Annotated in this window: 55 protein-coding genes (2 of these 55 running past the window's edge); 14 read left to right on the forward strand and 41 right to left on the reverse strand. The window is 59.6% G+C overall.

What is annotated here, in order from left to right; all coding sequences use genetic code 11:
• Both HMPREF2692_RS03745 and HMPREF2692_RS03750 read left to right on the forward strand, forming a co-directional pair.
• Positions 1-681: the 3' portion of a COX15/CtaA family protein gene (locus HMPREF2692_RS03745; RefSeq protein ID WP_061922350.1), read on the forward strand. It extends 324 nt beyond the left edge of the window; only the last 681 of its 1,005 coding nucleotides appear in the window; the start codon falls outside the window, past its left edge; its stop codon occupies positions 679-681.
• Between the two features lie 135 nt (positions 682-816).
• Positions 817-1,788, forward strand: a complete 972-nt coding sequence (locus tag HMPREF2692_RS03750) for a quinone oxidoreductase family protein (RefSeq protein ID WP_061922346.1) — start codon at positions 817-819, stop codon at positions 1,786-1,788.
• Positions 1,789-1,847: 59 nt separating this feature from the next.
• Here HMPREF2692_RS03750 and HMPREF2692_RS03755 read toward each other — a convergent pair whose 3' ends face one another.
• Positions 1,848-2,807 (reverse strand): heme o synthase, encoded by a 960-nt coding sequence (locus tag HMPREF2692_RS03755; protein ID WP_275437049.1) that lies wholly within the window; start codon positions 2,805-2,807, stop codon positions 1,848-1,850.
• A gap of 276 nt (positions 2,808-3,083) precedes the next feature.
• Between HMPREF2692_RS03755 and tkt the strand changes: the two genes are divergently transcribed.
• From tkt to pgl, 5 genes are all read left to right on the forward strand, one after another.
• Positions 3,084-5,153 (forward strand): transketolase, encoded by a 2,070-nt coding sequence (tkt, locus tag HMPREF2692_RS03760; RefSeq protein ID WP_201040697.1) that lies wholly within the window; start codon positions 3,084-3,086, stop codon positions 5,151-5,153.
• 7 nt (positions 5,154-5,160) lie between these two features.
• On the forward strand, positions 5,161-6,243 hold the full coding sequence (tal, locus tag HMPREF2692_RS03765) for a transaldolase (protein WP_061922337.1): 1,083 nt from the start codon (positions 5,161-5,163) through the stop codon (positions 6,241-6,243).
• Between the two features lie 63 nt (positions 6,244-6,306).
• Positions 6,307-7,878 carry a glucose-6-phosphate dehydrogenase gene (gene zwf / locus HMPREF2692_RS03770; RefSeq protein WP_082778598.1) on the forward strand — a complete coding sequence of 524 codons (1,572 nt, stop codon included), beginning with the start codon at positions 6,307-6,309 and terminating at the stop codon, positions 7,876-7,878.
• Positions 7,879-7,891: 13 nt separating this feature from the next.
• Positions 7,892-8,824: a glucose-6-phosphate dehydrogenase assembly protein OpcA gene (locus HMPREF2692_RS03775; protein ID WP_070822776.1), complete on the forward strand. Its 933-nt coding sequence runs from the start codon at positions 7,892-7,894 to the stop codon at positions 8,822-8,824.
• Between the two features lie 45 nt (positions 8,825-8,869).
• On the forward strand, positions 8,870-9,637 hold the full coding sequence (gene pgl, locus HMPREF2692_RS03780) for a 6-phosphogluconolactonase (protein WP_062035109.1): 768 nt from the start codon (positions 8,870-8,872) through the stop codon (positions 9,635-9,637).
• An 85-nt stretch (positions 9,638-9,722) separates the two neighbouring features.
• Here the strand turns inward: pgl and secG are convergent, their stop codons facing one another.
• The 29 genes from secG to pyrR all read right to left on the reverse strand — a co-directional run bounded on the left by secG (position 9,723) and on the right by pyrR (position 41,566).
• The gene (gene secG / locus HMPREF2692_RS03785) at positions 9,723-9,959 is read right to left on the reverse strand and encodes a preprotein translocase subunit SecG (RefSeq protein ID WP_061922327.1); all 237 of its coding nucleotides are present in this window, start codon (positions 9,957-9,959) and stop codon (positions 9,723-9,725) included.
• A gap of 125 nt (positions 9,960-10,084) precedes the next feature.
• Positions 10,085-10,864 carry a triose-phosphate isomerase gene (gene tpiA / locus HMPREF2692_RS03790; RefSeq protein WP_070822778.1) on the reverse strand — a complete coding sequence of 260 codons (780 nt, stop codon included), beginning with the start codon at positions 10,862-10,864 and terminating at the stop codon, positions 10,085-10,087.
• A gap of 51 nt (positions 10,865-10,915) precedes the next feature.
• Entirely contained in the window at positions 10,916-12,133 is a 1,218-nt protein-coding gene (gene pgk / locus HMPREF2692_RS03795; RefSeq protein WP_070822780.1) for a phosphoglycerate kinase, read from the reverse strand.
• A 138-nt stretch (positions 12,134-12,271) separates the two neighbouring features.
• Positions 12,272-13,279 (reverse strand): type I glyceraldehyde-3-phosphate dehydrogenase, encoded by a 1,008-nt coding sequence (gene gap / locus HMPREF2692_RS03800; RefSeq protein WP_062035115.1) that lies wholly within the window; start codon positions 13,277-13,279, stop codon positions 12,272-12,274.
• Positions 13,280-13,776: 497 nt separating this feature from the next.
• A complete protein-coding gene (whiA, locus tag HMPREF2692_RS03805; RefSeq protein ID WP_070822782.1) occupies positions 13,777-14,766 on the reverse strand; it encodes a DNA-binding protein WhiA in 990 nt (329 codons plus the stop codon).
• Positions 14,767-14,905: 139 nt separating this feature from the next.
• Positions 14,906-15,874, reverse strand: coding sequence for a gluconeogenesis factor YvcK family protein (yvcK, locus tag HMPREF2692_RS03810; protein ID WP_070498424.1), 969 nt, complete (start codon positions 15,872-15,874; stop codon positions 14,906-14,908).
• Between the two features lie 50 nt (positions 15,875-15,924).
• Entirely contained in the window at positions 15,925-16,797 is an 873-nt protein-coding gene (rapZ, locus tag HMPREF2692_RS03815) for an RNase adapter RapZ (protein WP_070822784.1), read from the reverse strand.
• A gap of 45 nt (positions 16,798-16,842) precedes the next feature.
• Complete coding sequence (uvrC, locus tag HMPREF2692_RS03820) at positions 16,843-18,894, reverse strand: excinuclease ABC subunit UvrC (protein ID WP_070822786.1); 2,052 nt, start codon at positions 18,892-18,894, stop codon at positions 16,843-16,845.
• A 3-nt stretch (positions 18,895-18,897) separates the two neighbouring features.
• The gene (locus HMPREF2692_RS03825; protein WP_070432909.1) at positions 18,898-19,452 is read right to left on the reverse strand and encodes a PH domain-containing protein; all 555 of its coding nucleotides are present in this window, start codon (positions 19,450-19,452) and stop codon (positions 18,898-18,900) included.
• A gap of 30 nt (positions 19,453-19,482) precedes the next feature.
• The gene (gene ribH / locus HMPREF2692_RS03830) at positions 19,483-19,962 is read right to left on the reverse strand and encodes a 6,7-dimethyl-8-ribityllumazine synthase (RefSeq protein ID WP_061922304.1); all 480 of its coding nucleotides are present in this window, start codon (positions 19,960-19,962) and stop codon (positions 19,483-19,485) included.
• Positions 19,963-19,981: 19 nt separating this feature from the next.
• Entirely contained in the window at positions 19,982-21,286 is a 1,305-nt protein-coding gene (locus tag HMPREF2692_RS03835) for a bifunctional 3,4-dihydroxy-2-butanone-4-phosphate synthase/GTP cyclohydrolase II (RefSeq protein ID WP_070822788.1), read from the reverse strand.
• Between the two features lie 11 nt (positions 21,287-21,297).
• Positions 21,298-21,912: a riboflavin synthase gene (locus HMPREF2692_RS03840; protein WP_062040923.1), complete on the reverse strand. Its 615-nt coding sequence runs from the start codon at positions 21,910-21,912 to the stop codon at positions 21,298-21,300.
• 39 nt (positions 21,913-21,951) lie between these two features.
• Entirely contained in the window at positions 21,952-22,977 is a 1,026-nt protein-coding gene (ribD, locus tag HMPREF2692_RS03845) for a bifunctional diaminohydroxyphosphoribosylaminopyrimidine deaminase/5-amino-6-(5-phosphoribosylamino)uracil reductase RibD (protein WP_070732190.1), read from the reverse strand.
• 55 nt (positions 22,978-23,032) lie between these two features.
• Positions 23,033-23,698 carry a ribulose-phosphate 3-epimerase gene (rpe, locus tag HMPREF2692_RS03850; RefSeq protein WP_070455615.1) on the reverse strand — a complete coding sequence of 222 codons (666 nt, stop codon included), beginning with the start codon at positions 23,696-23,698 and terminating at the stop codon, positions 23,033-23,035.
• Positions 23,699-23,752: 54 nt separating this feature from the next.
• The gene (locus HMPREF2692_RS03855) at positions 23,753-25,252 is read right to left on the reverse strand and encodes an RsmB/NOP family class I SAM-dependent RNA methyltransferase (protein WP_070455614.1); all 1,500 of its coding nucleotides are present in this window, start codon (positions 25,250-25,252) and stop codon (positions 23,753-23,755) included.
• Positions 25,249-26,211 (reverse strand): methionyl-tRNA formyltransferase, encoded by a 963-nt coding sequence (gene fmt, locus HMPREF2692_RS03860; RefSeq protein ID WP_070822791.1) that lies wholly within the window; start codon positions 26,209-26,211, stop codon positions 25,249-25,251. The genes HMPREF2692_RS03855 and fmt overlap by 4 nt, the downstream gene beginning before the upstream one ends.
• Before the next feature lie 49 nt (positions 26,212-26,260).
• Positions 26,261-26,770, reverse strand: a complete 510-nt coding sequence (def, locus tag HMPREF2692_RS03865) for a peptide deformylase (protein WP_070822793.1) — start codon at positions 26,768-26,770, stop codon at positions 26,261-26,263.
• A 106-nt stretch (positions 26,771-26,876) separates the two neighbouring features.
• Positions 26,877-28,913, reverse strand: coding sequence for a primosomal protein N' (locus tag HMPREF2692_RS03870; RefSeq protein ID WP_070822795.1), 2,037 nt, complete (start codon positions 28,911-28,913; stop codon positions 26,877-26,879).
• Positions 28,914-28,924: 11 nt separating this feature from the next.
• Complete coding sequence (gene metK, locus HMPREF2692_RS03875) at positions 28,925-30,157, reverse strand: methionine adenosyltransferase (protein WP_062035134.1); 1,233 nt, start codon at positions 30,155-30,157, stop codon at positions 28,925-28,927.
• Positions 30,158-30,291: 134 nt separating this feature from the next.
• Entirely contained in the window at positions 30,292-31,509 is a 1,218-nt protein-coding gene (coaBC, locus tag HMPREF2692_RS03880) for a bifunctional phosphopantothenoylcysteine decarboxylase/phosphopantothenate--cysteine ligase CoaBC (RefSeq protein WP_070822948.1), read from the reverse strand.
• A gap of 198 nt (positions 31,510-31,707) precedes the next feature.
• Positions 31,708-32,010 (reverse strand): DNA-directed RNA polymerase subunit omega, encoded by a 303-nt coding sequence (gene rpoZ, locus HMPREF2692_RS03885; RefSeq protein WP_061922276.1) that lies wholly within the window; start codon positions 32,008-32,010, stop codon positions 31,708-31,710.
• Positions 32,011-32,050: 40 nt separating this feature from the next.
• Positions 32,051-32,620, reverse strand: a complete 570-nt coding sequence (gene gmk / locus HMPREF2692_RS03890) for a guanylate kinase (RefSeq protein WP_062040943.1) — start codon at positions 32,618-32,620, stop codon at positions 32,051-32,053.
• A gap of 8 nt (positions 32,621-32,628) precedes the next feature.
• Entirely contained in the window at positions 32,629-32,949 is a 321-nt protein-coding gene (mihF, locus tag HMPREF2692_RS03895; protein WP_005531652.1) for an integration host factor, actinobacterial type, read from the reverse strand.
• A 279-nt stretch (positions 32,950-33,228) separates the two neighbouring features.
• Complete coding sequence (gene pyrF, locus HMPREF2692_RS03900; RefSeq protein WP_070822797.1) at positions 33,229-34,080, reverse strand: orotidine-5'-phosphate decarboxylase; 852 nt, start codon at positions 34,078-34,080, stop codon at positions 33,229-33,231.
• A complete protein-coding gene (gene carB, locus HMPREF2692_RS03905) occupies positions 34,064-37,405 on the reverse strand; it encodes a carbamoyl-phosphate synthase large subunit (protein WP_070822799.1) in 3,342 nt (1,113 codons plus the stop codon). Before carB ends, pyrF begins: the two co-directional genes overlap by 17 nt.
• A 25-nt stretch (positions 37,406-37,430) precedes the next feature.
• Positions 37,431-38,603 (reverse strand): glutamine-hydrolyzing carbamoyl-phosphate synthase small subunit, encoded by a 1,173-nt coding sequence (gene carA / locus HMPREF2692_RS03910; RefSeq protein ID WP_062035139.1) that lies wholly within the window; start codon positions 38,601-38,603, stop codon positions 37,431-37,433.
• Positions 38,604-38,643: 40 nt separating this feature from the next.
• Entirely contained in the window at positions 38,644-39,993 is a 1,350-nt protein-coding gene (locus HMPREF2692_RS03915) for a dihydroorotase (protein ID WP_070822801.1), read from the reverse strand.
• A gap of 39 nt (positions 39,994-40,032) precedes the next feature.
• Positions 40,033-40,986 carry an aspartate carbamoyltransferase catalytic subunit gene (locus HMPREF2692_RS03920; RefSeq protein WP_070455610.1) on the reverse strand — a complete coding sequence of 318 codons (954 nt, stop codon included), beginning with the start codon at positions 40,984-40,986 and terminating at the stop codon, positions 40,033-40,035.
• Between the two features lies 1 nt (position 40,987).
• Positions 40,988-41,566, reverse strand: coding sequence for a bifunctional pyr operon transcriptional regulator/uracil phosphoribosyltransferase PyrR (pyrR, locus tag HMPREF2692_RS03925; RefSeq protein ID WP_061922257.1), 579 nt, complete (start codon positions 41,564-41,566; stop codon positions 40,988-40,990).
• 469 nt (positions 41,567-42,035) lie between these two features.
• Between pyrR and HMPREF2692_RS03930 the strand changes: the two genes are divergently transcribed.
• The 5 genes from HMPREF2692_RS03930 (at position 42,036) to HMPREF2692_RS03950 (ending at position 45,622) form a co-directional block, all read left to right on the forward strand.
• Positions 42,036-43,457, forward strand: a complete 1,422-nt coding sequence (locus HMPREF2692_RS03930; RefSeq protein WP_070432902.1) for a TIGR01777 family oxidoreductase — start codon at positions 42,036-42,038, stop codon at positions 43,455-43,457.
• Positions 43,458-43,537: 80 nt separating this feature from the next.
• Positions 43,538-44,041, forward strand: coding sequence for a YbjN domain-containing protein (locus HMPREF2692_RS03935; RefSeq protein ID WP_070822804.1), 504 nt, complete (start codon positions 43,538-43,540; stop codon positions 44,039-44,041).
• Entirely contained in the window at positions 44,034-44,522 is a 489-nt protein-coding gene (locus HMPREF2692_RS03940) for a YbjN domain-containing protein (RefSeq protein WP_062040960.1), read from the forward strand. Before HMPREF2692_RS03935 ends, HMPREF2692_RS03940 begins: the two co-directional genes overlap by 8 nt.
• Before the next feature lie 42 nt (positions 44,523-44,564).
• A complete protein-coding gene (locus HMPREF2692_RS03945; RefSeq protein ID WP_070455609.1) occupies positions 44,565-45,125 on the forward strand; it encodes a hypothetical protein in 561 nt (186 codons plus the stop codon).
• Between the two features lie 2 nt (positions 45,126-45,127).
• A complete protein-coding gene (locus tag HMPREF2692_RS03950) occupies positions 45,128-45,622 on the forward strand; it encodes a hypothetical protein (RefSeq protein ID WP_062040965.1) in 495 nt (164 codons plus the stop codon).
• 27 nt (positions 45,623-45,649) lie between these two features.
• On the opposite strand, the gene HMPREF2692_RS03955 is transcribed toward HMPREF2692_RS03950, so the two are convergent.
• The 8 genes from HMPREF2692_RS03955 to HMPREF2692_RS03990 are packed head-to-tail and all read right to left on the reverse strand — an operon-like array spanning position 45,650 to position 52,936.
• Positions 45,650-46,393, reverse strand: a complete 744-nt coding sequence (locus HMPREF2692_RS03955; protein ID WP_062035154.1) for a sulfite exporter TauE/SafE family protein — start codon at positions 46,391-46,393, stop codon at positions 45,650-45,652.
• Positions 46,390-46,866, reverse strand: coding sequence for a pantetheine-phosphate adenylyltransferase (gene coaD / locus HMPREF2692_RS03960; protein WP_062040971.1), 477 nt, complete (start codon positions 46,864-46,866; stop codon positions 46,390-46,392). Before coaD ends, HMPREF2692_RS03955 begins: the two co-directional genes overlap by 4 nt.
• Before the next feature lie 10 nt (positions 46,867-46,876).
• Positions 46,877-47,452, reverse strand: a complete 576-nt coding sequence (gene rsmD, locus HMPREF2692_RS03965) for a 16S rRNA (guanine(966)-N(2))-methyltransferase RsmD (RefSeq protein ID WP_070822806.1) — start codon at positions 47,450-47,452, stop codon at positions 46,877-46,879.
• Complete coding sequence (locus tag HMPREF2692_RS03970; protein WP_061922230.1) at positions 47,449-47,664, reverse strand: biotin/lipoyl-containing protein; 216 nt, start codon at positions 47,662-47,664, stop codon at positions 47,449-47,451. Before HMPREF2692_RS03970 ends, rsmD begins: the two co-directional genes overlap by 4 nt.
• Before the next feature lie 10 nt (positions 47,665-47,674).
• On the reverse strand, positions 47,675-49,801 hold the full coding sequence (locus HMPREF2692_RS03975; RefSeq protein WP_070822808.1) for an ATP-dependent DNA helicase RecG: 2,127 nt from the start codon (positions 49,799-49,801) through the stop codon (positions 47,675-47,677).
• 2 nt (positions 49,802-49,803) lie between these two features.
• Positions 49,804-51,150, reverse strand: coding sequence for a DAK2 domain-containing protein (locus tag HMPREF2692_RS03980; protein ID WP_070822810.1), 1,347 nt, complete (start codon positions 51,148-51,150; stop codon positions 49,804-49,806).
• A gap of 10 nt (positions 51,151-51,160) precedes the next feature.
• Complete coding sequence (locus HMPREF2692_RS03985) at positions 51,161-51,835, reverse strand: uracil-DNA glycosylase (protein WP_062038991.1); 675 nt, start codon at positions 51,833-51,835, stop codon at positions 51,161-51,163.
• A gap of 30 nt (positions 51,836-51,865) precedes the next feature.
• Positions 51,866-52,936 carry a thiamine-phosphate kinase gene (locus tag HMPREF2692_RS03990; protein WP_070498488.1) on the reverse strand — a complete coding sequence of 357 codons (1,071 nt, stop codon included), beginning with the start codon at positions 52,934-52,936 and terminating at the stop codon, positions 51,866-51,868.
• Here HMPREF2692_RS03990 and HMPREF2692_RS03995 point away from each other — a divergent pair.
• On the forward strand, positions 52,884-53,786 hold the full coding sequence (locus tag HMPREF2692_RS03995) for a DUF3515 domain-containing protein (RefSeq protein ID WP_070822812.1): 903 nt from the start codon (positions 52,884-52,886) through the stop codon (positions 53,784-53,786). The genes HMPREF2692_RS03990 and HMPREF2692_RS03995 overlap by 53 nt on opposite strands.
• Positions 53,787-53,792: 6 nt before the next feature.
• Here HMPREF2692_RS03995 and HMPREF2692_RS04000 read toward each other — a convergent pair whose 3' ends face one another.
• Positions 53,793-54,860 carry a D-alanine--D-alanine ligase family protein gene (locus HMPREF2692_RS04000; protein WP_070432898.1) on the reverse strand — a complete coding sequence of 356 codons (1,068 nt, stop codon included), beginning with the start codon at positions 54,858-54,860 and terminating at the stop codon, positions 53,793-53,795.
• 22 nt (positions 54,861-54,882) lie between these two features.
• Positions 54,883-55,881: an NAD(P)H-dependent glycerol-3-phosphate dehydrogenase gene (locus tag HMPREF2692_RS04005; RefSeq protein ID WP_062035168.1), complete on the reverse strand. Its 999-nt coding sequence runs from the start codon at positions 55,879-55,881 to the stop codon at positions 54,883-54,885.
• A 216-nt stretch (positions 55,882-56,097) separates the two neighbouring features.
• On the opposite strand from HMPREF2692_RS04005, the gene HMPREF2692_RS04010 reads away from it, so the two are divergent.
• Positions 56,098-57,096, forward strand: coding sequence for a bifunctional NUDIX hydrolase/histidine phosphatase family protein (locus HMPREF2692_RS04010; RefSeq protein ID WP_062035170.1), 999 nt, complete (start codon positions 56,098-56,100; stop codon positions 57,094-57,096).
• Positions 57,097-57,156: 60 nt separating this feature from the next.
• Here the strand turns inward: HMPREF2692_RS04010 and HMPREF2692_RS04015 are convergent, their stop codons facing one another.
• Positions 57,157-57,671, reverse strand: the 3' portion of a protein-coding gene (locus HMPREF2692_RS04015; RefSeq protein ID WP_061922206.1) for a hypothetical protein. It continues 403 nt past the right edge of the window; 515 of the gene's 918 nt are visible here — the last part of the coding sequence; its start codon lies off the right edge, out of view; it ends in the stop codon at positions 57,157-57,159.

Here is a 57,671-nt window from a genome sequence, read left to right on the forward strand (position 1 = left end):
GTTTACGCGTGGTTGAACTTGGCCGGCATCGTGGTTCAGGCAATCATCGGCGCCATCTCCGTTTTATTGAAGCTCAACTGGTGGGCCGTGGCGCTGCACTTCCTGCCATCGATGGTTCTCGTCTGGTTGGCTGCAATGCTTTACTCCCGCATCCTTGAGCCTGACGACGGCGTGCGTACCCAGATCTTCCCGCAGGCCATCCGCGTGTTGGCCGCGATGGCATCCATTGCCCTCGCCGTGGTTCTCACCACCGGCACCATGGTCACCGGCTCTGGTGTCCACTCTGGCGACGATGGCGTCGGCATGGAAGGGCGCCTCAACGTCGATACCGAGATGATGGCCGTGGCTCATGCGATTTGCATGTACGCCTACCTGATCCTCACCGTCATTGTGGTCTTCATGCTTTACCGCGTTCAAGCACCAGCTTTGGTCAAGAAGGCCGCGTGGATGCTCATCGCCTGCATTCTCATCCAATGGGGTATCGGCGTCGCCCAGTTCTACATGCACATCCCGCGCTGGACGGTGCCAATCCACATCGGCATGTCTTCCGTAGTCACCGCATTCACCGCTCTCCTATGGGCGCATGGTGTTCGCCGCGTCAACGGCACAGCGGGCCTAAAAACTGGCTCCCCAGCAGCCGAAGAAAAATTCGCTGCGCGGCAGGCAGCACTAGCTAAGTAAAGCTCAAAAAGGATATAGACTCCCGAGCCCTCACAGTCTTCCGCGGAACCGCTCCACCTCTTCGAACTGGCCTTGGTGCCGTTCGGTGGAGCGGTTTTCCTGCATGTATGCGAGTAGCTGCGATAGCCTTGAAGCATGTACGCAATTCAGGTCAACCACAAAGGTGGCCCAGAGGTCCTCGAGTATGTAGAGACTTCGGCACCCACGCCTACCGAGGATCAGCTGCTTGTCGACGTAATCGTGGCCGGTGTCAACTACATCGACACCTATTACCGCGAAGGCATCTACAGCGCCACGCCTCCTTTCATCCTCGGCCTCGAGGGCACTGGTCGCGTGGTCCACGATCCAAAGGGCGAAATCGCCGAGGGCACCATGGTGGCTTGGGACCACGCTTTCGGCTCCTATGCGGAGCAAGTATGCGTGCCGCGCGACCGCATCGTTGCGGTCCCCGATGACTTCCCGCCTGAGGTAGCCGGTTCCATGCTCCTGCAGGGAATGACCGCTCATTACCTGGCGAATGGCGTGTACCAGCTCGGCGAGGGCGCCTCCTGCCTTATCACCGCAGGCGCAGGAGGCGTGGGGCTTATCCTCACCCAAATGGCTAAGGCAGCCGGTGCCACGGTTTACACGGTAGTCTCGACCGATGAAAAGGAAGCCTTGTCATACGAGGCTGGCGCTGACCAAGTGTTCCGCTACGGCGAAGGTCTTGCTGAGCAGGTTCGCCGCTTCAACGGTGGTTTCGGTGTGGACGTTGTCTACGACGGCGTCGGCAAGGATACCTTCATGGAGTCGCTCGAAGTGGTGCGCCCACGCGGCACCGTGGCACTTTTTGGCGCGGCCTCCGGTCCGGTTCCTCCGATGGATCCACAGCTGCTCAACAAGCACGGCTCGATCTTTTTGACTCGGCCTTCTCTGGGTGCATGGACCTCCCAAGAAGGCGAGTTCCAAATGCGCGCCCAAGCAGTCGTTCAGGCGGTAACCGACGGCGACGTAGTCTTCAACGTCTCAGCGTCCTACCCACTTGCAGAAGCAGCACAGGCCCATCGCGATCTCCAAGAGCGCAAGACCACCGGTTCTATCGTCTTAAGAGTGCGCGAGGATAACTAGGCTAGTTTATTGCCGCTTGTTCTAGTTCACCTTCTGGCCCACCAAGTTGGCTGATTGTGTTAGAACCAGGCCGTCGACCAGCCAAGCATGCTGCCGATGGATTCCCAGCCCAGCACGGCGTCGATAGATAGGCCGATGAACAAGACCGACAGGTAGTTGTTGGAGTAGATGAACAAGCGCATGGGCTTGACCTTTTCGCCCTGCTTGACGCCGCGGTGGAGTGCAATGGCAATCCACAAGAAGACGGCGCCGGAACCAACTGCAGCCACCAAGTAGATCCACGAGGCAGCAGGGATGATCAGGAAGGTCACGATGAGCGTACCGACTGTGTACCAGACAATCTGGCGGGTTACCTCGACCTCAGGGGCGACTACCGGAAGCATCGGAACGCCTGCCTTGCGGTAGTCCTCCTTGTACTTCATTGCCAGTGCCCACGTATGTGGCGGTGTCCAAAAGAAGATAATAAGGAACAGCACGATGGCCTGCCACCACTTATCGGGCTCACCAGCAGGGGCATTGTCACGGATTACTGCCCAACCCACCATCGCCGGCATACAGCCAGCGAGGCCGCCCCAGACGATGTTTTGGGAATTGCGCATCTTCAAAAACTTCGTATAGACGAAGACATAGAAGAAGTTAGTCAGGATGACGAAGAACGCTGCCAGCCAGGAGTGCGCCAGAACGCCCAGCCAGAAGACCGAAAGCGCCAACATCACCCACGCAAAGATGGCAGCATTGCGGCGCGAGATACTCGCACGCACGAGCGGCCTGGCGCGGGTGCGCTGCATTTTCTGGTCAATCTCATAGTCCACCACATTGTTGAAGGTGTGGGCAGCCGCAGCGCCCATCCAGCCGCCGAAGATGGTGGAAAGGATTAGCCAGAAGTTATCCGTGACGGATTCAACACCACGCTGCGCTTGGAGCATCGCCGGAATTGCAGCGACTAGCAAAAGCTCAATGATCCTCGGCTTCGTCAGCGCAAAATAGGCCTTTAACGTCTCCAAGGAATATTCCTCCAGTATCTGGCGCGGGGTAACTTTTTGTGGCCGCCTGGTTATGGCCGCAAATTAGTTGTCGGCTTCGGGGGTTAGAAAGTTCCCCCGCCTTTAACCAAGGCTTCTTAACCATGCCAGCCTACAGTTTCTTGGACCGTTTTAGATAATCCACCACAATCCGTGACAATCCACCACCCGTTAATCAAAACATCTAGACTTGAGGGGTCAATAATCAACCGATCCACAAAGTAAGGGGCGTCCCCAGTGTCGCAAGAAAAGCTGACCCCAGAGTTGCAAGCCATGGTCGAGCGCCGTTATCCGGCTGACTGGACTGATGTGGATACTCGCGCGGTCGACACCGTCCGCGTTCTCGCAGCAGATGCTGTCCAAAAGTGCGGGTCTGGGCACCCAGGCACCGCGATGTCCCTGGCACCGCTGGCTTATACCCTGTACCAGCGCGTCATCAATCATGACCCGAACGATGTGAAGTGGGCCGGCCGCGACCGTTTCGTTCTTTCAGTTGGTCACTCCTCGCTGACGCAGTACATCCAGCTTTACTTGGGCGGCTTCGGCTTGGAGCTGGACGACCTCAAATCTCTACGTACCTGGGGTTCGCTGACGCCAGGCCACCCGGAGGTCAACCACACCGACGGCGTGGAGATTACCACCGGCCCGCTCGGCCAGGGTTTGGCTTCCGCAGTCGGCATGGCCATGGCGGCCCGCAAGGAACGCGGGCTTTTCGACGCCGCAGCCCCGGCCGGCGAGTCCCCGTTCGATCACTTCGTTTACGTCATCTCCTCTGATGGCGACCTGCAAGAAGGCGTTACCGCCGAGGCTTCCTCGCTGGCGGGCACCCAGAAGCTGGGCAACCTCATCGTCTTTTGGGATGACAACCGCATCTCCATCGAGGACGATACGAACATCGCCTTCAACGAGGACGTCGTCGCGCGCTACGAGGCCTACGGCTGGCACGTCCAGACCGTCGAGTCCGGTGAAGACGTCGTAGCACTCGAGGCCGCTGCACAGGCCGCCCGCGAGGAAACCGAGCGCCCATCTTTCATCCGCGTCAAGACCGTCATCGGTTACCCGGCACCAAACAAAATGAACACCGGCGGCGTGCACGGCGCTGCGCTAGGTGATGAAGAGGTTGCCGCCACCAAGGAAGTTCTGGGCTTCGATCCAGAAAAGACTTTCGAGGTCTCCGACGAGGTAATAACCCACACCCGCAAGCTGCGTGAGCGCGGCGCAGAGGCGCACGCTAAGTGGCAGGAAAAGTTCGACGCTTGGGCTGCCGCAAGCCCAGAGGGCAAGGCACTCTTCGACCGTATGCAGGCACGTAAGCTGCCGGAGAACTTCGCAGCAGAATTACCGGAATGGGATGAGGGCGATTCCATCGCTACCCGAAAGGCCTCTGAGGCCACCATCCAGGCACTGGCTGCTGCAGTTCCGGAGATGTGGGGCGGTTCCGCCGACCTGGCTGGCTCCAACAACACCGTCATCAAGGGCGCCCATTCCTTCGGCCCTGAGTCCATCACCACCGGCGCTTGGGATGCTAAGCCTTACGGCCGCAACCTCCACTTCGGTATTCGCGAGCACGCGATGTCCGCAATCATGAACGGCATCGCGCTGCACGGCAACACCCGGGTTTACGGCGGCACCTTCCTGATTTTCTCCGAGTATCAGTACCCAGCCGTCCGTCTCGGTGCCTTGATGTCCACCGATACCTACTACGTCTGGACCCACGACTCCATCGGCTTGGGCGAGGATGGCCCAACCCACCAGCCGGTCGAGACCTTGGCCGCCCTGCGTGCAATCCCGAATCTCTCGGTCATCCGCCCAGCCGACGCCAACGAGACTGCGCAGGCTTGGGCCGCCGCCTTCGAGTACAAGGCAGCTCCAAAGGGCCTTGCGCTTTCCCGCCAGAACCTGCCGGTGCTTGCCGGCACCAAGGAAAAGGCAGCCGAGGGCGTACGTCGTGGCGCCTACGTCTTGGTAGAAGCATCCAAGGAAACCCCAGACGTCATCCTGCTGGCCACCGGCTCCGAGGTGCAGCTGGCTGTCGAGGCCGCAAAGCAGCTCGAAGCAGAAGGCACCGCCACCCGCGTTGTCTCTGCGCCATGCCTGGAATGGTTCGACGAGCAGGACGATGCCTACCGCGAGTCCGTGCTGCCTTCCGCAGTCCGCGCCCGCGTCTCCGTCGAGGCTGCTCTCGCAATGCCTTGGTACAAGTACACCGGCACCTTCGGCCGCAATGTCTCCCTCGAGCACTTCGGCGCTTCTGCCCCAGCCGGCGAGCTCTTCGAGAAGTTTGGCATCACCACCGAAGCCGTAGTCAACGCCGCCCACGAATCCATCACCGCTAGCAAGTAAGGAAAACATGTCGCATATTGATGAACTCGCTCAACTCGGTACCTCTACCTGGTTGGACGATCTTTCCCGCGAGCGCCTAGACTCCGGCAACCTCGAGGAGATCATCTCCTCCAAGTCCATCGTGGGTGTCACCACAAACCCGGCCATCTTCGCCGCTGCGATGTCCAAGGGCACCGCTTACGATGCCGCGATTGCGCAGCTTAAGGAAGAGGGAGCAAAGGCTGACGACGCCGTCTATGCCCTTGCCATCGAGGATGTTGCCCGCGCATGCGATATGTTCGCAGGAATCTACGAGGCATCTTTAGGCCGCGACGGGCGCGTTTCCATCGAGGTCGATCCCCGCATCTCCGCCGATGCCGAGGCCACCATCCAGCAGGCACGCGAGCTGTGGGCGCGCGTTAACCGTCCGAACCTGATGATCAAGGTTCCAGCCACCGAGGGTTCCCTTCCGGCCATCGCTGACGCGCTTGCCGATGGCATCTCCGTCAACGTCACCTTGATCTTCTCCGTCGAGCGCTACGGTGAAGTCATCGACACCTTCAAGAAGGGCCTGCGCCGCGCCGAGGAGGCCGGCCACGACGTTTCCAAGATTCACTCCGTGGCTTCCTTCTTCGTCTCCCGTTTGGACAGCGAAGTCGACAAGCGCCTCGAGGCAATCGGAAGCGATGCTGCCTTGGCAGCGCGCGGCAAGGCGGGCGTCGCCAATGCCCAGCGCGCCTACGCCCTGTTCAAGAAGGAGCTGCTGGAGGCAGGCGATCTTCCCGCAGGAGCGAATGTGCAGCGCCCGCTGTGGGCGTCGACGGGCGTTAAGAACCCCGACTACCCCGCTACCTTGTACGTTTCCGAGTTGGCTGGCCCGCACACGGTCAACACCATGCCGGAAAAAACTATCGACGCAGTGCTAGCAGAAGGCAACTTGCACGGTGATACCCTAAGCGATTCCACCGAGCAGGCAGAAGCCGTCTTCACCGAGCTGGCAGAACTCGGTATCGACTTCGACGATGTCTTCGCAGTCCTGGAAAAAGAGGGCGTCGATAAGTTCGTCGCCGCTTGGGAAGAACTTCTGGAATCGATGGCCGCTCGCCTGTAGCTGCGGCCGCCTCTTTGGCCGCGCGCCCCGCTGACTAACCTCGGCGGGGCGCTTGTCGCTAGAATGTGTCGCTGGAGAATTAAATTGGGAAAGGAACCCCCTGTGACGGAAACGAGCGCCTGGGTAAATCCACTGCGCAACGCGAAGGACAAGCGCCTACCGCGCATCGCCGGTCCCTCGGGCATGGTGATTTTCGGTGTAACCGGTGACCTCGCTTATAAGAAACTGCTACCCGCCATTTACGACCTTGCACACCGCGGCCTCCTGCCCGCTGGTTTCACCTTGGTGGGCTATGGCCGCCGTGACTGGAACAAACAAGAGTTCTGCGACTACGTGATGGGCGCAGTCAAGGCAGGCGCCCGTACCAAGTTCAACGAGCACGTCTGGCAGCACCTGGCGCAGGGCATCGAGTTCGTGCACGGAGCTTTTGATGACGCCGGCTTCGACGCCCTGTCCGCACGCTTGGCGGAGCTAGATTCCTCCCGCGGTACCGGCGGCAACTGGGCTTATTATCTTTCTGTTCCACCGGAGTTCTTCTCCAGCATCTGCCACCAGCTTGAGCGCGTTGGCATGGCCAACAGCGCTGACGATTCTTGGCGCCGCGTCATCATTGAAAAGCCTTTCGGCCACGACCAAGCATCTGCTCGTGAACTCAATGAGATTGTCAACGCGGTCTTTCCGGAGTCTTCCGTCTTCCGCATTGACCACTACCTTGGCAAGGAAACCGTCCAGAACATTATGGCGCTGCGCTTTGCCAACCAGATCTTCGAGCCGATGTGGAATGCGCACTACATCGACCATGTGCAGATCACTATGGCAGAGGACATCGGCTTGGGAGGCCGCGCCGGTTACTATGACGGCATCGGCGCCGCCCGCGACGTCATCCAGAACCACCTGTTGCAGCTGCTCGCCCTCGTAGCTATGGAAGAGCCTTCTTCCTTTGAACCGGAGGCACTGCAGGCGGAAAAGATCAAGGTCTTGCGCGCGACCCAGCCGGTTCACCCGTTGAACAAGACCACTGCCCGCGGCCAGTATTCTGCAGGTTGGCAGGGCTCCGAGTACGTGCGGGGCCTGCGTGAGGAGGACGGATTCGATCCTGCTTCTACCACTGAGACCTATGCAGCTTGCACCCTTGAGGTCAACTCCCGTCGCTGGGCCGGTGTGCCTTTCTACCTGCGCACCGGCAAACGCCTCGGCCGCCGCGTCACCGAGATCGCACTGGTATTCAAGACCGCCCCGCACCAGCCGTTCAACAACGGTCAGGCAGAGTCTCTCGGCCAGAATGCCGTGGTCATTCGCGTCCAACCAGACGAGGGCGTAACAATGCGCTTCGGTTCAAAGGTGCCGGGTTCCACCATGGAAGTCCGCGATGTCAACATGGACTTCGCCTACGCAGAGGCCTTCACCGAGGAATCTCCTGAGGCTTATGAGCGCCTCATCCTCGATGCTTTGCTCGACGAGTCCTCGCTTTTCCCGACCAACGAGGAAGTCGAGCTCTCCTGGTCCATCCTCGACCCAATTCTTGACTATTGGGCCAAGGCCGGGCAGCCAGAAGAATACCCAGCGGGCACTTGGGGCCCTGAATCCGCCAACACGATGCTGCGCCGCCGGGGCCATACCTGGCGTCGCCCTTAAGGAGGCTACAGCGATGATTATCCCATTGCCTGATACCACGACCCGCAAGATCTCCAAGAAGCTCGTTGAGGCGCAGGAGCACTACACGCTGACCACTGGCCGCGTGCTCACACTTATTGTTGCCGCTAACGAGGGCGACGATATCGAGGGAATCCTAGCCTCCGTTCGCGACGCTTCGCACGAGCACCCCTCCCGCGTGCTCGTCGTCATCGCCGGCTCCGGCGACAAGGAAACCCACCTCGATGCCGAGCTGCGCGTCGGCGGTGAGGCTGGTGCCTCGGAGATTGTCGTCATGCACCTGCACGGCGACCTAGCTGAGCAGTCCGAGTCCGTGGTTATCCCGCTGCTGCTTCCGGATACGCCACTGGTTGCTTGGTGGCCCACCAAGTGCCCAGCTAATCCAGCGCAGAGCCCAATCGGCAAGCTGGCGCAGCGCCGGATCACCAACGTGGCCTACGGGGATGGGGCGAGCCATGAGGAGCTCATGCAGCTCTCCCGCGGCTATACCCCGGGGGACTCGGATATGTCTTGGGCAGCCATTACCCTGTGGCGCGGCATCGTAGCATCGGCGCTTGACCGCCACCCACATGAGCCGGTCGAGTCCGTGGAGATCTGCGGAGCGGCAGAAAGCCCGGCCGCTGACTTTGCTGCGGGCTGGCTTGTCGACGCCCTGGGTGTTCCGGTAACCAGGAAAACAACGGCTGCTCCGGAGCCGGGGGCGTTTCCTATCCACTCCCTGCGCTTTAACCGCGTATCCTCACACGTAACAGTCGACGTCGTCGACGTTAGCACCGTCCGTGTACAGGTTCCGGGTTCCCCGGATTCCCTGGTCTCGTTGAGCGTGCGTTCGCAGGCAGAAATCCTCTCTGAGGACCTGCGCCACCTCGACTCTGACAAGACATATGCGCACTCGCTTCGCGCACTGTCACGCGTGGGCTACAGTTAGTCGTACACCTTTATTTTTTATAACCCTTTTAAGGATCAAACACACATGGTCACTCTTCACCGCGTGAGCGATGTAGACGAACTCATATCCTCTGCCGCCCGCAAATTCATCGACGTAGTCACGTCGGTCCAGGCCCCGGGCGGCGGCCTTCACAACGACGGCGTGGCGCGCGTCGTTCTCACCGGCGGTGGTGCCGGCATTGGAACCCTGCGCGAGCTGGCTCGCCTCGATGCCGCTGCGAAGCAGCAGAGTGAGGATTACCCAGCCTTGGCCATCGATTGGACCCGCGTGCACGTTTTCTTTGGCGATGAGCGCAATGTTCCAGTCTCCGATCCTGATTCCAACGAGGGCCAGGCCCGTGCGGCACTCCTGCACGCAGCGGGCGTTCCGGAAGAACACATTCACGGTCTCGACTTGGGCGCAATCGCCATGGAACATGCGGCGAAGGCCTATGCGGGCGAGATTTCGGAGTTCGCACCTAACGGCTTCGACCTACATCTGCTCGGCATGGGCGGCGAGGGCCACATCAACTCCATGTTCCCGCATTCTGCGGCAGTAATGGAACAAGAAGACCTCGTTGTAGCAGTCCCCGACTCTCCCAAGCCACCAGCAGAGCGAGTCACGCTGACGCTGCCTGCGGTTAACCGCTCCGAGCGTGTGTGGTTCTTGGTCTCCGGTGAGGAAAAGGCTGAGGCGGCCTCCCACATCGTGGCTGGCTCCCCCGCCATCGAATGGCCTGCAGCCGGTGCGCATGGCACTAGCGAAACCATTCTTTTCCTAAGCGACGACGCCGCGACGGTAATCGAAGAATAAGCAACGAAGAATAAGCAGAAAAGTAAAAGGCCGCGCTTCCTTAAAAGTAAAGGAAGCGCGGCCTTTCTTTAAGCCTGCTTAGGCTTTAAACGGCGTATGCCTGGATCAGATTGAGTGCTACGATGCAGGCCAACCAGATAATGACCATCACGATGGTGTAGCGGTCCAAGTTCTTCTCCACGACGGTGGAGCCAGAAAGGTTGGACTGGACGCCGCCGCCGAAGAGGCTGGAAAGTCCGCCGCCCTTGCCCTTGTGCAGCAGCACGAAGATGGACATGAGGATCGCGGCAATCACCAAGATGATTTCCAGTGCCAAGATCATAGGATCGTTCCTCTCAGAATTTATTAATTAACTCCGGACTACTCTACACCACGACGCGGGCCGAAGAATACTTCGACCCACATGCGTAGCGCTGGTTATCCGGTACCTATTTCTTGACTCGGTGCTTAGACAACGGTGGATGCGTTCGCAGCGAGCTTGGCAAATTCGTCGCCTACCAAGGAAGCGCCGCCAACTAGCCCGCCATCGACGTCGGGCTTGCCCACGATCTCAGCGACGGAGTCAACCTTGACGGAACCGCCGTAGAGAATACGAATGCCTTCTGCCACCTCTTCGCCCGCAAGTTCGCGCACGAGAGCACGGATTGCAACGCAAACCTCCTGGGCGTCGTCAGCAGAGGCAACCTTGCCGGTGCCGATGGCCCAGACAGGCTCATAGGCAACGACGGTTTTAGACAAGTCCTCAGCGGACAGGCCTGCGAGGGAATTGCGGGTCTGGTTGACCACGTAGTCAACGTGGGTGCCGGACTCGCGAACGTCGAGCGGCTCGCCGACGCAGACGATCGGGCTCAAGCCGTGCTTGAGTGCTGCAGCAGCCTTTTCCGATACGAGCTCGTCAGTCTCGCCGTGGTACTCGCGGCGCTCAGAGTGGCCAACTACGGCCCACTTGCAGCCCAAGGATGCGAGCATCTTGCCTGAGACCTCACCGGTGTAGGCGCCAGAATCGTGCTTGGAGATGTCCTGTGCGCCGTAGGTCAGAAGCAGCTTGTCGCCCTCGGAGAGGGTCTGCATGGTGCGCAGGTCAGTAAACGGCACCATGAAGGCGACGTCGACCTTGTCGTAGTAGTCCTTCGGCAGGGAGAAGTCGAACTTCTGGATGGAGGCGATTGCTTCCTTGTGGTCCAGGTTCATCTTCCAGTTACCGGCAATCAGTGGTTTACGTGCCATGGAAAATTTTCCTTTCGGGGTTTTGTGCGTAGGCCTGTGTAACTGCGGCGCTTATGCCTGCAGAACGGATACGCCCGGCAGTTCCTTACCCTCGAGGAACTCGAGGGATGCGCCGCCGCCGGTGGAGATGTGGGAAAAGCCCTCTTCATTCAGGCCAAGCAGGCGAACCGAAGCGGCGGAGTCGCCACCGCCGACGACGGTGAAGGAGCCGTTGTTTTCGGTGGCAGCGATGATGGACTTAGCAACGCCTTCGGTGCCCTTGGAGAATGCCTCCATCTCGAATACGCCCATCGGACCATTCCAGAATACGGTCTTAGAGGATGCAATAACCTCGTCGAATGCCTTAACGGACTCAGGTCCAATGTCTAGGGACATCCAGCCCTCTGGGATGCCGTCGAGGGCGACAACCTTGTTTTCCGCATCAGCGTTGAACTCGGTAGCGGCGATGAGATCTACCGGCAGAACGAGCTTGTCACCGAAGCGCTCGAGCAGGTCCTTGCAGTTGTCGATCTGGTCTTCCTGCAGCAGAGAGTTCTGAACGTTGTAGCCCTGTGCCGCGAGCAGGGTGTAGCACATGCCTCCACCGATGATGACCTTGTCAGCCTTATCTGCCAGCGCTTCGATGACGCCGAGCTTGTCAGAGACCTTCGCGCCGCCGAGGACAACCACGTATGGGTGCTCTGGCTTTTCAGCGACAGCTGCGAGCGTCTCGACTTCCTTCTGCACGAGTTTGCCTGCAAACGCCGGCAGGCGCTTAGCGACGTCGTATACGGAAGCCTGCGCGCGGTGGACAACGCCAAAACCGTCGGAGACGAAGGCGCCGTTATCCGCAGCCAAGGCAGCGAGCTCATCAGCGAAAGCGCCGCGCTCAGCCTCATCCTTGGAGGTCTCGCGAGCATCAAAACGCACGTTCTCGATCAGCATGACGTCACCGTCGTTAAGACCATTTGCGCGCTCGTGTGCGTCCTCACCGGTTACGTCGCCAGCAAGCGCTACGTATTGACCCAGTGCCTCAGAAAGAGCCTCTGCTACCGGCGCCAGGGAGTACTTCTCGTTTACCTCGCCCTTTGGACGGCCCAAGTGTGCGGAAAGGATGACCTTGGCGCCACCTTCAACGAGTGCCTTGATGGTTGGCAGGGATGCGGTGATACGTCCGGAGTCAGTAATGTTGCCTTCCTCGTCGAGCGGCACATTGAAGTCGGATCGTACGAGGACGTGGCGGGAGCCCACACCCTCTGCGATGAGGTCATCAAGGGTCTTGAAAGCCATTGGATTCTCCTTCATTGAAATCTTTAAAAAACGTTCTATACAAGACTACCGGCCCACGCATGACCCTTGGGCGGGAAATTACGTGAGCCGGTAGAACATCTAAGCCAAGCCTCTAGTTAGGACTTGCAAGCGCCGAGCTTAAAGCTTGGAAGCGACCAAGGAGGTGGTGCGCACGAGCTGGTTGGTGTAGCCCCACTCGTTGTCGTACCAGCCAAGGACCTTGACGAGGTTGCCGTTGGAGACCTTGGTCATGCCGGCGTCGAAGATGCAACCGTGTGGGTCGGTGATGATGTCGGTGGAAACGATTGGGTCTTCGGTGTATGCGAGGGTCTCGCCGAACTCGCCAACAGCGGCTTCCTTGATTGCAGCGTTGATTTCCTCAACGGTGACGTCGCGGGAAGCGGTGAAAGTCAGGTCGGTTGCGGAACCGGTGATGGTCGGAACGCGCATTGCGTAGCCGTCCAGCTTGCCTTCGAGCTCCGGAAGAACCAGTGCAACTGCCTTTGCAGCGCCGGTGGAGGTCGGAACCATGTTGACCGCTGCAGCGCGTGCACGGCGTGGGTCCTTGTGTGGTGCATCCTGGATGCGCTGGTCACCGGTGTAGGAGTGAACGGTGGTCATCAGGCCCTTTTCGATGCCGAACTTGTCGTTAAGGACCTTTGCCATCGGTGCCAGGCAGTTGGTTGTGCAGGAAGCTGCGGAAATAACGTTGTGCTTTGCAGCGTCGTATTCGTCGGAGTTGACGCCGTAGACGAAGGTGCCGTCAACGTTCTTGCCCGGTGCAGAAATAATGACCTTCTTAGCGCCAGCCTCGATGTGAGCCTTTGCTGCCTCACCATCGGTAAAGAAGCCGGTGGACTCGATAACGATGTCAACGTTGTGCTCGGACCAGTTCAAGTTCTTTGGATCGCGCTCAGCAGAAACTGCGATGCGGTGGCCGTTGACGGTGATGGACTCGTCATCATGGGTGATCTCGCCGTCGAGGCGGCCGAGAACGGAATCGTACTTGAGAAGGTTTGCCAGGCTGCCGTTGTCGGTGAGGTCGTTGACTGCAACTACCTCGAGGTCGGAGTCGCCCTGGGCAACTGCACGGAAGAAGTTGCGGCCGATGCGGCCAAAGCCATTGATGCCTACGCGGATGGTCACTGTTTTTCTCCTCTATAAATCGAGTAAAAGTTATGTGGGCTCCGAGGCATCTCCTATAGTTCGTCTTTGGTGCGAAGAACCTCGGTGAGTTTTCCCAACACGGCCGATACTACCGAGCAAACACCAAGCATGCAGCGGCAAAAGGGCCGCCCCGAGGCTTTCTAGAACCAGGTAATGACGTAAGGCAAAAACAGGCGTACAATCTTTCGCCCACATGCCTAATCCGCACTGAAAATCCCCTGCACTACTCCCGAGTTTGTCTGTATATGTTGGTTTATGTTGCCTGGGGTGGGATATATCACTCCCCCAGCTCAGCGCGGATTAGCAGCCATATCCAGCAGGTACCAGACACAGCAATGCTCGGTGTTAAGTATTCGCCTACTCCCGAATGTGCCTGTTTTGCCCGAACAAAACCGCCCCGTCCGATCGGACAAGGCGGCTGGCGGCTAAGGCTTTGATCGAAGCCTTAAAATCAGAAACTTTTTGAGCTAGAAAGTCTACGACTCGTCAAAAAGGTCCTCTGTGATCGATTCGTTGGTGTCCGGGATATCGAGCTCCTCGGCGCGCTTATCTGCCATGGAAAGCAAGCGCCGGATACGTCCGGCAACAGCATCCTTAGTCATTGGAGGATCAGCCAGGCGACCCAGTTCCTCCAAGGAGGCCTCGCGGTGCTGGACGCGCAGGCGACCCGCATCTGCGAGGTGCTCGGGCACGTCGTCGCCCAAAATTTCCATCGCGCGCTCGACGCGGGCGGCCGCGGTTACCGCAGCACGCGCAGAACGGCGCAGGTTAGCGTCATCGAAGTTATCAAGGCGCTTCGAGGTATCGTGCGCCTCGCGCTTGACGCGCTTCTTCTCCCATGTCAAGCGGGTTTCCTGAGCGCCCATGCGGGTCAACAACGCGCCAATAGCATCGCCATCGCGCACAACGACGCGATCGGCGCCACGGGTTTCCTTGGTTTTTGCAGAGATTCCTAGGCGGCGTGCACAGCCCACCAAAGCCAGCGCGGCTTCTTGGCAAGGGCACAGCACCTCGAGGGTGGACGATCGGCCCGGCTCGGTCAGCGTTCCTTGGGCAAGGAATGCGCCCCTCCATGCGGCCTCGTTGTCAGCGATAGAGCCCGAGATTACCTGCGGCGGCAGCCCCACCACCGGATGGCCCGAACGAGTGACCAACCCTAGGCGACGCGTTAGCTCCTTTGCACCGGAGGAAACGCGCAGCTGAACGCGAGACTTCTTCTGCGAACCGGCCGGCCCCACAACTTGCGAGGTAGCCTTGACACTGTAGAGGTCATCGAGGGCTTCGATGAGCCGCTCGGCAATGCGCAGATTGTCCACTTCGATTTCGTAGGCCATCTGGTCCCCGCTCACGGTCAGCTCGCCGGCAAAGCGCAACATAGCGGAAATTTCCGCGGCACGAGCGGACTGGCGTGGAACGGAGACTGCTGTGAGTTCATCCTTGACCTGTTCGGTCAATGAAGCAGACAAAGTCCTTGCCCCTTTCTCAATGATTCTTGCTGCACAGACCAAGGATCATCCATCCAGGCCTGCGCAGTCACGGTATGCCTTATACAGACATAGAGAAACACTAGTCTAGCCTGCACGATAATTCCTTGGCCGCACCAGGCTAGCTTTGCTCGAGCAATCCCTTCAGCGCAGCAGAAAGTTTGTGTGGATCATGCTTGTTTAAACGCACTCCGTTTTCATCACGCAGGCTAACGTCAGCGAATACCGCTTGGGCGCCCAGTACGTTGGCGGCGCGCTGCAGATAGCTGCGCTCACTCTCACTCGGGATAGCGTTGGAATCCACCAAGACTCGGTCGATGCGCAGTTCCGGCGCATGCTGCGCCAACACGTGGAGATGCCGCTCCGCAGAAAAGCCCTGAGTCTCGCCCGGCTCTGCGGAAAGGTTCAGCACAACCACGCGCATCGCGGAAGAGTTCTTCACAGTGTTCACGATTTCCGGCACCAGCACGTGCGGTAGCACCGAGCTAAACCAAGATCCGGGGCCGATGGTGATGAGGTCGGCATCGGAAAGCGCGGCCAAAGCATTCGGATTGGCCTGTGGATGCGCCGGCAGGATGCGTACGCGACGTACCTGACCCGGCGTGGAAGCCACCGCCACTTGGCCGCGTACGGCCCGCATGATGCGGGGATCGTCGTCAAGCCCGGCGACCTCCGCCTCGATGTCCAGCGGCTGATTGACCACCGGCAGCACGCGGCCGCGGGAATTGGTCAGCTGGGCCACCTTATCCAGGGCCGCCTGATAGTCGCCGAGAACCTCAGTCAAGCCAGCGATGAGCAAATTACCCACGGCATGCCCTGCCATGGCACCGTTGCCCCGGAAACGATGTTGCAACGTTTCTGCCCACATTTGGCCAGTTTCCGTGTCATCGGAAAGTGCGGCCAGCGCCATGCGCAGATCACCGGGCGGAATGATTTCCAGCTCACGGCGCAGGCGCCCTGAAGAGCCGCCGTCATCGGCGACGGTAACAATGGCAGAGATCCTGTCCACGCCCGTCATCTGGGCAGCAAGAAGGGTTTGATAAAGACCATGGCCACCACCGAGGCAAGCCATGTGGGTTTGTCGAGTCATTAGTGGATCTATAAGCTTTCCGGGTCAATTGTGCAAGGAAACAGGAAAAACTAGCCGCGTTGAATATCGCGGTGCAGAGCATTTACCTCGAGGTCTCCGCGCTGACGCAGGCGCCGGGTCAATTCCTCGGCAACGGCAACGGAACGGTGGTGGCCGCCCGTACAGCCGACGCCAACGGTGATGAAGTTCTTGCCCTCGTGACGATAGCCCTCGAGCATGGTCCCAAACATGTCCAGAAAGTGCTCAATGAACTTCTCGGCGGCAGGATGCGCCAAGACATAATCCGAGACCGGCTCATCGGTGCCGCGGTAGCCGCGCAGCTCCGGAACCCAATAAGGATTGGGCAAGAATCGCACGTCAAGCACAAGGTCTACATCGCGAGGCGAACCATTTTTGAAGCCAAAGGACTCGACGGTGACGTGCTGGACGTCTTTACGCATATCACCGAAGGCGGCCTCCATCGCCCGCCGCAGATCATGGATGGAGAGGTTGGTGGTATCGATGATGATGTCAGCACGCTCGCGGGAATGCGCGATGGCTTTTCGCTCCCTCTGAATGCCCGCCTTCAACGTGTCGCCGCCCTGTAGGGGGTGGGTACGGCGCACGGAATCGAAACGACGAATCAAAACGTCGTCGCGTGCATCGAGAAACAGTACCGTTGGCTTCATGCCGAGTTCGCTAACCTCATCGATGGTCTCCAGCAGCGAACCTGGAAACATGCGGGAACGCACGTCAGTTACCGCTGCGACCTTCTTAACCTTGGTCTCCTCCATCGCGCACAGCTTGAGAAGATCAACGATGGCCTTCGGCGGGATGTTGTGGGCGACGTAGTAGCCTTTGTCCTCCAAGACTTTGGCTGCGGAAGTCAAGCCACCACCCGACATACCGGTGATGAAGATGGGCGGGGATTCTAAGTGCGTCATGGAGCCTATCTTAACCCGCGAAGACTTATAGAACGCTGATTTTCTTTAACCATGCAGGTGTTCATAGACCACACCGGCAAGTTTCGGGCCAAAGCCCTTTACCGCTGCGATCTCCTCCGCCGAAGCTTCCTTGAGCTTTTTCACCGAGCCAAAGTGCTTGACCAAATCGGTGCGGCGCTGCGGCCCCAAGCCCGGCACCGAATCCAGTACCGAAGAACGCATACGCTTGGAACGCTGCTGGCGGTGATAACTAATAGCAAAGCGGTGTGCCTCGTCGCGGATCTGCTGGAGCAAGTACAGGGCCTGCGAATTACGCGGGAGAATAACCGGTTCATCATCACCCGGGACCCAGATTTCCTCCAAGCGCTTTGCAAGGCCGACGAGGGTCACGTCCACGATGCCGAGTTCATCAAATACCTCTTGCGCTGCTGCAACCTGCGGGGCGCCACCGTCCACGATGAATAGCTGCGGCGGGTAGGCAAAACGACGTCCCGCTTCTGCGGATTCTTCCTGCACATTCTCGTCGTCGAAGGTGGACTCCTCGACTTCCTCGTCTGGGTTGGCGAGCTTGTCCTCCTTATGGCGCTTGAAACGGCGGCGGGTTACCTCGGCAATGGAGCCGACGTCATCCGAGCGACCGTCACCAGCCGCCTCCTTGATGCGGTAACGCCTGTAATCAGCCTTGCGTGGCAGACCGTCCTCAAAGACCACGAGGGAAGCAACCACATCGGTGCCTTGAATATGGGAGATATCGGTGCACTCGATGCGCAGCGGCGCCTGGTCCATCCCCAAGGCTTCCTGGATGTCCTGCAGGGCCGCCGAACGCGCGGTGAGATCACCGACGCGCTTGAGTTTGTGCTGGCGCAGCTGCTCCTTAGCGTTGCGCTCGACGGTCTCCATCAGGGAGTGCTTATCGCCGCGCTGCGGTACCCGCATATTCACCTGTGCCCCACGCAGATCCTCGAGCAGGGAGATGACTTCAGCCGACTCGTCCGGCATGGCCTGCACCAAGATCTCCCGCGGAATCACGTTGCCGCGGCGGGTCTCGGTATGCGATTCCTGGTCCACACCGCGCCTGCTAAGGGCAGCGTCTTCCTCCATCTCTTGCTGCTCGCGGTCTGCGGCATCCGAATAGAACTGGATCAGGAAGTTTTGCATCAACGCCGGCAAAGCCGGATCGCTTTCGCCTTCTTCCCACGGCCCCGTCGGAGCTTGGTCGCCTGAGCGTTCTACGACCCAGCCGCGCTGGCCACGGATGCGGCCGTCACGCACATGGAAGATCTGCACAGCGGCCTCCAGCTCATCAGAGCTAAAGGCAATAAGATCCGCATCAGTTCCGTCATTGAACACGACGGCCTGCTGCTCCATGATCTTGTTGATTGCGCCTAAGTCATCGCGCAAGCGCGCAGCAAGCTCAAACTCGAGGTTTTCCGCGGCTTGCTCCATGCGCTGGGTGAGTTCACGGGTCACGGCCGAAGTATTGCCGTTCATAAAGGAAACCAGCGAATTTACGGTCTCCCTGTGATCTGCCTTCGATACCGCACCCGTGCAGGGCGCCGAACATTTGCCGATATATCCCAAAAGACACGGACGACCCAAGCGCTCGTGCCGGTTGTAGACACCCTTAGAACAGGTGCGCATGGGGAACACGCGCGTGAGCAGATCCAAGGTTTCGCGCACCGCCCAAGCATGGGAATACGGACCAAAATAACGCACGCCCTTCCGCCGCGGGCCACGGTAGAAGAAAGCGCGTGGGACGGTCTCTCCTACCGATACCGCGAGCATCGGATAGGTCTTATCGTCGCGGTACATGACATTAAACCGCGGGTCGAAGCGCTTAATCCAGGTATATTCCAGCTGCAGCGCTTCCACCTCGCTGGCAACCACGGTCCATTCCACAGAGGCAGCGGTAAGCACCATCTGGCGCGTGCGCGGATGCAACTGCGTGATGTCCTGAAAATAGTTGGACAAACGTGCGCGCAGGTTCTTGGCCTTGCCTACGTAAATTACCCGGCGGTTTTCATCGCGAAACTTATAAACGCCAGGCTCTGTGGGAATAGTGCCTGGCGCTGGTCGATAGGTAGCGGGATCTGCCACTTGTTAATCCTGCGGCATGTACTTAGCTTCAAGGTCGCGGAAAGCGCGAACCTTCGGAATAACGGCGGCCTTATCGCCAGCCTGCAGTGCCCAGACCGGCACATACTCGAAGTCGGGCAACTCGATGCGCGCCATCCGCTCGCCCTCTGGGAAGGATAGTCCGTAGACGACCTGCCAAGGATAAAAACGGGTACCTACGATGTTACGCACCTCGACGCCGTCTTCATTCGCACGCAAGCGCGGGCGCGTCAGGGCCAGCCAAGACAGAACCGAGATAAGCAGGCCCACGCCGGGGAAAGCGAACTTATCGATAGTGGTGACGGCAGCACCGGTGAAGGAGATATCCAAGGTAAGGCCCATGAAAATATGGATAGCCATGACGAGGATGACCCAACCGATGGCCACCTTGCGCAAAAATTGCGACTTAGCCTCATAAATCCACGGCTTCGTCGAAGTCTGCGCGAACGGATCCGCACTGGTGTAGGCCAGAACCTCGGCGTCGGTAAGCTGCGTGCGTGTCGACGTCTCGCGGGCCCCAGATTCTTGTGCGTCAGTCATTAGTTCCTTCTTCGTGGTTTACAGGCTGGCCTAGCCTGCCAGCCCATCTAGTGTACGCAATTTCAATACCGTGTCTAAAGCCGCCACCATCGACTCCGCGCCCTTGTCTTCATCTGAGGTGGCAAAGCCTGCGCGATCGACTGCCTGTGAATACTCGTTCACGGTGAGCACGCCGTTGCCCACCGGAGTGGACTCGTCTAGAGCGATGCGGGTTAGGCCCTGCGTTACGGAGTCACACACGTAATCGAAGTGCGGGGTGCCGCCCTTTACCACGCAGCCCAGCGCAACCACGGCATCGTGGGTCCGGGCCGCCGCCTGCACCACGACGGGAAGTTCGAGTGCCCCAACCACGCGAGTCTCGGTCACCTGCGCGCCACATGCACGAGCAGTCTCTACAGCGCGCTTGTGCAGCTGGTCGCAGATTTCGGCGTTCCACGTCGCGGTTACGACAGCCACGCGGATCCCCTCAGCGGGGACCAATTCAATTTCAGGCAAGCCTTCTTTAGCCATCGGAAACCTTTCTTAGTGCTTAGTTGCGGTGGTCTTCATCATTCGCGTCGTGGGCACCACCTGCTGGATGCTGCATATCCCAGTGTTCAACCTGCGGCAGGTCATGGCCCATGCGGTCACGCTTGGTGCGCAGGTAGGTGATGTTGTCCTCGTTTGCTTCCACAGCAAGCGTAGTGTGCTGAGAAGCATCGACACCAAAGCCGGCCAAACCCTCACCCTTGTGCGGATTATTAGTCATGAGGACAACGGAAGCAATGCCAAGGTCCCGCAGAATCTGACCCGCCACGGAATACTCGCGCGCGTCTTCGGGCAGGCCCTGCTCGAGATTGGCATCGACGGTGTCAAGGCCTTTGTCTTGCAAACGATAGGCTTTCAGCTTGTTCACCAAGCCAATGCCGCGGCCTTCTTGGCCACGCAGATAAATCACCACGCCACGTCCGGCTTCCTGAACCGCCTTGAGCGAAGCGTTGAGCTGAGGGCCACAATCACAGCGACGGGATCCAAACACGTCACCCGTGAGGCACTCAGAGTGCACGCGCACCAGCACGTCTTCCGCGCCGCGAAGCTCCTCGACGTCGCCTGCAACCAGCGCGATGTGCTCGTTGCCGTCGATGTCATGGGTGTATCCCAGCACATTGAACAGGCCGTGATCGGTGGGCAGGCGCGATGCCACCGAGCGGCGAATCTGGGTTTCCTTGTGGCGGCGCCAATCAATGAGCTGCTCGATGGAGATCATGGTCAGCCCATGGGTATCGGCAAAGCGTCGCAGTTCCGGCGAACGCGCCATATCGGTGGGGTCTTCCTCGGAGACGATCTCGCACAAAACGCCGGCCGGCCGCAGCCCCGCCAAGCGTGCGAGATCAACAGCAGCTTCCGTGTGGCCGTCACGCTCCAGAACGCCACCTGGGCGTGCGCTCAAAGGAACCACGTGACCCGGACGGGTGAAATCAGAGACCGTGGTGGTCGGATCAGCCAAGCGCCGGATAGTCTCCGATCGGGAGCCCGCGGAGATTCCCGTGGTGCCCGTCGCTGCATCCACTGTCACCGTGTAAGCGGTAGAGCGCACGTCCTCGTTAAGCGCCATCATCGGCGGCAGGTTCAGGCGCGCGCAATCTTGTGGCAACAGCGGCGCACAAATATAGCCGGAGGTGTAGCGGACCATGAAGGCCACGAGTTCTGGGGTTGCCAGCTCCGCGGCGAAGATGAGGTCGCCTTCGTTTTCTCGGTCTTCGTTGTCAACCACAACCACCGCTTTGCCGGCCGCAATATCAGCAATGGCCTGTTCAACAGTGTCGAGTTTGACGGAAGATTCTGCTGCGGTCATAAAGATTTACTTTAGCCCCTGTGGTTTGCGTCCTGCGCGTTAGGCCCGTACATCTTCTCAACGTACTTGGCCAACACATCTACTTCTAGGTTTACGGCAGCGCCGACCTCCATCGTGCCAAAGATTGTGTCGCGCAGAGTGGTTGGAATCAGCGACACCTCAAACCAGTCCGCTCCGATTGCGCTTACGGTCAACGAGGTGCCGCTAACTGCGATTGAGCCCTTCTCGACGACGTATCGTGCAAGGTCTTGGGGAAGGCTAAAGCGCAGCACTTCCCAGTTCTGCGAAGGGGTACGCGATAAAAGCTCTGCGGTGCCATCCACGTGGCCTTGCATGATGTGTCCGCCCAAACGCGTGGTGGGCAAAAGCGCCCGTTCCACGTTGACGACGGAGCCCTCGCGCAACTGCCCCAGCGCCGAGCGTCGCAACGACTCGGCCATGACGTCGGCGACGAAAGCATCGCCATCCAGCGCTGCCACCGTAAGACAGACTCCGTTGACCGCAATCGAGTCACCGAGCGCGGCGTCGCTTAGCACGTGAGGCGCCCTTATCCCCAGCCGAATCGCATCGCCCTGCTCCTCAATGGAGCAGACAGTGGCTAGTTCCTCTACGAGTCCTGTAAACAAGCAAATTCCTTCTATTTATGAGTTGTTGACTTTGTGTGTCTAACTCGGCGAATTGAGCACGTACTCAATTAAGACGTCATCGCCCAAGACCTTGGTGGCACTGCGGCGGAAACGCTTAGCGTCGCTCAAGGTCTGGGCCACCGGATGCGCCAATACGCCGCGGCCTTCGCCCAAAAGAACCGGGGCAATATAAGCCTGCACGGCATCGACGTAGCCTGCGTTGAGAAAAGAGCTAGCAAGACCTGCCCCGCCTTCCACCAAAATATCGCGTGCGCCATCCGCATAGAGCTCGCACAAGGCTTGGTCGATGTCCTCAAACTGCAGGTAGCCGAGCTCGCGCAAGTTGCCGGCCGCCGCACCCGCGTCCTCCAAGTTGCGGCGACCAATCACCACGCGGCGCGGCTGCTGCTCAAAAAGGCTGCCGTCTGGGCGGCGGGCGGTAAGCGACGGGTTATCGGCCAAGGCCGTGCCCGTGCCGATCAAGATGGCGTCGCGTTGTGAGCGGTCAACGTGCACCCAGGCGCGGGCATGCTCGCCAGTAATCCACTGGCTGGTGCCGTCTACTGCGGCGGTGAACCCGTCGAGGGTCTGCGCAAATTTGAGGGTGACGTGTGGCCTGCCCATTTCGATGGCACGCAACCACGGCAAGAGCGCGTCGGGAACATCCTTGTCAACGGGTGCCGCAACCTGTGCAACTTCAATCCCAGCTGCTTGCAGGGTGCTCGCTCCCCCGGCTGCTTCCTGGTTTGGATCGCCATGCAGGAAAAAGACCCGCGAAACCCCAGCATCAATAAGAGCCTGCGCGCACGGACCGGTGCGCCCGGTGTGGTTGCACGGTTCAAGGGTGACCACCGCAGTGCCATTGCGCGCAGCCTCCCCGGCTTCATTGAGAGCCACTACTTCCGCGTGCGCACCTCCTGCCGGCTGGGTGGCACCAGTGCCAACCAATTCGCCCTGAGCATCTAAAATGACGGCACCCACAGGCGGATTGGGGCTAGTGGTACCACGGACAGACTGGCCAGCCTCCATTGCACGCAGCAGGGCTGCTTCTAAATCAAGCTTCATGAAAATTCTTTCAGGCTTTTGCGAGCTTCCGATTCAAAGCTCTATTCACGGTCTTCTACAGGGTGGCCAGCTCGCGCAATTCCGCGACTGCGCCAGCTTTATCCTCCTGCTTATAAATTGCAGAACCGGCAACGAAAGCATGGCAGCCAGCCATTGCTGACTCACGGATGGTCTCCGCCGAAATGCCACCGTCGATCTCGATGAGAGTTGCAAGCCCTTCATCATCAATGACTGCACGCAAAGCACGCACCTTATCCAGCATCTCCGGCATAAACTTCTGGCCGCCAAAGCCCGGCTCCACGGACATCACGAGCACCAAATCAAAGCTAGCGAGCTTGTCCAACCACGGCTCAATTGCGGTATCCGGCTTGACCGAGATACCTGCGCGCACGCCCAGCCCGCGAATCTTTTCCGCCAAGGCAAGGCTGGCCGCCACATCCGCAACAGCTTCCGCGTGGAAAATGATGCAGTCGGCGCCGGCTGCAGCGTAGGTCTCCACCCACTTTTCTGGCTCCTCAATCATCAGATGCACATCAAGCACCTGGTCCGTGACTGCGTCAACGGTCTTGGTGATGTCTGGGCCAAAGGAAAGGTTGGGGACGAAGTGACCATCCATGATGTCGACGTGGATCCAATCAGCGTTGGATACGGCGCGCACTTCTTCGCCCAAGCGGGAGAAGTCAGCGGCGAGGATGGATGGGGAAATAATCGGAGCAGACATGCCCCATAGTCTAGACCTACCCTGCGACGCCTCGCCGCGAAACCGGCTCAGCGCCTAGTTCGTGCGCCGCAAAGCTGCGAAGAACATCGCATCCGTGCCATGACGGTGCGGCCACATCTGGACCGACTTATGGCGGCCCACATCCCCCATGTCTGGAATTAGTGTGTGCGCGTCGAGTTCCTCTGCGCCCAGCTTGGCGACGGCGCGGTCCACAATGTCGCGCGTTTCCCTAAGATCTGGAGAACAGGTGGAATAAACCACCACGCCGCCAGGACGGACGAGCCGCAACGCGGATTCGAGCAGCTCAAATTGCAGCTCATTGAGGTCAGCAATGTCGCTTTCGGCCTTCCGCCAACGCGCCTCTGGACGACGGCGCAAAGCACCCAGGCCGGAGCACGGGGCGTCGACCAGCACGCGGTCGAAGCCCGGCTCCAGGCCAGGTTCGCGGCCATCACCCACGTGCACGCGCACCGGGAGATCCGCCACGGTCTTTTTGATGAGCTCCGCACGGTGCGGTGAGACCTCGACTGCATCAACGGTGGCCTGCTCAATACGCGCCAGCGCACCCATCAGCGCCGCCTTACCGCCAGGGCCGGCGCACAGATCCAGCCAGCGTCCGGAATCCTCCCCTTCCAGCGGCGCCTCCGCAACGGCGCGGGCGATAAGCTGCGAACCCTCGTCCTGCACTGCGGCCAGGCCTTGTTTGACCGGCTCCAGATCGCCTGGATCACCGGCAGACATGTACACCGCATAAGGCGAATACTTGCCCTCCTCGTTGCCGGTCATAAGGGCCAGCTCCTCCGCGCTGATCTCACCAGGGCGTGCCACCAAGTGCACGATCGGGCGCTGCGAATCCCCTTCCAAGGCGGCCTCCAGCTCGCCCAAGCCGACGACGCGGGCGAAGGATTCCGCAATCCAGGTCGGGTGCGCATGCTTGAAGGCAAGCGCTGCTACCTCACCACTCGGCGCGAGCTTGTCCAGCCACTTCTCGGAAGGCGTGCGCGTTACCGTACGCATAATGCCATTGGCAAAGCCCTTCGCCTTCTCGAAGCCGGCGGCCTCCACCAAGCGCACGGTGGTATCAACCGCAGCGTGAGCCTCAACGCGGGTGAAAAGCACCTGATAGGTACCCAGACGCAATGCGTCGAGCACCTCTGGTGCGATGGCATCGAGCCCACGGGAAGAGCACTTTTCGATGACGGCATCGAGCACGCCCTCACTGCGTAACGCACCGTAGGTCAGCTCGGTGCAGAAAGCTGCGTCCCGGGCCTCCAACTTGTGTACGCGCAGCGCCTTCGGCAGGGTGAGATTCGCAAAAGCATCATCACTGTGCACGCGGCGCAGCACCTCGTAGGCAACCGCGCGCGCGACATCAATGCCCGCTCGGCGCGCTGCTTTCACGAAGGATGGGTTCTCTTTCCTGCCGCGCGCATTGTTGCGCACCGGCCGCCTATTACCTTTATTAGGTTTGCCAGACTGACCACGCCCCTTATTCTGGGACGTTTCCTTAGGCTTGTCGCCAGACTTGGAACGAGAACGGAATCCGCCGCTCATGAAAACCTCACTTCTTTAGCACCGCCAAGACCGCGTGCCCAGTCTGCAGCGTTCATCATCTTCTTTCCTGGGGGTTGCAGGCGATCAAGCTTGACAATCCCCTCGCCCGTTCCAACGTATACGGCCTTCTTCGTAATGTGCGCCTGACCTGGTTCGAGCACGACGTCGACAAGCGCCGCGCCAGCCTCAGCATCCTTGACAAGGCTTAGCGGGGAAAGCTTCACGCGCTGAGAATCCAGCAGCGTCCAAGCGCCTGGCCCCGGAGTATGCGCGCGGATGTGGCGATCCACCACGGTAGCCGGTGCCGTCCAATCCACTTGCGCGTCCTCCACCGCAATCTTGGAGGCGTACGTGGCCTCGCCTTCCTGCGGGCGCGGTGTGATGCTGCCGGCTGCCAAACCGTCCATTGTCTCAACAAGCAGATCTGCCCCCTTAAAAGCCAGGCGGGTCAGCAAGTCATCGGCAGTGTCGGTCTCCGAGATATCTGACTCCACGACTCCGAGAATCTCACCGGTATCGAGGCCTTCATCGATGCGGAAGGTGGTAGCGCCCGTGCGCTCATCGCCCGCCGCAATCGCTGCCTGGACCGGCGCCGCCCCTCGCCATGCCGGGAGCAAAGAAAAGTGCAGGTTTATCCAACCGTGCTCGGGTACATCCAGCAGGTCCGGTTTAATCAGATTGCCATACGCCACCACCGGAATCGCGGCCGGTTGGAGCTCATGCAGGCGCTCACGCAGCGCCTTTCCATCCTCGGTATCCGGCTTCAGCGTGGTAGGAGTTAGCACCTCTATGCCGTGCTTTTGCGCCAGCTCTTTCACCGGGCTCGGATGCAGGCTGCGCCCACGCCCCTTGCGAGCGTCCGGCCGGGTAAGTACGGCGACGACTTCGTGTTCAGAGGCAATCAGCTTTTCCAGTGCCACGACCGCCGGTTCCGGCGTTCCAGCGAAGATGATTCTCATGCTGTGGCGTCTCCTTTATAAGTATGCTTTGAAAAATACTAGGTAGTTTTTAAGAATTAAACCAGTCAGAATTGCGGATTACCTGCATGGCCTGCTTGCGCCTTTCCTTAGTCAATCTGTCCAGGAACAACACGCCATCGAGATGATCGGTCTCGTGTTGGATACAGCGCGCCATGAGCCCGGAGGCGACCATAGAAATGGCGTTACCGCGGATATCGCGGCCGCTTAAAACCACGGTTTCGTAACGCTCCGTGTTTTCAGAAATCCCAGGGATGGAAAGACAGCCCTCAGGGCCATCCTGCGTCGCCTGTCCGATGGGTTCCCACACGGGATTGATGATTGCGCCACGCAAACCCGTTTGCACGTGCGAGCAATCGTAGACAAAGATGCGCTTGGTCAAGCCAATCTGATTCGCCGCTAGTCCTACTCCGCCTGCCTCGTCCATAGTCTCCAGCATGTCTGCCGCTAGCGCTGCGAGTGAAGCATCGAATTTCTCAATCTCCGCCGCACGGGAGGTGAGAACTGGGTCGCCGTACATGCGGATTGCTCTTAGTGCCATTTAATAGGAGCCTTCCTCGCCTGATCCACGTTGATTCCTCTTTTATTTGCTGCCCTCGACAATAGTGGAACAATTCCCCGGCACCGCCTACCGGGGTATGGAAGGACTAGCCGATGTGGATGGGATCGACCTGGATGCGCAAAGGAAGCTCGTCCTTGCGCGCGCTGCGGGCGGCATTGGCCTTACGCAAGGCGTTGCCTAATTGGGCACGCGGGCCCAACGGGGTCCTTATCAACACGCGTTGTGGCGGCCCAAATCGCTGCTCGTCATATTCACCGGGCAGGCTCAGCCCCGGCGGCAACGGTACGGGTCCCAAAACCTCCACGTTTTCCGGTAGCTCCGCAATAGACATGAAGTGATCCAGACTGACATCGGCACCATCGACCGCAGCCATGTGCACTGCTGGCGGGAAACGCACTTCCCGACGCCCCGCCAGCTCACGGCGTGCGGCACCAACCATGTCCCAATTCAGCAAGGACTGAATGACCGGCAGTTCACCGTCAGCGGCGATGACCACTTCACCGCCCTTTTTGTGCGAACAGACCAAGGTAGCTGCAGACGCCCACTTAGAGAGAGCTTCCTCCGTGGCGCGCAGATCCTGGCGGTTGAGCAACGTGCCTGCATCCAACAGCAAAGCTGCGCCGTAGTGCCCGTCGTGGGCGACGGCCGGTTCGGCGCCCGGTGTTGCGATGACCAGTGCCGCCTCATCTGCGACCTCGTCTACGACCTTGTTGCCGCCCGAGACAACGATGCGGGTACTCGGAAACGCCCGTCCCAACTCTTCCGCCGTGCGCTCAGAGCCCAGTACGATAGCCCGCAGCCGCGGCGAGCCGCATTCGACACAACGGAATTTCGACTCGATGCGGCCACACCACCGACACGTGGGCAAGGAGGCATGGTGCGTATCTCCCCCGCGTCTATCGGCGGCAAGGCCCAAGGGGCCGTTACAGTGGCGGCAGCGCGCGGGGGCTCGGCAATTGCCGCAAGCCAGAATTGGTGCGTAGCCCTTCCGCGGGACCTGCACGAGCACCGGCTGCGCACGGTCCAGCGCACGCTTCGCAGCTTGGAAGGCAGGCCCTGTAACCGAGGTGGTTCCGCCCTGCAGATCACGCGCAACCTGCAGGCCAAACGCCCCTACCGCAGTCATTGCAGGACGCCGTGTTTCCAGCGTGGATTCACTAGCGAGCAGGTCATGCGCCCACCCAGATTCGACCAGCAGCTGGGTCTCTGCGCTGCGGGCATGTCCCGCCAGAATCAGACTGCAGCCTTCCTTAGCCGAGCGCGTGGTCAGCACCTCGCGGGCGTGGACATAGGGTTTTAAGTTATCTACGAGGTTGTCGTTGCCATCATCGAAAATAACCGCCAAGCGTAGGTTCTTCACCGGCGCAAAAGCCGCCGATCGGGTGCCCAGCACAATGCGCGCCTGCCCCACCAAAGCGGAAAGATATCGGCGGTAGCGTGCCTGCGGGCCCGTGGCGTTGCCCAAGACGGTGATCTGCTTGGCTGCGACCACCTTTCGTAGAGCCTTTTCCAGCTTGTCGACGCCGCGTTGGTCCGGCACCACGAGCAAGACGCCGCCGCCGTCGAGTGCCACTTTCGCGGCCAATGCCGCGACGGCACTCGCCCAGTCATCACCCGGCGCAATTTGCCAGGCGGCACGCGCCAGCCCGCCGGCCAATACCGAGTCCACAAAGGACTCACCATGCTGATATGCCGACCACCCCGAAAGATCTGGTTCTTGTGCCTCGCCCATCTCCTCCCACGAGGTGGAGAGATCCGATTCTTCTGCCTTGGCATGCCGCGGCGGAATCGCGGAGCGAATAATGTCTGAGCGCACCGCCCCATATCGGGCCGCGAGGGACTCGATGAGTTCGGCAAGCTCAGCTGGGTAGACCGCATAGGGCGAAATCACGCGGTCGAGGTAGCGCAGCTGGCCGTCGAACTCGCTGTCATTGCGGCGCTCCAAAACGATGGCGTCTGTCAGCCGCCCATTGAAGCGGATGCGCACGCGCACGCCGGGCTTAGCAGCAGCCGACTGCGATTCGTCGACGCGATAATCGAAGCCGCGGTCTAGGTGGGCGACGCCCAATAAAGGCAACACCCGCGCGACCGGTTTATGGGCGGCGGGTGTTCTAGCTGGCATAGGCTCTGATACTACAGGCCGGCAGCCTCACGCAGTGCGACGGCACGGTCGGTGGACTCCCATGGCAGCTCAATGTCGGTGCGGCCGAAGTGGCCGTAGGCTGCGGTCTGGCGGTAGATGGGACGCAGCAAGTCGAGATCGCGGATGATAGCGGCCGGGCGCAAATCGAAGACCTTGTTGACGGCGGCCTGAATCGTGGCGTCGTCAAGCCCGTGTTTCGCAGTGCCAAAGGTCTCGACGTACAGGCCCACCGGCTTCGCACGGCCGATGGCGTAGGCGACCTGGACCTCAGCCTTGTCAGCCAAATCCGCAGCGACGATGTTCTTAGCTACCCAGCGCATGGCGTAGGCCGCAGAGCGGTCCACCTTGCTCGGGTCCTTGCCGGAGAACGCGCCACCGCCGTGGCGAGCCATGCCGCCGTAGGTATCGACGATGATCTTGCGGCCGGTAAGGCCAGCATCGCCCATCGGGCCACCCAAGATGAAGGAGCCGGAAGGGTTGACCAGCAGCGTGGTGTCCTCGCCGTAGAAGTGCTCGAGCTTGGCGTCCTTGATAACCCATTCCACGACGTGCTCGCGCAGTTGCTCCATGAGCCACTCCTGGGAAACCTCGGGATCGTGCTGGGTGGAGATAACCACGGTGTCCAGGTGGGAAGGTCGGTTATCGTCGGTGTAGGCGAAGGTCACCTGGGTCTTGCCGTCTGGGCGCAGGTGATCGACGATGCCCTGCTTGCGAACCTCGGTCAAGCGGCGCGAAAGGCGATGTGCCAGTGCGATAGGCAACGGCATGAACTCATCGGTCTCGTTGGTGGCGTAGCCGAACATCAGGCCTTGGTCACCGGCACCGGCGGTATCATTTTCCTCGTCGTAGTCATCGGAACGGTCACGAGCCTCCGTAGAGGTATCGACGCCAGCGCCAATTTCCTGGGACTGCTCGCCGATGGCGACGTTAACGCCACAGGTGTGGCCGTCGAATCCGACGTCGGAGGAAGTAAAACCGATGTCCGTCAAGGTCTTGCGGACCAACTGCGGGATTTCTACGTAGCCGGTGGTGCGAACCTCACCGACAACGTGAACCTGGCCGGTGGTCACGAGGGTTTCCACTGCCACGCGCGCCTTCGGATCCTTTTCCAACAGCGCATCCAAAATGGTATCGGAGATAGCGTCGCAGATCTTGTCCGGGTGGCCCTCAGTCACGGATTCGCTGGTGAACAAACGGGTAGCCGGTGCAGGGTTTAAAGTCACAGATATTCCTTAGTGCAGACAGAAAAGCTTAACTAGCGAAAGCTCTTTTAGCGTTCGATGCATGGTTCTGGCCCCAAGCTTTAACAACTAGCCAGCATAGACCAAGCGGTCTATTAAATCAATTAGGCTTTTATCTAGTTGCCCATTATCTCTTGTACTGCGTCGAGGATTTGGGACGCGACCACATGCTTTGAACCATGAGCCACCACTTGCGGCGCTGCATCACGACTTAAAATCCAGCCCTCGCTATCAGACTGCCCAAAGACCTTACCCTCGCCCACCTCGTTGGCCATCAAGAGGTCACAGCCCTTCTTCAAAAACTTTTTCTTGGCAAAATCGAGCGCGGAATGGGTGGCATCGCCGGTCTCCGCGGCAAAGCCCACGACGACGGCATTGGGGTTAAGCTCGCCTGCATCACGCTTGGCGACGATCCCTTTGAGCACATCAGGGTTCTCCACTAGCTGAATGCTAGAAAGCTCGGCATCTGCCTGGCCTTTCTTCATCTTTGACTCTGCAATGTGTGCCGGGCGGTAATCGGCCACGGCAGCGGCCATGATGACCACGTCCGCATCGCGCGCTTCCTCCTCCATCGCCGCCTGTAGCTCCGCCGTCGAAACAACGTTGCGAACCTTTGCCCCAGACGGAACAGGCAGCTTCTCCGTGTTACCGGCGACGAGGGTGACGTTCGCGCCGCGTTGTGCGGCAATCTCGGCAAGTGCGAAGCCTTGCCGGCCGGAGGAACGGTTACCCAAGTAACGCACCGGGTCAAGGTTCTCCTGCGTACCGCCTGCAGAAATAACGACATTCTTGCCTGCAAGCCCCTGGCCCATGCGGTAGCCCGCCAACTCGGTGCGCACGAGCTCGGCAATCTGCTCTGGCTCGGGCAAACGCCCCGGGCCCGAATCGCGGCCGGTTAGGCGGCCGTGTGCTGGCTCCATCACGGTGATTCCGCGGCGCCGCAAGGTGGCAACGTTATCCACCGTGGCCGGGTTCTGCCACATCTCGGTGTGCATTGCAGGGACAACGATGACAGGGCAGGTCGCCACCAGCACCGTGGCCGTCAGCAAGTCATCGGCACGGCCAGCGGCGATGCGGGAGATGACATCGGCCGTGGCGGGAGCTACAACAACGGCGTCTGCGTGCTGACCAATATTGACGTGCTGGACTGAATCCACATCATCGAAAACCGAGGTGCTCACGGGGCTGCCTGAAAGCGCCTCAAAGGTAGCCGCGCCCACGAACTGCAGTGCCGCTTGAGTTGGCACAACGCGGACGCTATCTCCGTGCTCTTTAAAGTCGCGGACTAAATGGCAAGCCTTGTATGCGGCGATACCACCGGCTACTCCCACCACGATATTGCGCGGCCGAGCGGATGTTTCTGATGCAGTAGAAGGCGCGGAAGAAGATGCAGAAGAATGAAGGTTCGCTTGATTCACCCGGCCAATTCTACAGGCCGGAAATCATTCGCCTGCAAGAAGCCAAAAGGCCCAGGTTCCCCCGCCAAGATGGCGGCAGGATACCTGGGCCTGACAAAGCCTATTTAAAAGCTTCTACTTTCCTTCCTCGTGATCGAGGAGACCAGCTTCAATCTCACGCAGAGCGATGGAAAGCGGCTTCTCGCCCGCCTCAGGGGTTACCAGAGGACCGACAAACTCGAAGACACCCTCATCCTGCTCTTGGTAGTAGCTGTTGATCTGACGCGCGCGCTTAGCGGCGAAGATCACCAGAGCGTACTTGGACGAGACCTTATCGAGGAGCTCGTCGATCGGCGGAGCAGTAATGCCCACTGGCGGATCGAACACTGGCTCTGGCTTCGGGGCCTCAGCATTAGCAGGGGTGGTCACGTTAGTCACATGCACCTTTACTTCACTTGGAAATGGTCAAAATCTAGTTCTATCCCTGCAGGATAGCACTAATAGCTGCCACGGCGTCGTCAAGATTTTCATTGACAACGACGTGCTCGAACTCGTCTTGTGCGGCAAGTTCAGCGTGTGCGGTCTTAAGCCTACGGTCGATGACGTCCTGCGGCTCGGTACCACGGCCGGTCAGGCGCTCAACGAGCACCTCCCATGACGGCGGCGCCAAGAACACGGTCTTAGCTTCCGGCAGTGCGGCCTTGACGTTGCGAGCGCCTTCCAGGTCCACCTCTACGAGTACGGGGCGACCTGCCTCCATTGCTTCCTTTACAGGCTGTGCAGGAGTGCCGGAGCGCTGGAGCCCGCCATGAATATCCGCCCATTCGAGCATTTCACCGGCGTCAATGCGCTGCTGGAAAGCTTCAGGAGTAACGAAGAAATAGTCAACCCCGTCCTGCTCACCAGGTCGGGGTTGACGCGTCGTCATTGAGACGCTGAAGTACAGCTTGTCGACGTCATCGCGCAGACGCGAAACCACAGTGGACTTGCCCACGGCGGAAGGCCCAGCCAGAACGACCAGGCTACCGCGTGCAGTTGCGTCAGACATCGCGAATCTTATTCGCCGTAGCCGAAGCGCTCGAGCAGGGCACGGCGCTGACGATCGCCGAGGCCGCGCAGACGACGGGTCTGAGCAATCTCGAGATCTTCCATGATTTCCTTAGCCTTGACCTTGCCAACCTTCGGCAAAGCCTCGAGGAGAGCGGAGACCTTGGTCTTACCGATGATCTCGTCGGTCTCAGCCTTGTCCAGAACGTCCTTCAGGTTGGTTTCGCCGCGCTTCAGCGCAGCCTTGAGCTCGGCGCGAGCCTTGCGGGCCTCAGCGGCCTTTGCGAGAGCTTCCTTGCGCTGCTCATCAGTCAACTTTGGAAGGGCCACGGGTTTCCTCCGATTTCATTAGATTGATAATTTACGTCCAGTAAGTCTTACCAGAATTCGGTCGCGAAAACGGGAATCAAAATCCCGCTGTGCCGAGCAAAACGACTAAAACCACTAGTCACAGGCTCGGCGCGAACCGACTTCTGGCAATCCTAGCACTGGTGATTACGCGATGACATCATTTGGGTCCGTATTGTACGGAATTCCTGCACGTCATCGCGGTGCGTTTCTCAAAGTACCAGGTAAATGGCGGGCCTTATAATCGGCCGCGCCATAACCTTAAAAAGCGGTCTCTTCGGTGGCCTCTGCCAGGGAAGATTTCACTGCTTCACGCAGGTCAACAACCTGCGGGCCAGCGGAAAGGACCGAACGGGAAACGTTGGCGAAACCCAACTGCGGGGCCGCCGCAGTGATTACTTTCACGTCCTGCGCAGTAGCACCTTGGGCACCGACGCCCGGCAGCAATACCGGGCCGTTCAGCTCGTCTAGGACAGGCGGCTGCGCAAGCGTGGCGCCGACTACGACGCCGACGTTGCCCGGACGTCCTGCGACTTTGTACGCGGCATTGAGCGCGGCGCATTGGTTGACCACGCCCTGCGCCAGCGTCACGCCTTCTTCGTCCATGATGGACTGAAACGCCACGGCCTCCGGGTTGGAAGTTGCAGCCAGAACGAAGACTCCCCTGCCCTTTTCTTCCGCCAGGTCGAACACCGGCTGGAGCGAACCGACTCCTAGATATGGAGAGACGGTCACTGCATCCGCGGACAACGGCGAATCATCGCTAAGCCATGCAGCAGCATAGCCGGCCATCGTGGAGCCGATGTCGCCACGCTTGGCGTCGGCAAGCGTCAAGCAACCTGCTTCACGCAAGTCCCGCAGGGTCTCTTCCAACACCGCAAAGCCCGCAGACCCAAAGCGCTCGAAGAAGGCCACCTGCGGCTTAACCATTGCGACGGTCTCGGCGAATGCCTCCACGCAGGTACGCGCGAATCTCCGTAGCCCATCGACGTCGTCGTTTAAGCCCCAAGCACGCAGCAGATGCGCATGCGGGTCGATGCCCACGCACAGCCTGCCGCGCTCGGCACCGGCAGCGACGAGCCGCTCGCCGAAGGTGCTAGTGCTTTGCGTCATGCTCAAGCTCCTGCAGTGCACGTACCTCAAGGTTGCCGATGCGCAGCGCCTCGATGCCCTGGACCGCAGCGGTAACACCCTGGACGGTGGTAACAAGCGGAACGCCCACGGAAACAGCCGCCGCGCGGATGTCGTAGCCGTCGTGGCGTGCGTTGTCTGAACCAGCCGGGGTGTTGAGGATGAGGTCGACCTTGCCGGCAAGAATCTGGTCAACGATGGACTCCTGGCCGTCTGCTGCCTCGGAGACCTTGACCGCTACCTCGCACTCCACGCCGTTGCGGCGCAGCATCTGTGCGGTACCTGCGGTAGCCACGATGTTGTAGCCCATGAAGGCCAGACGCTGGATTGGGAAGATGAGGGTGCGCTTGTCGCGGTTAGCCACGGAGACGAAGACCGTGCCCTCAGTCGGCAAGTGGCCGAAGGCAGCGATTTCGCCCTTGGCAAAAGCCGCGCCGAAGTTACTTGCTAGGCCCATGACCTCGCCCGTGGACTTCATCTCTGGGGAGAGCAAAGTATCAAGCAACGTACCATCTGGGCGGCGGAAGCGGTTGAAAGGCAGCACAGCTTCCTTGACCGCAATCGGGTGCTCCAGTGGCAAGGAACCACCATCAACCTCGGTAGGCAGCATGCCTTCTGCACGCAGATTAGCGATGGACTCGCCCATCATGACGCGAGCTGCAGCCTTAGCCAGCGGCACGCCGGTGGCCTTGGAGACAAACGGCACGGTGCGCGATGCGCGCGGGTTCGCCTCGATGACATACAGCGTGTCATCCTTCAGCGCGTACTGCACGTTCATCAGGCCCTGTACACCGATGCCCTTAGCTAGCGCGCGGGTGGAGCGGCGAACATTATCGATGTCTTCAGGCCCCAGAGTCATCGGTGGCAGCGCGCAGGAAGAGTCACCGGAGTGAATGCCGGCCTCCTCAATGTGCTCCATCACGCCAGCCAGGTAGACCTCTTCGCCATCGCAGAGCGCATCGACATCGATCTCGATTGCGTTGTCGAGGAAGCGGTCCACCAATACCGGGTGGTCGGAGGTGATTTCCGTTGCGCGGTCGATGTAGTCACGCAGGGAGTCCTCATCGTAGACAATCTCCATGCCGCGGCCGCCGAGCACGTAGGAAGGACGAACCAGGACCGGGTAGCCGATGTCGCGGGCTACAGAACGTGCCTCCTCGAAGGAGGTTGCGGTGCCGAACTCTGGCGCTGGAAGCTCTGCTTCTGCCAGTACCTTGCCGAACTCGCCGCGGTCCTCAGCCAAGTCGATTGCCGCAGCGGAGGTACCGACGACTGGAACACCAGCCTCGGTCAGGCGCTCTGCAAGGCCCAGCGGAGTCTGGCCGCCGAGCTGAACGATGACGCCGGCAACAGGGCCGGACTGCAACTCCGCGTGGTAGACCTCCATAACGTCCTCGAAGGTCAACGGCTCGAAGTACAGGCGGTCAGCGGTGTCATAGTCAGTTGAGACCGTCTCCGGGTTGCAGTTGACCATGACGGTCTCGTAGCCGCGCTCGGACAGCTCCAACGCTGCGTGGACGCAGGAGTAGTCGAACTCGATGCCCTGGCCAATACGGTTCGGGCCAGAGCCCAAAATGATGACCTTGCCCAACTTTTCGGCAGGCATCGGCTTGACCTCGGACTCTGCGTCTGGGTCCAGCTCGTAGGAGCTGTAATGGTACGGGGTCTGCGCCTCGAACTCGCCAGCACAAGTATCGACCGTCTTGTAGACCGGGCGAATGCCCAGCGACCAGCGCAGGGATCGCACGCCATCTTCGCCAGCGAACTCGGTACGCAGGGCGGCAATCTGGGCGTCGGAAAGCCCGTAGAACTTCGCCTCACGCAATAGCTGCGCGTCCAGGACCGGCGCGTGCAGCAGCTCCTCGCGGAAGTCAACCAAGGCCTTGAGCTCAGCAAGGAACCATGGGTCGATCTGGGAGTGCTCGTAGAGCTGTTCGACGCTAGCGCCGAGGCGGAAAGCCAGTTCTACGTCGTACATGCGGCCCTCGGTCGGACGCTCTAGGTCCTTGAGCACTGCATCCAGGTCCGTCGCGCGATCGCCGGCGAAGTACTCATCCGGGCGGGTCCAGAAGCCGTGCTGCTTGGACTCCAGGGAGCGCATGACCTTGTTGAGACCGGCGATGTAGTTACGGCCGATGCCCATGGCCTCGCCGACGGACTTCATCGTGGTGGTCAGGGTGTCATCAGCGCCCGGGAACTTCTCAAAGGCAAAGCGTGGTGCCTTGACGATGACGTAGTCCAAGGTCGGCTCGAATGCCGCAGGGGTAACGCCGGTGATGTCGTTTTGTACTTCGTCAAGGGTGTAGCCGATTGCCAACTTGGCGGCCAACTTCGCGATTGGGAAGCCGGTGGCCTTGGAAGCCAGCGCGGAGGAACGAGACACGCGCGGGTTCATCTCGATGACGATGATGCGGCCATCAACCGGGTTGACGGCGAACTGGATGTTGCAGCCGCCGGTGTCAACGCCGACCTCGCGAATAATCGCAATGCCGAGGTCACGCATCTTCTGGTACTCGCGGTCGGTCAAGGTCAGAGCCGGAGCAACGGTGACGGAATCACCGGTGTGCACGCCCAAGGCATCGACGTTTTCGATGGAGGCAATGACCACGACGTTATCGTCGCCGTCGCGCATGAGCTCCAGCTCGAATTCCTTCCAACCGAGGATGGATTCCTCGATGAGCACGTTTGCCTCGGGTGAAGCAGCTAGGCCGCCGCCTGCGATGCGGTCGAGATCTTCCTGGTTATAAGCCAGGCCAGAGCCCAAGCCGCCCATGGTGAAAGAAGGACGCACGACTACCGGCAGGCCGAGCTCTGCGACGGTCTCGTGCACCTCGTCCATGTTGTGGCACACGCGGGAACGCGCGGACTCGCCGCCGATGGACTCGACGATGTCCTTGAACTTCTGGCGGTCCTCACCACGCTCAATCGCCTCAATGTCGGCGCCGATGAGCTCGATGCCGTACTTGTCCAAGATGCCTGCGCGGTCCAACTGCACCGCAGCATTCAGTGCGGTTTGTCCGCCCAGGGTTGCAAGCAGCGCATCAATCTTGTGGCCTTCTTGCTGTTCCTTAACAATGATCTTTTCGATGAACTCAGGGTCAATCGGCTCCACGTAGGTGTGGTCTGCGAATTCTGGGTCCGTCATGATGGTTGCCGGGTTGGAGTTGACCAGCGTGACACGCAGGCCTTCTTCCTTCAGCACGCGGCAAGCCTGGGTGCCGGAGTAGTCGAACTCGCAGGCCTGGCCGATAACAATTGGGCCAGAACCGATAACCAGGACGTGGTTTACATCGTTACGCTTTGGCATAAGTTTCTAATCCTCTTCCTGGTGCCTACTTGTTAGGGGTCTTTTCGGTCATCAGCTCAACGAACTGATCAAACAGCGGGTTTGCGTCATGCGGGCCCGCAGCGGACTCTGGGTGATACTGAACGGAGAAAGCCATTCCGTCCTTGAGCGCTACGCCCTCAATCGTGTTGTCGTTGAGACAGGTATGGGTGACGATGCCGCGGCCGAAGTCGGTATCGAATTCCTCGCCAGCCGGGTTCTCCTGGCCAGACGGACTAGCGATGGCAAAGCCATGGTTTTGCGCGGTGATGTCGATCTTGCCGGTCAAGACGTTGCGTACCGGTACGTTGATGCCACGGTGCCCGAACTTCATCTTGAAGGTGTCTAGGCCCAGCGCGCGGCCTAGAATCTGGTTGCCAAAACAGATTCCGAAGAAGGGAATGCGGGCATCCAGGATGTCGCGGACGATGGCCACCATTTTGTCGGCGGTAGCTGGGTCACCAGGGCCATTCGAGACAAAGACGCCATCCGGGTTGTACTGCTTAATCTCAGCATAAGGGGTATTAGCCGGTACCACGATGGTCTCAATGCCGCGCTTGGCAAAGTTGCCCGGCGTAGCGGTCTTAACACCCATGTCGTAGGCCACGACGGTGAACTTCTTTTCGCCTTCTTCCGCCACGGTATATGGCTTTTCGGTAGCGACCTGCTCAGATAGATCCAGGCCCTCCATCGATGGCTGGCCCTTGACCTCCTCAAGCAGCTCCTCTACTGGGCGCTGCGCGTCCTCACCGGAGAACAAACCGGCGGCGATGGAGCCATAGTTGCGCAGGTGACGAACCAAGGTGCGGGTATCGATTCCGCGGATGCCGATGATGCCTTGGGCTTCCATCTCATCCGAAAGGGAACGCTCCGCGCGCCAGTTAGATACGCGCTGTGCGAGGTCACGAATAACCAGGCCGGCAACCCAAATCTGGTTGCCATGAGACTCGTTGTCTTCGTCGTTCCAGCCGGTGTTACCAATGTGCGGCGCTGCAGAAACGACGATCTGGCGGTGGTAGGAAGGGTCAGTCAAAGTTTCCTGGTAACCAGTCATTGCAGTGCTGAACACTGCCTCACCGAGGGTGGTGCCGGTGGCGCCAAAGCCGTATCCGCGGAAAGTGCGGCCATCAGCCAGCACGAGAATTGCCGGGATTCTTGCTGGTTTAGTCTCAGTCACAATGTGGCCTTTCTGTGGCTTGGTGGGTCTATAGGGTGCAAGGTTACTTGCCTTCAGCTTCGTCTGCGGCCAGTTCGTAGGTCACGGTGCCGCGCAGAATAGTGTGGGTGACGCGTGCGCTGAACTCCTCGCCCTCATAAGGGTTATTCTCAGACTTCGAAGCCAGCTTGGTGGAATCGGAGACCCACTTGTGCTCGGGGTTCACGATGGTGAGGTTGGCGGGCTCGCCCACTGCGATCGGACGGCCGTGGTCCGGCAGCTTGGTGATCTCTGCCGGGCGCTCCGACATCACACGGGCGACGAAGCGCCAGTCTGCGAGACCGGAGGCCACGAAAATCTTGGCGATAATCGCCAGCGAGGACTCAAGGCCCAGCATGCCTGGCTTCGCGTTTTCGAACTCAACGCACTTGTCTTCGGAACCATGCGGTGCGTGGTCGGTTGCCACGACGTCGATGACGCCGTCGAGCAGCGCCTGGCGCAGAACCAAGGTGTCGCGCTCCTCGCGCAGCGGCGGACTCACGCGAAAGACGCCGTCATAGCTCACCAGTTTTTCATCAGTAAGCAGCAGGTGATGCGGGGTAACCTCCGCAGTCAGTGGAATATCCTGGCCCTTTGCCCACTTCAGCAGCTCGACGGTGCCCTCGGTGGATGCATGGCAGATGTGCATGCGATTGCCGTAGTCACGCGCCAGCAGTGCATCGCGGGCGACGATGGACTCTTCCGCCACGCGCGGCCAGCCGCGCAGGCCCAGCTTGGCTGCCGTCTCCCCCTCGTGGGCAGATGCGCCCTCGGTCATGCGGTGGTCTTCCGCGTGCTGCGCGAGCAAGACGTCCAAGCCCTTGGCGTATTCGAGCGCGCGGCGCATCAACTGCGGGTCCTGCACGCACTTGCCATCATCGGAGAACATGCGCACTTTCGCGTCCGAGCGCGCCATCATGCCGAACTCGGTGAGGGTCTTACCCTCCAGACCCTTGGTAATAGAACCCACCGGGTGAACGTCGCACAGGCCGAGCGCCTGTGCCTTAGCCCAAACGGACTCCGCGATAATCGGCTGATCGGTCACCGGGTTGGTGTTGGCCATGGTAAATACGGCGGTAAAGCCGCCCTTGGCAGCAGCGCGGGAACCGGTTTCGATGGTCTCAGTGTCCTCGCGGCCTGGCTCGCGCAGGTGCACGTGCATATCGACCAAGCCCGGCAGCAGCACGTTGCCTTCGGCGTCGATTGCCTCATCGAACTGCGCGCTTGACTCAAGGTCAGCGCCCATATCCGCAATGACACCGTCGGCGATGAGCACCTGCACTGGCTCTCCCTCGCCGTAGGGGCGCACGTTCTTAATCAGCAATCGCTTTTCCGCAGCGGCAGAAAGACGGCCGGTTTCTGGATAGTTAGTCATGGTCTCTTACTCTCTTCCCTTTTCTTGATTCCGGCTGAATTAGATTCCGGCGTGTTCTCCGTTGGTCAACAGCGTGAACAGCACCGCCATGCGGGCGTATACGCCGTTGTTTACCTGCTGCAGAACCGCAGCCTTGTCGTAGTCGGCGACGGCATAGTTGATTTCCATACCGCGCAGCATTGGGCCCGGGTGCATTACGATTGCATCCTTCTTCATGGCTGCGGCGCGCGCCTTGGACAGGCCATAAAGGTTCGCGTACTCGCGGTGCGATGGGAAGAAGCCGCCGTTCATGCGTTCTGCCTGAACGCGCAGCATCATGACGATGTCTGCATCGGCCAGCTCGGAATCAAAGTCATAGGAGACCTTAACCGGCCAGGTATCGACGCCGAATGGGAGAAGAGTAGGCGGAGCCACCAGGGTGACTTCCGCACCGAGGGCGTTAAGAAGGTCAACGTTCGAGCGAACCACGCGGGAGTGCAGGCAGTCACCCACAATCTTGACCTTGAGCCCAGAGAAGTTGCCGCCCTTGATGCCAAGGCGCTGGCGCATAGTCACGGCGTCGAGAAGCGCCTGCGTTGGGTGCTGATGTGCACCATCGCCGGCGTTAATAACGGAAGGGCCATCGCCGTTAGGCGCTACCCAACCCGCCAACTGCTGCGGCGCGCCAGACGATGCATGGCGAATGATGATGGCATCCGCACCGACAGCGCTAAGCGTGAGGCCGGTGTCCCTCAAGGACTCGCCCTTTTTCACTGACGACGTCGAGGTCGACAGGTTGATGACGTCTGCGGACATCCACTTACCCGCCGTCTCAAAAGAGGAGCGGGTACGAGTGGAGTTTTCATAGAACAGTGTAAAGACGGTACGTCCGCGAAGGGTCGGAAGCTTCTTCACTTCCCGGCCTTCAAGCGCTTCGTGGAAACGGTCTGCCTCATCGAGCAGACCAACGATTTCGTCTTTGTTGAGATCAGCGATGGAAAGTAGGTGCTTCATTTTAAGCCTCCGCGGTCTTGCGGGTCAGGACTACCGCGTCCCGGCCATCAATTTCGGCGTTGTAGACGATGACATCTTCGTCGCGTGCCGTTGGAATGTTTTTGCCGACGTAGTCTGCGCGAATCGGCAGCTGGCGATGGCCGCGGTCCACGAGGACTGCGAGCTGAATGATTTCCGGACGGCCAACGTCGGCCAGCGCATCAAGTGCAGCGCGAATGGAGCGACCGGAATATAGGACGTCATCGACCAGGATGACGGTCGCGCCGTTGATACCACCGTTCGGAATTTTGGTGGGCTGCAATGCGCGGTGCGGCTTGTTGTGGAGATCGTCGCGATAGAGCGTGATGTCTAGGGATCCCCATAGGATTTCTACGCCGGAAAATTCCGCAATTTTTTGTGCAAGACGCTGAGCCAATGGCACGCCACCAGAGGGAATGCCAAGGAGTACGACCCGAGTTGCGTTCTCAGAGTCGAGCGCCGTCTTTTCAATGATCTGGTGCGCGATGCGTGCGACAGTGCGCGCGACGTCATCAGAGCTCAACAGCTCGTTAGACTCCGCGTTGGTGTCAATTCCACTCATCGTGACCTCCTTCCCCGCCTCACAGTGCGGTCTTTAAAGGATGCCGGTAAATGGGAATGAAGTAACTTTGCGCCCACCGTGGGCGGAAAATTGCCTCAAGCGTCCGAGCAACGTGGTTGCTCACATGGACAACGATGATTTTAGCATCAACCTATAGTTCCTCGAAGTCGTTTCATTCAGCTACTACCCCCACAAGTAGCAACGATCTCAATTTCGCCGACCTTTTCACGTATCGCGGCGGTCAGCGCAGCCTACCCAACCCCGCTCGCAGGTGTGAGCCTGCACACTAGTTCCGGTTGAACTGCGGCGCTTCTCGCCCAATTGTTAATGTTTAGGGAATAAAAAGTATTTGGGCTCCCCATGAGTCCGCCGTACTGGCACCTAAATCCGCTGAATTCTTGTCCCGTACAGTCGGTATCAATATCCTGCGCGATCGGCATAGATATAAGGAGAGGAAGACCAAAACCACGTGAGCTTTTCGGCCAAACACGAAGTTCCAGCCCCACGCGAGCAGGTATGGCAATGGCATACCCGTCGCGGCGCACTAGCGCGCCTTACTCCTCCTTTTACTTTCATGACCCCGTTAAAGCAGACAGAATCCTTGGCTGATGGCACCTCGATCCTGGGCCTGCCGGGCGGCCTCAAGTGGGTTGCCCGCCACGACCTTTCACGCTTCCAAACCAACGTCAGCTTCAGCGACGTTTGCCTCAACGCTCCCATGCGCTCCTGGGCCACATGGCGCCATCACCATCTCTTTGCCGATGCCACTACCGGTTCCGATAACGATGCTGGCGCTACCCAAATCACCGACACCGTCGACACCCGCATTCCGTCATGGGCTGTTAACTCCGTCTTCGCCTATCGCCAACACCAGCTCATCGAGGACTTCCAGTTTTTGAACCGTCTGCGCGACCTTGACACCCACGCCACGGCACCGGCTGTCGACCCTTCGGGCACCGTTCGCCCGTTGGTTTTCGCCATCAGTGGTTCCCGCGGTGGCGTGGGTCGAAAGCTCACCGCGCAGCTGACTACCGCAGGACATCAAGTTATCCAGCTTGTGCGCAACAGCCCCAAACCGGGCCAGCGTCAATGGCGCCCGAACCTGCCGGCGCCGGATCTCTTGGAGGGCGTCGACGTCCTTATCCATCTAGCCGGCGAACCAATCTTCGGCCGCTTCAACGCCGCCCACAAGGCAGACATACGGGAGTCCCGCGTGAACCCGACACAGCTACTGGCTGAGGTTGCCACCGCAACGCCTGAGCTCAAGGCAATGGTCTGTGCATCGGCAATCGGCATCTATGGCGCCGACCGGGGCGATACCGAGCTGACTGAAGAGTCCAGCCGCGGTGACGGCTTCCTGGCTGACGTGGTCAGCGATTGGGAGGCCGCCTGCACACCTGCCCGCGAGGCCGGAAAGCGTGTGGTCAATGTTCGCACCGGAATCGCCCTCTCCGGCAACTCCGGCTTGCTGCCGCTTTTGCGCGCGCTGTTTTCTACAGGACTCGGCGGCGCGTTTGGCAAGGGCGAATTCTGGTACAGCTGGGTCGCCATGGATGACCTGACTGATATCTACTTCCGCGCAGCAATCGATTCGCAACTTGATGGCCCAGTCAACGCCACCTCGCCTACCCCGGTCCTTAACAAGGATTTTGTCCATGCACTAGGTGAGGAGCTCAAGCGCCCAGCGATCGTGCCTATTCCAACCTTCGGCCCGGCGCTGCTCTTGGGCAAGGAGGGCGCAAGCGAGCTCGCCCTGGCTAACCAGAAGGTCATCCCGGCCCGCCTGAACGAGCTCGGACACACTTTCCGTTACTCCACAGTCGCAGCCGCGCTTGCACACGAACTAGGCGGCGAGGAGTTGTGGACTCCCGCCACGCGGGCGGCCAACTAGCAGGCACGCATCCCGGCTCCGGTAGCCTTGATCAAGATTCCGATTTATTCACCATGTAAACAACGTGAGGATTATTTTCAGTGACTGATCAAGCCGATGGTCAACCAACCATCTTGCCCGATCCCCCTATCGAGCCAGTGACGCTCGAGCGCATTGCGGAAATCTTCGACTCTGAGAAGTTGGAGTACCGCATCGAAGAACAGCCAGTTTCTGAAGAAAAGACCGTGAAGATGCTGCGCACTGGTTTCTCGAACGCAGCCATCGCATTCCAGCTGCGCGAGAACGCCATCACCGCCGATTCCGTGTGGCGCGGCACCATTCCAGCATCTGAGGGCCCGAACCTTCTGATGCACATTAACCAGTGGAACCAGAACCACTTTGCGCCGACCTTCCGATTCTTCGAAGGCCCAGAAAACACCCTGGCGGTCTCCGGCGTGCGCGAGCTGGACACCACCCACGGCGCTTCCCGCAACCAGCTGGGCGCTTTCGTTATGTCCACCTTGGACGCCATCCTGCAGTCCTTCGCATGGATTGAGCAGCAGTACCCGCAACTCGTCACCTGGGAGGAACACGAAAATGACTAATCAAGCTTATGCTCAGCCGCAGGTCACGCTCGACCGCATCATTAGCGCAATGCAGACCTTCGACATCGAGTTGACCAAGGTCGAAGGCCGCGACGATGCCGCTACCGCTAACTTGAACGGCCTGCCTTGCCTGTTCGCGGTTCTGGATTCCGTCGCCATCGTGCGCTGCGATGTGCCAACCGACGCCGTCTACACCCAGGCCGATGCTGGCCTGTTCCTAGCCGCAAACCAGATCAACTCCGTCGCTTTCGGCGCACGTGCCGTTATCTCCGAGCACGAGAACCTGCTTGTCGTACGTACCGAGCGCGATATCCCCTGCGCCGCTGGCCTGTCCGATGAGCAGCTGACCGCTGCTTTGAAGGTTGCCGTCGACGGCGTCATCGGCGCTCAGGATGCCATGGTTGCCTCCGCCGAGGAGATGGCCAAGCTCGGTTCCGAAACCGCAGCCCAGGCTGGCGAGGCTAGCTCAGCCGGCGAATAGCGCTCCTTTAACCCCGCGAAACACCTCTAGAAAGCGTGCGTTGTGACCAACCAGTCCATCTCTGAAGTCAACATTCACCGGCTCGCAGAGCTCTTCGAGCAGCTCGAGGCCGATTACGTCCTACTCGACAAAATCGAAGACCCCGCCCGGGAGGACGCTGCCGCTGACGGCGATAGCGCAGAAGCTGGCGTCGGCGAAGGCTTGGTGCTGCAGACTGGTTTGCCACACATCACCATCCACTTCGACATCGAGGATGACACCTTAAGTGCCTTCGCGGTGTGGGAAGGTCGCCTCCCGGCAAGCGCGGAAGACAAGGTTGGCGCATTCATTGCGGAATTCAATTGGAACATGTCCGCGCCGACCTTAAGTTATGACTTCCGTCCGAAAGGCACTGGCGCGGGCGCCAAGCAGGAGGAAGAAGAAATTGCCATCTGCGCCAACCGCGCGATGGGCGTAGGCATCGGCCTTAGCTCTAACCAGCTAGGCAGCTTCGTCTTGAGCGCCTTCGATAGCTTCGGCATGGCTTTCGACGCCGTTGCCGAAGCCTTCCCGCAGGCAGCTAAGTGGAACGATAAGGCAGCAAACAAGAAAGGTCGCAGCTAAGAATGTCTACCCCGAACGCATTTCCTTTTGACCTGTTTAGCAAGCCTGATTTTCCTGCAGTAACGCTAAAGCGCGTGCGCGAGCAACTCAGCACCCCGGAGATGAACATGTTTCCGGAGGATAACCCGGACTTTCCGGATTCCTTGAGTGCTCACCTTAATAACTTGAAGTGGGTCATCAGCGCGGCGGAAGATTTGGTGAAGCTGGAGTGCCTCCTGCCCACCACCCTTTCCTACGAGGATGTCTCCCCCGTCTTCCACGTCATCGCCAACGAGCACAACGCTTCTGCTTTCGACGGCCGCGCTCTCGTGGGCCGGAGCGAAGAAGACACCGTGGAACTGCGTGGCGACGCCACCTTCGTCACCACCGCGGGCATGAACGACGAGCAGCTTTTCCACGCGTTGAACCTCGCGGTCATCGCCGCCCAAGACGCGCTTCTTAGCACCCTGGACCGCTTCAACGAGTTCGCTCACGCGGTCCAGGAATCAGAAAGCTAAGGGAGGCTGAGGGGCCTCCGTCCCCGTTTAGAGACTAATCAGGCCACGAATCAAAGCGCTGACTGCGCCCAGGGAAGCCACGGTCAAAGAAAGAATGCGTGCCTTCTCGCGCGGCACGTGGCGCGCAATACGAGTGCCCGTGGCGATGCCGAGGAACATGCCAATGACGCCGGCGGGCCAAATTAGCCACGTCACATCACCGAATCCGCCCGCACCCACGGCCAACTTGGTGCTCACTGAGAATAGACCGCCCACGATAAAACAAGGCTGCAACGTAGCGGCGTAGACCGCCTGCGGCCAGCGCGCCGCCTGCGCATAAACGGTAATAACAGGGCCGGCTACACCAGCTAGCGTGTTTGTGAAACCGCCGAGCACACCCGCTGACAGGGAGGGGCCAAGGCCATGCATTTCCGGCACGAAGCGCTTGCCAAAGGTCACCACGCCGAGTGCGATGAGCAGGGCCGCGCCCACCAAGACCAGCAAGGCGGCCGAGTCGATATTAGCCACCAGCAGGGCCGCCGGGATTGCACCTAGCACCATCACCGGCGCGATACGCAAGAACTTGCCCCAGTCCACGTTGGCACGCATCGAATACGTAGTCAGCATCGCGTTGACCACCGCCAGCACGTTGATAACCATGATGCCCTGGACTGGGCCCAGAAGCAGCGTCAAAATAGGTCCGCCGACGAGTCCAAGCCCCATGCCGGAGACTCGTTGCAGGCAAGAACCCAACGTCACGGTCAGCAGGATCGCGAGTGGGATTGCAATCATTGGGCGTACTTCTCCACCACCGCGCGTCCCACGTGCGCCGGGAACATGCCCGTGACGTCCCCACCAAACTTGGCCACCTGCTTGCACAGCGAGGAGCTGATGTAGCCGTACTTTTCATCGGTAAGCAAGAAGACTGTATCGATGCCGGAAAGGCGGCGGTTCATCTGCGCCATCGGCAGCTCGTATTCGTAGTCCAAGGAAGAACGCAGCCCCTTGACCAGTGTGTCCACACCATGTTCCGTGGTGTAGTCCACGAGCAGGCCGGACCAGTAATCGACCTTGATGTGCTCATCGAAAGTCTCACGGATAAACTGCACGCGCTCTTCCACGCTAAACAGGCCGGAAGGCTTGTCCGGATTGCCGGTGACCAACACGGTTACTTCGTCGAACATCGCCGCCGCTCGGTTGATGATGTCCACGTGGCCCAAGGTAATAGGGTCGAAAGAACCCGGGCATACTGCTTTTGTCGGCATAGGTTTTCCTTTACTCCCCGCTTGCATCCGGACGGTGGTAGATGGCCATATCAAAGCGCGCGATGCCAAAGGTGCGCTTCTTGAGCTTCTGGCCGGTGGGCTCAAAGCCTTCGGGCCACTGCGGTTCTGGGCTTTCTACGTGACGCTCGATGACGACAATCGCTGCATCATCAAGCACGGGCTCAATGGCCTCCAGCAGGCCCTGCACATCGTCGAAAGCATAAGGTGGGTCTGCCAACACCATGTCAAAGTAACCGCGCGGTGCGGTGGCCAGGTACGTAGAGGCCTTCATCTCGCGTACGTCCACGCGCGGGTGCTTGACGACGCCCACGTTGTGCTTGATCACCTTCACTGCCGCCGGGTTGGATTCCACCAGAACGACTTCCTCCGCGCCGCGGCTAGCTGCTTCCAGGCCCAAGGCACCAGAGCCGGCAAACAAATCCAGCACGCGGCTATCAGCAAAACCCCAGCGCACATTCAACGAAGAAAAGAGGCCCTCGCGTGCGCGGTCCGCGGTAGGGCGCGTGCCGGACTCTGGCACCTTGATGCTGCGCCCGCGGGCTTCTCCGGCGATAATTCTGGTCATCGTGCCTCCCCAATAATCGCTAGTACGTCACCGCCATAGACTGCGGCAAAGTCTTCAGTACACAACTTATCCACCACTCCACGTCCCGGGACTACGACGGGAGCTTCTAGTTTGGTGGCCTCCACGGTAGCGATGGCATCTCCCGCAGAGACCTCTTGGCCCACGCTCACGTGAAAACGCACAGTGCCGGCAAAAGGTGCGCAAATGTTCATGGGCTCTAGATTAGTTCTTTTCTAGGTATTCCTGCTCGCTCTCGGTCATGTTCCGGGTTAATTCCACCGCCAATTCTGGGTTGCGCTGCACTAAACGGTACGCATCATCGTGCGTGCGCTCAATGATGTCGCGGTCATGGGCCAAGTCCAGCAGGCGCAGCGAGCGCTGGGTTCCCGATTGCAGGGTGCCCAGGATGTCTCCCTCGTGGCGCTGTTGCAGGTCAATCTCCGCCAACTCGAAGCCTGAGGTGGTGTCCGCAATCTGCATGATGCGTTTAAAGGAGCCCGTGTTTTCCGCCGCGGTGGTGTGAAACAGGCAGATGGAAGCATTGCCGCCGCGGCCGACGCGGCCCCGCAGCTGATGCAGCTGCGAGACACCAAAGTTCTCGGACTCGCGAATGAGCATCACCGTGGCATTGGGCACGTCAACGCCGACCTCGATGACGGTCGTAGAGACCAACACATCTGTTTCACCCCGCGCAAAGCGCGACATGACCTCATCTTTATCGTTCATGCGACCATGCAGAACGTCGAGTTTAAGGTCACGTAGCGGTCCGGCCTGGAGTTGGGACGCCACCTCGAGTACGCCGCTTTCTCCCTCGATGCGCGGGCAGACGATATAGGCCTGGTGGCCAGCCTGCACCTCCTCGCGGATGCGCGCTAAAGCACGCTGCACCCAGGCTGGTGCCCATTCCGGAACCACGCTGGATTGGATGGGCTTGCGCCCGCCAGGCAGCTCGCGCAGGGTAGATACCGCCAAGTCACCGAAGACAGTCATGGCGATGGTGCGCGGAATCGGCGTTGCCGTCATGACCAGCATGTGTGGGCTCGTGCCCTCTCGAGTTTTCGAGCGCAGGCTATCGCGCTGCTCCACGCCGAAGCGATGCTGCTCGTCTACTACCACGAGACCTAGGTCGAAGAACTCTACAGAGTCCTGAATAATAGCGTGCGTGCCGATGACGATGTCGGCCTCGCCGGAGACAATGTCCAGCAATGCCTGCCGCTTTTCCGCGGTGCGCAGGGAGCCGGTCAGGACGGTGACCTTGACACCATCGGGCACGCTCGCGCTTATCGACGCCCCGTGCTGCGCCGCCAGCACCTCAGTCGGTGCGAGCAGTGCCGCCTGTTTCCCGGCATCGACCGCCTGCAACATCGCACACGTAGCCACCATGGTTTTTCCGGAACCAACCTCGCCCTGCAGCAGGCGCATCATGGGCAGTGTGCCACAGAGGTCTTCGTCGATTTCCGCGATGACCTTACGCTGCCCTGCCGTTAGTTCGAAGGGCAGGTTGCTCAGCAACCCATCACGGTAGCCGTCCAAGATGGAAGGCATCGCCACGGCGGTACGCGCCTTGAAGTCGCGTTGGCGCAGGGCCATGACGAGGCCAATGGACAAAGCCTCGTTGTACTTCAAACGCTGAATAGCTCTTTCCGGGCCAGCCGCTGTGGGCTCGTGGACTTCACGGATAGCTTGGTCAAGTTCCACCATCATCCGGTAGTCCAGCGGCTCGGGGATCGTCGGAGTATTCTCCAGCACCATATGGATAGCGCCCATGATGTACCACGAGGTCACCTTGCCGCTGGCGGGATAAATGGGAATCCACTCGCGCTCAAGCAAAGATTCCAGTTGCCCGAACTGCGAGAGGTTACGCAGCGAGCCTGTAGCCGTAACCTTGCCGCCGCTGCTTCCGGAAGGCGCTGCGTCGTAAAGCGCGTTGCTCGCGCTACCTACACCGCCTGCATCGATAACCACGAAGTCAGGATGTTGAAGCTGCGGCTGCCCGCGGTAGAACTTCAGCTTGCCGCTTAGCATCAAGCGCATACCTTGGCGCAGCACGCGGGTGAGATAGTGCGCGTTGAAGAAGGTGGCGGTAATCCCATTGTCCATCGCCAAAGTGAGCAAGAACCTCTTGGCTGTGTTCCGCTGCTGCAGACGCACCACCTGGCCGGTGACGGTGACATAATCGCCTTCGTTGGCACCGCCCAGGCCTACCTCTTTGTTGTGGCGGATGTAGTCACGCGGATAGTGGCTGAGCAGCTCGCCGCAGGTGGTGTACCCAAATGCCTTTTTGATTTTGGTGGCGTCTTTGGCCGGCAAGATCTCTTTCAACTCCCGCTCGTCCCGCCATCCCAGCATGCTTACTCCACTCCGATCTCAGTCTTGATGCCCTCAACATGGATGGCAACGACCTCCACCTCGAGTGCCTCAGACAGGTAATCATCATCCAGCTTAAGGCTGGTGAGAACGGTGACTTGCTCTCCCCCGGCAGCCAACATCTCACGGCTTTTGGCCAAGATAGAGTCAGCGTCATCATGCGCAGGTTTATCCACGCGCATGGAACGCGCGGCATCCCGCATAACAGAAACCATGGAATCGGTGTCAGGATTATCCGGCTCATAGACGGAAATTGCCGCCAGGCCTGCAACCAGAGACTCAGTGGGCACCACGCGGGCCTCCCCGGCATCGCCCTCAAACCCGTTGGGCAGGTAAATATCCTGCGGCTGCGAAACCGTGACTTGCTCGCCTGGGCGAACAATCTTGGCGCCTACGGTTTCAAAAAGTGCTGCGACCGGGCCTGCCGGCGCTACCGCAAAGATGCGCCGGGATGACTCATCCGCTACGGGTTCGTCTGCTTGCTCCGGCAATACTTCCAAGCGCAGGTTGCTTACCACGCCGGAGCCGAAGGCCATCTCGATGACAGGGCCGGCCTCACGGGTATGAATGTGTACCGAGCCGGAGTTCTCAGTGGCGCGGGCAATGACGAGGCTATTGCCATGCTCACCTATCTTTTCACCAAGTGCGTCCAGATCCCCTTCGAAGAAGAAGACCACCTCGAGCTCGGCCTCAACCTCGTCTTCGTGTTCGGCCTCGCGCACCGCGCCGCCCTCGATCTCAGCCAGCAAGGCCTCAAGCAGGATGACGAACCCGGTACCGCCAGCATCGACCACACCGGCCTCTCGCAGTACAGCAAGCTGCGAAGGGGTCTTGGACAATGCAGTGCGGGCGGCAGTGATGGTTTCGACCACGATGTCGTGGAATTGCTTGCCAGGCTGCTCAGCAGACGCGGAAGCCGCAGCTGCCGCCGCACGCAAGACCGAAATGACCGTGCCCTCCACCGGACGCGCAATGGCGCGTTCCACCAGCTGCACTGCGAGGCTCAAAGCAGACGCAAAAGTCTGGCCATCCACGCGGGAATCAACCGTGGTATCCGCGATGCCGCGCAGCACCTGGGATAACACCATGCCGGAGTTGCCACGGGCGCCGCGCACGGAACCGATAGCAAGTGCCTCGGCTACGTCGCCTCCCTTTTCCACCTGCTCGAGTGCAGCCTCCATGGTGTGGGCCATGTTGGAGCCGGTATCGGAATCTGGAACCGGGAATACGTTAAGCGCATTGATTTCAGCGCGTCGGTGGGAAAGTTCACCAACAGTTCGGATCGCCCAATTATGAAGACCACGGGCATCTAACGAACTCGGATATGACATGCCGAATAGTTTACAAGTGCCAGTCGACATCCGGCGCGCCCTGGTCGCGCAAAAGCTCATTAGCGCGCGAAAACGGGCGGGAGCCAAAGAATCCTCGGCGTGCGGAAAGAGGCGAAGGATGTGCCGAATTGATAATCGGCACGTCCGGCAAGAACTTCGCGCAGGCCTTGGCATCATTGCCCCATAAGATGGCCACCATCGGCTGCCGGTTGAGCGCCCGGATTGCAGCCTCCGTGATGGCCTGCCAGCCGAGCTTACGATGCGAGCCTGCCTCACCCGGTGCCACCGTGAGCACGCGATTTAAAAGCATGACTCCCTGGGACTCCCAAGCGCTCAAGTCACCGTCTTCGCGCGGGGCGACGCCTACGTCCTCGCTTAACTCTTTGTAGATGTTGTGCAAGGAACGCGGTGGTTTAACCCCAGGTGCCGTGGCAAAAGACCTACCTACCGCGTGTCCTGGCGTGGGATAAGGGTCCTGCCCCACGATGAGCACGCGTACTTGGGGCAAAGGCACGCGAAAGGCAGCAAAGACATTTTCGGCCGCTGGCAGGAATCCATCTTCCGGCAGCTGCTGCAATTGCTGCTCGATGGCCGGCAGGTGCTCTTCTAGTACCGGCACCAAGACCGGCAACCACGAGCTATCGATTACCGACGTATCAAAAAGTTGCGAGTACGGCGCAGTCATCATTTCCTCCCCTGAAAATTCCTCGCTGCTTTAAAAGCTCTGCCAGCCAGCGTCATACCTCGGCTTCTTACCATCTACGGTCAGCCCAGTGCCGCGGTTGACGGTGCCGATGACGCGGAACCCCGATGGCGCTTCCTTGTTGGTGGTAGCCACCAAGGTATGGTCCTCGCCGCCAGTGAGCACCCATTCCCATGGGTCAACGCCCAAAACCACGCCGGCTTCAGTGAGCAAAGCGTCAGGAGCGATGGCGGTGGAATGCAAGTCGATGTGCACGTTGGAGCGCTTTGCCACGCCCGCGATATCTGGCACGAGGCCATCCGAGTTATCCGTCATGGCGGTAGCCCCCGTGGCGCGGGCGATTACGCCGCGGCCTGGTTTGAGCGAGGGATTGCAGTGGGCGTCGATAAGCGGCCATAGCTCCGAAAGTTCGGGCGGTAGGTCGCGCCCATATTCCTGCAGCAATGCAAGCCCCGCCGCGGAGTAACCAATCTTTCCGTGGCTGACCAGCTTCTGTCCCGCTCGTGCCCCACCCAGGGTCAATGGGGGTTGGCTTCCGCCCAACGTGCCAATTGCGGTAACGGTGATAACCAGCTGTGAACCGCGCGTGAGGTCACCACCGACCAGCTCTGCGTTATAAAGGGCGCAACGCTGGGCGATGCCTTCTGCAATACCGCGCACGAAGGACACGTGGGTCTCCGCAGGCGCCGCAATCGCGAGCAACGCTGCAGTGGGACGCGCGCCCATCGCCTCGATATCGGCAAAGTTGCGCAGAATCGCTTTCTGGCCCACCTCCATCGGAGTGGACCAGTCACGGCGGAAATGCCTGCCCTCCACCATCATGTCGGTGCAAGCCACCGTGCGTGAGTTCGGCGGATCCGGGAACATGACGGCGGCATCATCACCGTTTAGCGCGCTGGGCGCCGCGGCTACGATTTCACCGATGACATGTTGCTCGCCTGCTTGCCCAAGGGTATGCGACAAATGCACGATGGCCTTTCTCAACGGGAGGTTAATACTGACACTACTTAACGCGTTAGGATGAACGCTTATGACCAACCAATTTAACCGCACCGCCGTATTTATCTCACTTGGACTATCCATTGCGATGGTATTCGCGGTTATTTTTGGCGCGAAGTTCTACTTCGAAAACACGGCCAAAGCCCCAGTTGCGCTGTCCCCCATTCAATCAGACGACGCTAACTCCGCGGAGTGTAAAGCCGTCGTCGCGGCAGCGCCCGAGGAGTTCATGGGCCAGCCCCGGGCCGAAGTCGCCGAGCCGGTTCCGGCAGGCGCCGCTGCGTGGGCAAAACTTTCCTCCGAGTCGGTCAGCTTGCGCTGCGGCGCCAACCTGCCGTATCAGTACACCGCCTACTCCCAGACCGAGGACATCGACGGCGATGCCTGGCTCAAGGTCAAAGACATGACCCCAGGCTCCAACCTCACCACGTGGTACAACACCGATCGCAGCCCTGTGGTAGCAGTGACCACCTTCAACGACGAGCGTCCCACCGGTTTGGAAAAGACGCTCGAGCCGCTGCGCAAGGAGCACCACGAGCCCCGCCCGGCACCGCTTTCGCAGCTTGCCGACGGCCCGGACAAGATGTGTGCCCCTTTGGAAAAGGCACTACCGGAGCACATCGCGGATGGCTACACCCGCCGCAGTGATGTCAAGGTAAAAAACACCTATGTCTGGAGCGCGGAAGGCCGCGAAGACATCGTGGTGCGCTGCGGCGTCGGCGCACCCGAAAACTACAAACCGGGCGTACAGCTCCAGCAAGTAAACGATGTGCCTTGGTTCGAAGACACCACCTTGGCCGAGGGAACTACCGGCGGAACCTGGTTCGCCTTGGGCCGCGCGAACGACTTAGCCTTGTTCGCGCCCCAAGACGTTGCCAACTCTGCGCTGGTGCGCATGAGCGACACTTTGGCCAAGCACACCCCTGGCCAGTAGCGAAGGTTATTTCGCGCGAGCGAGAGCGTTGTCTACCAGGGCGTCGAGAAGCGCTGCGTAATCGACGCCGGTGGCGGCAAATACCTGTGGATACATGGAGATCGGGGTAAAGCCCGGGAAGGTGTTGATCTCGTTGATGTAGAAAGCATCTTCGGTGATGAAAAAGTCCACGCGGCTAATGCCCTCACAGCCCAGTGCGCGGAAAGCCGCGATGGCGGTCTCTCGCAAAGTCTTGGTTAGGTCTTCCGCCAGCGGGGCCGGAATCTGTGCACTGACGCCTTCATCGATGTACTTGGCATCGAAGCCATAGAAGCCTTCGTCAGCCTCCTCAATGCCATTGAGCTGTGCCGGAACCGAAGCAATGATGGAACCATCCGCGTACTCCAGCACGCCGATTTCTACCTCAGCGCCCACGATCTCAGGCTCGACGAGCACCTTGCCATCGCTTTCGAAGGCCACCTCGGCTGCGTGCGGGAAATCCGCCCAATCCCTGACCTTGGAAACGCCGATGGAAGAACCACCACGTGCAGGTTTTACAAAGACCGGCAAACCCAGTTCCTGCTTTTCTTCCTCGGTCAACGCGGTGCGCTCCTTGAGCACCACCTCGGGCGCTACCGGCAGGCCCTCTGCCTTGAGCAGCTTTTTGGTAAATTCCTTGTCCATTCCGGCCGAAGAAGCCAGAACGCCGGTGCCCACATAAGGAATATCGGAAAGCTCAAACAGCCCCTGGACAGTGCCGTCTTCGCCATATGGTCCGTGCAGAACCGGGATGATGACATCGACTTCCGCATAGTGGTTGTGCTGAGTGACGTTGTGGAAACGGCCCTTGGTGGCTGGGTTTAGGGACAACGCCAATTCATCGCCCAAGGTCACCTCCGGCATAACGCCATCGATGATTTCTAGGCCTTCGGTGGTTCCCGGCGTCCACTGGCCTTGCTTAGTAATTCCGATAGGCACCACCTCGTACTTCGCAGGGTCAAGGTGATTCATGATCGCGCCTGCGGAAATACAAGAGACAGAATGCTCGGAACTACGACCGCCATATACAACGGCTACACGGATCTTTTCGCTCATAACGGCAAACTTTACCCTCGCACTATTCCGACTTCTTTGAACGCCCCATCAACGCGACGATCATGTCTTCGACGTCGACGCCGCGGTGGCAAACTCCGTAGACCGCTTGGGTAATAGGCATCTCGACGCCCACCTGCTGAGCCAACCGGAAAATAGAATCCGAGGAGATAACGCCTTCTGCCACTTGGCCATTCGTTGCAGCCTTGGCTTCTTCCAGCGTGCCGCCCTGGCCCAAGCGATAGCCAAAGGTGCGGTTACGAGAGAGGGTCGAGCTACAGGTGGCCACGAGGTCACCCATGCCAGCAAGTCCAGAGAAAGTAAACGGGTCAGCACCCAAAGCCACGCCAAGGCGAGTGATCTCCGCAAGACCGCGAGTGATGATGGTGGCCAGAGTGTTATTGCCCAAGCCACGACCAGAGGCCATGCCGCAGGCGAGGGCGATGACGTTCTTGCAGGCACCACCGATCTCGGCACCAATGACATCGGTGTTGGTATATGGGCGCAGATACGGTGCGGCCGCTGCATGCTGGACAGCCTTCGCGCGCTCCTCGTCGGTGCACGCGATGACGGTGGCCGCCGGCTGCTCCTCCGCTACCTCTTTAGCCAGGTTCGGGCCGGAAAGTACTGCGATGCGCGATTCATCGACACCAGTTGCATCAGCGATGACCTCGCTCATGCGCTTTAGAGTTGCTGCCTCCACGCCTTTCGAGATGGACACCAAGGTGGAATCAGCAGGCAGCAAGGGCGCCCACTTTTCCAAGTTGCTGCGCAAGGTCTGCGAGGGCACACCGAAAATCACGATGGCGGAACCGTCGAGCGCCGCTGCGGCATCCGACGTCGCAATAAGGCCCGAGGGCAGCTCGAGGCCCGGCAAGTAATCAGGGTTGATATGCGTCGTATTAATAGCCTCAGCCAGCTCGGGGCGGCGCGCCCACAAGTGGACCTCGCTTCCCGCATCAGCGAAGACTTTCGCCAAGGTGGTTCCCCAAGAACCCGCGCCCATTACTGCAACCTTTTGCATTAGCTCTCCCCTTTGCGTATCTCGTGCAACATACCTAGATTAGCCCAACCGGCCCGCACAAAAGACAAGCTTTTTCAGCCTGCGGGCCAACTGGGGGTAAGTGAAATAATATTCAGCCAACCGAGCGCGAAGAACCGGCGCGTGCGGATGCAAAGCGCGCTCAAAAAGCGCAAGATAGTTAAGAATAAGCTGCGCAGCCATCTGTTAAGGAGCGAAATGCCCAAGGCAAAAAACATGCATGAGACGGACAAAGACGCAAAGTCTGAGGTCTTCATCTCGGGCCGTCATCAGGAAATTCCTACCAATCCCGCCAAGGAATTCAAGCGCACCACCTTGGCAGCCGGCGCCGTGTTGTGGCGTGGCAATCCCCAGGATCCCGAGGTAGCGGTAATCCACCGCCCCCACTACGACGATTGGTCTTTGCCTAAGGGCAAGGTCGATCCAGGTGAGTCCCTGCCCACCACTGCGGCGCGCGAGATCCTTGAAGAGACCGGCTATGATGTCAAGCTTGGCAAGCTCATCGGCAAGGTCACCTATCCAGTCCAAGGCCGCACGAAGGTGGTCTACTACTGGTTGGCCCAGTACCTTAAAGGCAGCTTCGAAGACAATAGCGAGACCGATGAGCTGCGCTGGCTGCCCATCGATGAGGCCTGCGAGCTGCTTACCTACGACGTCGATACTGACGTTTTAGCTAAGGCCAAGAAGCGTCTGCGCTTGGCTCCCACCACCCGCGTTCTCTATGTGCGCCATGCACGCGCCCATCAGCGTCGCAACTGGGAGGGTGACGATAATCTGCGCCCGTTGGATAAAAAGGGGCGTCGCCAAGCAGAAATGCTCGTTCCGATGCTTTCGCCCTACCACCCCACCGCCATCTACTCGGCGAGCCCACAGCGCTGCCAGCAAACCGCAGCGCCGCTTGCCGACGAACTCGGGCTCGACATTGCTGTCAACAAGGACTTCGGGGACGAGGGCTGGCAAAAGTCTCCCGCAGCTGCCGAGCAAGCCTTCCAACGGGTGGTGGCGAAGGGCGGCGTGCCGGTCATCGTCAGCCAAGGTGAAACCATCCCCGGCATTCTCGAAAGCCTAAAGCCACAGTTCCTCAAGACCGACTTCGAAGACCTTCGCTTCAAGAAGGGCTCGGTGTGGGTGCTCTCCTTCAACAACGGCGTGCTCACCGGCGCTGACTACCTCGCTAGCGCGCTGCCAGTTCGCTAGCAAAACGTATTGAACTCGGATCCTATTTTAGGAATCCGAGTTCTTTAGGTTTTCGCCGTTTTATACCCAACGGTGAACCGGGCGGCCAGTGGCTTGCCTGTAGAAAATCATCATCATGAATGCCTGGATGCCGAGGGCGAACGAGAGCCCGACGATTGGAATGCAGGCCAAGAGGCTAACGAGCAATCCGCCCACAATGAGGCACAGGAGAGACTGGCCAACGTTATTCTTGGTCAGATTGAAGGAGGTGCGGAAAGTTTCGCCGAGACTCATCTCTGGGTTATCCGCCTTGATATATGGAACGAAGGAGAGGAAGAAGCTGGCAAGCAAACCCGGAATGATAAGCAGGATAAGGCCCACATACACGATGATTTGGACCACGATGTAGTGACCCATTAAGCCAAAGGTATTTCCGCTTTTAAAGAAGTCTCCAAAGCTCGCGCGTTGGCCGTCCGTCTCTTTCGCGGCGGCTCTGTAGACGTTTGCTGTCATCCAAAAGCAATAGAACAACATGAAGACTACGCAGAAAACGCCCCCAATCGGTGCCAAAATATTTCCAGCTTCGGAAGGATCGG

It is taken from the genome of Corynebacterium sp. HMSC036D03 (assembly GCF_001836185.1).
In the GTDB taxonomy this organism is placed as follows: Bacteria; Actinomycetota; Actinomycetes; order Mycobacteriales; family Mycobacteriaceae; genus Corynebacterium; species Corynebacterium simulans.

Bases quoted from the DNA above. Each gene is read 5' to 3' on its own strand.
- HMPREF2692_RS03750 (WP_061922346.1), top strand. From the start codon at position 817: ATGTACGCAATTCAGGTCAACCACAAAGGTGGCCCAGAGGTCCTCGAG.
- tkt (WP_201040697.1), top strand. From the start codon at position 3,084: ATGGTCGAGCGCCGTTATCCGGCTGACTGGACTGATGTGGATACTCGC.
- tal (WP_061922337.1), top strand. From the start codon at position 5,161: ATGTCGCATATTGATGAACTCGCTCAACTCGGTACCTCTACCTGGTTG.
- zwf (WP_082778598.1), top strand. From the start codon at position 6,307: ATGTGTCGCTGGAGAATTAAATTGGGAAAGGAACCCCCTGTGACGGAA.
- HMPREF2692_RS03775 (WP_070822776.1), top strand. From the start codon at position 7,892: ATGATTATCCCATTGCCTGATACCACGACCCGCAAGATCTCCAAGAAG.
- pgl (WP_062035109.1), top strand. From the start codon at position 8,870: ATGGTCACTCTTCACCGCGTGAGCGATGTAGACGAACTCATATCCTCT.
- secG (WP_061922327.1), bottom strand. From the start codon at position 9,959: ATGATCTTGGCACTGGAAATCATCTTGGTGATTGCCGCGATCCTCATG.
- tpiA (WP_070822778.1), bottom strand. From the start codon at position 10,864: ATGGCACGTAAACCACTGATTGCCGGTAACTGGAAGATGAACCTGGAC.
- pgk (WP_070822780.1), bottom strand. From the start codon at position 12,133: ATGGCTTTCAAGACCCTTGATGACCTCATCGCAGAGGGTGTGGGCTCC.
- yvcK (WP_070498424.1), bottom strand. From the start codon at position 15,874: ATGACTCGACAAACCCACATGGCTTGCCTCGGTGGTGGCCATGGTCTT.
- rapZ (WP_070822784.1), bottom strand. From the start codon at position 16,797: ATGACGCACTTAGAATCCCCGCCCATCTTCATCACCGGTATGTCGGGT.
- HMPREF2692_RS03825 (WP_070432909.1), bottom strand. From the start codon at position 19,452: ATGACTGACGCACAAGAATCTGGGGCCCGCGAGACGTCGACACGCACG.
- ribH (WP_061922304.1), bottom strand. From the start codon at position 19,962: ATGGCTAAAGAAGGCTTGCCTGAAATTGAATTGGTCCCCGCTGAGGGG.
- HMPREF2692_RS03835 (WP_070822788.1), bottom strand. From the start codon at position 21,286: ATGACCGCAGCAGAATCTTCCGTCAAACTCGACACTGTTGAACAGGCC.
- ribD (WP_070732190.1), bottom strand. From the start codon at position 22,977: ATGAAGCTTGATTTAGAAGCAGCCCTGCTGCGTGCAATGGAGGCTGGC.
- rpe (WP_070455615.1), bottom strand. From the start codon at position 23,698: ATGTCTGCTCCGATTATTTCCCCATCCATCCTCGCCGCTGACTTCTCC.
- HMPREF2692_RS03855 (WP_070455614.1), bottom strand. From the start codon at position 25,252: ATGAGCGGCGGATTCCGTTCTCGTTCCAAGTCTGGCGACAAGCCTAAG.
- fmt (WP_070822791.1), bottom strand. From the start codon at position 26,211: ATGAGAATCATCTTCGCTGGAACGCCGGAACCGGCGGTCGTGGCACTG.
- def (WP_070822793.1), bottom strand. From the start codon at position 26,770: ATGGCACTAAGAGCAATCCGCATGTACGGCGACCCAGTTCTCACCTCC.
- HMPREF2692_RS03870 (WP_070822795.1), bottom strand. From the start codon at position 28,913: ATGCCAGCTAGAACACCCGCCGCCCATAAACCGGTCGCGCGGGTGTTG.
- gmk (WP_062040943.1), bottom strand. From the start codon at position 32,620: ATGTCTGACGCAACTGCACGCGGTAGCCTGGTCGTTCTGGCTGGGCCT.
- pyrF (WP_070822797.1), bottom strand. From the start codon at position 34,080: ATGACGCAAAGCACTAGCACCTTCGGCGAGCGGCTCGTCGCTGCCGGT.
- carB (WP_070822799.1), bottom strand. From the start codon at position 37,405: ATGCCAAAGCGTAACGATGTAAACCACGTCCTGGTTATCGGTTCTGGC.
- HMPREF2692_RS03915 (WP_070822801.1), bottom strand. From the start codon at position 39,993: ATGACTAACTATCCAGAAACCGGCCGTCTTTCTGCCGCTGCGGAAAAG.
- HMPREF2692_RS03920 (WP_070455610.1), bottom strand. From the start codon at position 40,986: ATGAAGCACCTACTTTCCATCGCTGATCTCAACAAAGACGAAATCGTT.
- pyrR (WP_061922257.1), bottom strand. From the start codon at position 41,566: ATGAGTGGAATTGACACCAACGCGGAGTCTAACGAGCTGTTGAGCTCT.
- HMPREF2692_RS03940 (WP_062040960.1), top strand. From the start codon at position 44,034: ATGACTAATCAAGCTTATGCTCAGCCGCAGGTCACGCTCGACCGCATC.
- HMPREF2692_RS03950 (WP_062040965.1), top strand. From the start codon at position 45,128: ATGTCTACCCCGAACGCATTTCCTTTTGACCTGTTTAGCAAGCCTGAT.
- HMPREF2692_RS03955 (WP_062035154.1), bottom strand. From the start codon at position 46,393: ATGATTGCAATCCCACTCGCGATCCTGCTGACCGTGACGTTGGGTTCT.
- coaD (WP_062040971.1), bottom strand. From the start codon at position 46,866: ATGCCGACAAAAGCAGTATGCCCGGGTTCTTTCGACCCTATTACCTTG.
- rsmD (WP_070822806.1), bottom strand. From the start codon at position 47,452: ATGACCAGAATTATCGCCGGAGAAGCCCGCGGGCGCAGCATCAAGGTG.
- HMPREF2692_RS03970 (WP_061922230.1), bottom strand. From the start codon at position 47,664: ATGAACATTTGCGCACCTTTTGCCGGCACTGTGCGTTTTCACGTGAGC.
- HMPREF2692_RS03975 (WP_070822808.1), bottom strand. From the start codon at position 49,801: ATGCTGGGATGGCGGGACGAGCGGGAGTTGAAAGAGATCTTGCCGGCC.
- HMPREF2692_RS03980 (WP_070822810.1), bottom strand. From the start codon at position 51,150: ATGTCATATCCGAGTTCGTTAGATGCCCGTGGTCTTCATAATTGGGCG.
- HMPREF2692_RS03985 (WP_062038991.1), bottom strand. From the start codon at position 51,835: ATGACTGCGCCGTACTCGCAACTTTTTGATACGTCGGTAATCGATAGC.
- HMPREF2692_RS03995 (WP_070822812.1), top strand. From the start codon at position 52,884: ATGACCAACCAATTTAACCGCACCGCCGTATTTATCTCACTTGGACTA.
- HMPREF2692_RS03990 (WP_070498488.1), bottom strand. From the start codon at position 52,936: ATGGATAGTCCAAGTGAGATAAATACGGCGGTGCGGTTAAATTGGTTG.
- HMPREF2692_RS04000 (WP_070432898.1), bottom strand. From the start codon at position 54,860: ATGAGCGAAAAGATCCGTGTAGCCGTTGTATATGGCGGTCGTAGTTCC.
- HMPREF2692_RS04005 (WP_062035168.1), bottom strand. From the start codon at position 55,881: ATGCAAAAGGTTGCAGTAATGGGCGCGGGTTCTTGGGGAACCACCTTG.
- HMPREF2692_RS04010 (WP_062035170.1), top strand. From the start codon at position 56,098: ATGCCCAAGGCAAAAAACATGCATGAGACGGACAAAGACGCAAAGTCT.